Source organism: Paracoccus chinensis, from assembly GCF_900102885.1.
GTDB classification, from domain to species: Bacteria; Pseudomonadota; Alphaproteobacteria; order Rhodobacterales; family Rhodobacteraceae; genus Paracoccus; species Paracoccus chinensis.
In genome coordinates, this window is sequence record NZ_FNGE01000004.1 from 1 (window position 1) to 54,509 (window position 54,509).

Here is a 54,509-nt window from a genome sequence, read left to right on the forward strand (position 1 = left end):
GAGCCGATATGCGTCGGTGCTCCGGTCGAATGACCAAACCGCCCGCATATCCCTTCAGATATCTCGCAATGTCAAACAGCAGAGGAACAAAACAGACCGCAGTCGCCAATACCACTTGGCGCCAACAGCCAGCCCGTCCCGAATTTCCTTCCGCCCCGTCGCCGAGGCCGGAACCCTATCTAGCCACCCCGCGTTGCCCCGTCAAGACCAAAATCCCGACTTTCTTCCGCAGCAGCCTCAAGAGCCCCACCCGGTTCCGCCTCCCGGCTTCCCCGTCCCGCCCAGCGTCCCCGCCGTTCGGTGAAGCGGTATCTAGGGGGAGATGCAGACGGGGGCAAGCACAAAAAATCACCCGAGCCACAACTTCGTTGCAACCCACTGACGCGCAACACTCTCCACTGCCAGTTCCGCCACCCGCAACCGGCCCGGAACCCAGAACAGCCACAACCCACCCCCGAATCTCCCACGGAACCGCAACAACCAGGTGACAAGAACGGTGGCACACAAACCGAGAGCCGCGGAATCGCTTCGCCGAAATAAAAAAGGGCGCGGCAGATGCCGCGCCCTGAAGCCTGTCCGAGTCGAAGCGATCAGCGCTTCGAGAACTGGAACGACCGGCGAGCCTTCGCCTTGCCGTACTTCTTCCGCTCGACGACGCGAGGGTCGCGGGTCAGGAAGCCTGCAGCCTTCAGCGCCGCACGCAGGCTCGGCTCGTGCAGCTGCAGCGCCTTCGAGATGCCGTGCTTCACGGCGCCGGCCTGGCCCGAGAGGCCGCCGCCAGCAACAGTCGCGTAAACGTCGTACTGGTTGGCGACGCCGGCGATGTCGAAGGGCTGGCGCAGGATCATCTGCAGCACGGGACGGGCGAAGTAGTCCGCCATGTCCTTGCCGTTGACGGTGACCTTGCCCGAGCCGGGCTTGACCCAGACGCGGGCAACCGCGTCCTTGCGCTTGCCGGTCGCATAGGCGCGGCCCTGCGCATCGCGCTGGGGTTCGCGCGCGACGGCGGCCTGCAGGCTGCGCGCTTCTTCCGAGGTCGAGCCCTGGACGGCGCCGGCGCTGGCCGTCACCGCGTCCCTCAGCTGGTCCAGCGATTTGATGTCTTCGGCCATGTTCAGGCGCTCCGGGTGTTCTTGGGGTTCATCGCTTTGACGTCCAGCACTTCGGGCTGCTGGGCCTCGTGCGGGTGCTGGTCGCCGGCATAGACGCGTAGGTTGGTCATCTGCTGCTTGCCCAGCTTGTTGCGGCTGATCATGCGCTCGACGGCCTTGATGACGACGCGCTCGGGATGGGCGCCTTCCAGCATCTGGCGGGCGGTGCGGTGCTTGATCCCGCCCGGGTGGCCGGTGTGCCAGTAATACTTCTTGTCGTCGCGCTTGTCGCCGGTCATCTGCACCTTGTCGGCGTTGATGACGATCACGTTGTCGCCCATGTCCATGTGCGGCGTGTAGGTCGGCTTGTGCTTGCCGCGCAGGCGGCTGGCGACGATCGTGGCGAGGCGGCCCAGAACGACGCCCTCGGCGTCGATCAGGATCCACTTCTTCTCGATCTCCGCCGGTTTCGCGGTATAGGTCTTCATCGGTCGTCCCTTTCGGGGGGTGTGAATTCGGATAGGGGTCTATGCACCAAAGCACCCCCTCCGGTCAACGCGCGAGCACGCCGAAAAATAATTGCACCTCATGCACTTACGACATTGGTAATATAGTACCAATGACTACGGCCTAGTTCCTGCGCGATTTCGGCGGAATCGAGTAGGTCAGAGACGCCCGTGCGACTGGCACCTCTGCCCCCTCGCTGCGGATCAGCACGTCGCCAACGGCCAGGACGTTTCCCAGCTTCAGCAGCCGGCATTCCGCCAGCAGATCGCGCCCTGCCGCGGGCTTGCGCATGAAGTCGATGTTGGCCCCCGTCGTTACCGTCAGCGCCACCGGCCCGATCCGCGACAGCACGGCCGCATACATCGCAAGGTCCGCCAGTTCGAACATCGTCGGCCCCGAGACCGTGCCTCCGGGCCGCAGGTGCCGGTCCTCGACGGCCAGCCGCATCTCCACGCCCTGCCCGTCCACCCGCGTCACGCTGTATCCGCTGACCTGCGGGAACTCGCGGTCCAGGAAGGCCTCGATCTCCTGCGGCTGCATCATGCTTTTCACCCCTTCTTTCGCCGCCTAGACTTTGGCGCGAGCGAGAGGGGAGAGACAATGGCTGACACCGGCGGACTGATCCGGCGAGAGGACCAGGGCGCGGTCGCGCGCCTGGTGATGACCAGCGGCGCGAACTACAACGCGCTGTCGAACGAGATGCTGGCCGCGCTGGCCGGGGAACTGGACCGGATCGCCGCCGACGATGCCGTGCGCGCCGTGATCCTTGCGGCCGAGGGAAAGGCCTTCTCGGCGGGCCATGATCTGAAGCAGATGCAGGCGGCGCGCGCGGATGCGGATGGTGGCGAGGCCGCCTATCAGGCTCTGTTCGGGGACTGCGCCCGCGTCATGCAGGCCATCGGCGCCCTGGCCCAGCCGGTCATCGCCGAGGTGCAGGGAATCGCCACCGCGGCAGGCTGCCAGCTGGTCGCCAGCTGCGACATGGCCGTGGCTGCCGAGGGCGTGCGCTTCGGCGCCAACGGCATCAACATCGGGCTTTTCTGCGCGACGCCCATGGTGGCGCTGACCCGCGCGATCCATCCCCGCGCTGCCTTCGAGATGCTGGTCACGGGCGAGTTCATCGACGCCCATCGTGCCCGCGATCTGGGGCTGGTGAACCGCGTCGTTCCGTCCGTGCGGCTGGCCGAGGAGACCATGGCGCTGGCGCAACTGGTCGCGACCAAGCTGCCTGCGGCGGTGCGGTTGGGCAAGCGGGCTTTCCGCGAACAGCTTGGCCTTGGCCTTGCCGACGCTTACCGGCAGACCGGCGCCGTCATGTGCGAGAACCTGATGCTGCCCGAGACCGACGAGGGGCTGAACGCCTTTCTGGAAAAGCGCCAGCCTGCCTGGGCGGCTCAGCCGATAGCGGCCAGCGCCGGGAAGGTTTCCAGCAGCCAGTAGCTGATGACCCCCAGCCAACCGGTCAGCAGCAGCACACCGACCGCGATCAGCAGGACGCCCGAGATCCGCTCGATCACCCCCATGTGCCGCTTCAGGCGGTTCATCAGCCCGATGGACCGCTCGATGAAGATTGCCGAGAGCAGGAACGGGATGCCCAAGCCCAGCGCATAGACTCCCAAAAGCGTCGTGCCGCGCGTCGGGTCGGTCGCGGCTAGCGTCAGGATCATGGACAGCTGCGGCCCGATGCAGGGCGTCCAGCCGAAGGCGAAGGCAAGGCCCAGCAGATAGGCTCCCATTGCCGTGCCGCCCTTGTCCCCGGCCTCGATCCGCGCCTCGCGGTCGAGGATCGGAATGCGGAAGACATGCAGGAAATGCAGGCCCAGAAGGATGACGAAGATGCCCGAGACCGTCACCAGCATCGGCTGATACTGCAGGAAAGCGCGGCCGAAGGCCGAGGCCGCATAGCCCATCAGCAGGAAGACGGTGGAAAGTCCCAGCACGAAGAACAGCGCCGGCAGCACCGCGCTGCGCTGGCGCTCCTTCAGGGCCGAGACCTTCACCCCGGTCATGTAGGCCAGGTAGGGCGGCACGATCGGCAGGACGCAGGGCGACAGGAAGGACAGGATTCCCGCGACCACCGCGACAAGGGCGGCCGGCAGGATGGCCGCATCGGCGAGTTCGATCCCAAACATGGGCGGCACCTTGGCGAAAAGAACGAGGCCGGGAAAGCCCCGGCCTCGCGTCAGAACGTCACGGCTGCGTCAGGTCAGCCCTTGGACCACCAGCCCCGGCGCCGGGGCCGCGGCTCGGCGGCAGGCTCGGGCGCTTCGAGGACCGAGACATCGGCCTGCGGCTCGGCCTCCATGGCAGGGCCGCTTTCCGAGGATGCAGGCGAGACCTCGCCGGTCACGGCGTCATCTCCTGCAGCCTCATCCGCAACAACCGTCGTGCCTTCCTCCAAGGCCGGAGCCCCGGAGATTGCCTCGACCCCGGCCGCGCTTCCATCGTCACCTGCTGCCGCCTCGTGCGACGGCGCAACTTCGGACAGGTCCGAGGTCACCTCCGGCTGGGCCGAAACCTCGGCGACCTCAGCAGCCGCCGCGTTTTCACCGGCATCCTGCGGCTGGACAGGATCCGCCGCCGCTTCGGCCATGTCCGCAGCCTCGGGAGCGTTGTCCCGAGAAGCCTCGGCATCGTCGCTCAGTCCGTCCGCATTCGCGGGGATGCCGCCGGTTTCCACCGGCTCGCCCTCGCCCGCCGGAACGTCGCGGCTTTCGTCGATGAGGCCTTGCGGCGCCTCCCCGGCCTCGGCGCGGGTGGCATCCCGATCTTCGCCGCGGCGGCGCGACCGTGACCGCGAGCGGCGGGCACGACCGGCGGGCTTGTCCTCTTCGGCAGTCTCGCCCTCGGCCTCGGCCTGCGCGGGCTGCGCCTCGGCCTCGGCGTCGTCCGAAACGGACTGCTCGCCCCCGTGCGCCTCGTCACCATTGCGCCCACCCCGACGGCGGCGGCGGCGGCGGCGGCGCGAGCCGCTTTCGCTTTCCTCCTCGGCAGAGGCTCCAGACGCCGCGACGTCTGCAGATTCGGCTTCGGCCTCCGCCTCGACCTCGATCTCCTCCTCGGCCAGGTCCTCGTGCTCGTCGATCTCTGCCATCAGGCGCGCATCGACCGACAGCGCGGCCGAGGCCGGCTCGGGCACCACGCGGGTCGCGGTCTTGAACTTCTCCATCGTATAGTCGGGCGAGATCAGCGAAGGATCGGCCTCGACCCGCACCGACAGGCCGTAGCGCGACTCGATGGTGGCGATATGCTCGCGCTTCTGGTTCATCAGGTAGTTGGCGACGGCGACGGGCGCACGCACCAGCACCTCGCGGGACCGCTTGCGCGTGCCCTCTTCCTCGATCGCGCGCAGGATCGTCAGCGCCATGGAATCGTCCGACCGGATCAGCCCGGTGCCGTGGCAATGCGGGCAGGGCTGGGTGGTCGACTCCAGCATTCCCGGCCGCAGCCGCTGGCGGCTCATCTCCATCAGGCCGAAGCCCGAGATGCGGCCGACCTGGATGCGGGCGCGGTCGTTCTTCAGCGCCTCCTTGAAGCGCTTCTCGACGGCGGCGTTGTTCTTGCGCTCGTCCATGTCGATGAAGTCGATGACGATCAGGCCCGCCAGGTCGCGCAGGCGCAGCTGGCGCGCGATCTCGTCGGCGGCCTCGCAGTTCGTCTTGAAGGCCGTATCCTCGATCGAGCCTTCCTTGGTCGCCCGCCCCGAGTTCACGTCGATGGCGACCAGTGCCTCGGTGATGCCGATGACGATGTAGCCGCCCGATTTCAGCTGCACGACCGGGCTGAACATCCCGCCCAGATAGCTTTCGACCTGGTAGCGCGCATAAAGCGGCGTCGGGTCGGTGTAGTGCTTCACGGCGCGGACCTGCGTCGGCATGATCATCGCCATGAAGTCGCGGGCGGTGCGATAGCCGCGCTCGCCCTCGACCAGCACCTCGTCGATGTCCTTGCTGTAAAGGTCGCGGATGGACCGCTTGATGAGGTCGCCTTCCTCGTAGATCGGCGCGGGCGCGATCGACTTGAAGGTCAGTTCGCGGATCTGCTCCCACAGGCGCATGAGGTATTCGTAGTCGCGCTTGATCTCGGTCCGGGTCCGCTGGCTACCGGCGGTGCGGATGATCAGCCCGGCGCCCTGCGGCACCTCCAGCTCGGCCGCGATCTCTTTCAGCTTCTTGCGGTCGGCGACATTGGTGATCTTGCGGGAAATCCCGCCGCCGCGCGCCGTGTTCGGCATCAGCACGCAATAGCGGCCGGCGAGCGACAGGTAGGTGGTCAGCGCCGCGCCCTTGTTGCCGCGTTCCTCCTTGACGACCTGGACCAGCATGATCTGCCGGACCTTGATCACTTCCTGGATCTTGTAGCGGCGGGCGCGCGGCTTGCGGGCGGGCCGGATCTCCTCGGCCACGTCCTCCTCGGCGACGGACTCGATCTCGTCGTCGTGGTCGGCGTTGCGGCCTTCGGCCTTGTCGTCCGCCGCGCCCTCGTCGGACTCGGCCTCCTCGGCGGCGCGGACTTCGTCGCCTGCCTCGGCCTCGGCCTGCAGTGGCGCATCGGCGGGGGCGGGCTCGGGCGCGTCGGCATTGCCGCCCTGCCCTTCGACCGAGGCGTCCACGACATCGCCGCCCGCGGCGGCGAAGCCGGACTCCACCGCGGCCTCCTCGGCGTGCTCTTCGCTGCCCGCGTCGATGACCTCCATCCCCGGCACATGCTCGGAGCGGGTCACGGCGTCGTTGCCGCTCGCGCGCTCGGCGCGTTCATCGCGATTGCGGCTGCGGTTGCGGTTGTTGCGCGGCCGGCGCTCGGAGGCGCCTTCCTCGGCCTCGGCCTCCTCGGCGGCGGCGCGGTCCTCCTCGATCAGCGCGCGGCGGTCGGCGGCCGGGATCTGGTAGTAATCCGGGTGAATTTCCGCGAAGGCCAGGAAGCCGTGGCGGTTCCCGCCGTAATCCACGAAGGCCGCCTGCAGCGAGGGTTCGACCCGCGTGACCTTGGCCAGGTAGATGTTGCCGGCGAGCTGCCGCTTGTTCAGTGTCTCGAAATCAAAGTCTTCGACCCTGGTTCCGTCCGCCACGACGACCCGAGTTTCCTCGGGATGCGTGGCATCGATCAGCATTTTCTTTGCCATGAATCGTTCTTTCGCGCAGCCCGGTCCGTCCGCGCAAAGGCGGAGCGGACATGGAGGTGCGGCTTGATGAGGACGCGCGGAGGGCGCCGGACGGGACTGCGGGGCCGGCGACCACATGGCCCGCGGGGCTCATGCCCCGCCGGCTCCGTGCGTCGTCATCCATCGCGCGATCCATCGCGTCTCTTTTTCCTGTGCCCTTGAACCGCATCACACGGACAAGGACGGCGAATGTTTCGGCGGGCCGCGCGTCCCCAGGGACGAGCCGGTCCGCCGGCTTTTTCCCACGCAGGGGACCGCCGGAAGAAACCGACAAGACCACCGCGTTGCGAAACCGGGTGCCGGGCAAGCGCGGCCGATCAGACGGCCGCAAGCCCGCGCATGGGTCCAACATAGGGTGTGAAGCCAAGGAATGACAATGCGAAAGCGTCGCCGGCCCTTTCAGCCCCTGGTTGCAGCACCGCCGATGCACAATCCATGCACAGGCGATGCACAATCCGTCTGCCTAGAGATAGTCGCTGCGGCTGAGGCCGTATTTGGCCATCTTCTCGTTCAGCGTCCGGCGCGGCAGGCACAATTCGTCCATGACCGCGCTGATCGAACCCTTGTGGCGGCGCATTGTGTTGTCGATCAGCATCTTCTCGAAGCTCTCGACATATTCCTTGAGCGGCTTGCCCTCCGTAGTCGTCGCGTCGGTCTGCGCCTCTTCCCCGTCTCCCATCAGGAGCGAGGTGATCGACCCCGAGCCGCGCCGGTTCTGCAGGACCGCGCGCTCGGCCACGTTGATGAGCTGGCGGATGTTGCCCGGCCAGGGCGCCTGCAGAAGCTGGGCGGCCTCCTGCGCGGTGATCTGGGGCGGCTCGCAGCCGTATTCGTCGGCGAACTGTTCGGTCATGCGGGTGAAGAGCGCGAGAATATCCTCGCCCCGCTGGCGCAGGGGCGGCAGGGTGATCTTCAAGGCCGACAGGCGATAGAAGAGGTCGGGTCGCAGGCTGTCCTCGGCCCGGCGACCCTCGCCGCGGGCGTTGGAAATGGCGATGATCCGCGTCTCGGCGGGCGCGCCCTGCCCCGCGATGAAGGCCAGAAGCCGTGCCTGAAGGGGCTCGGACAGCGCCTCGATGTCCTCGAGGCAAAGCGTGCCGCCGCGCGCCTCCTCGACGGCCGGAAGCCCGTCCTCGACCGGACCGAACAGGCGCGTGGCCAGCGCCTCCTCGTTGTAGGCCGCGCAGGAGATGGGGACGAACTTGCGGGACGCGCGCGGCCCGACCGCGTGCAGGGCATGGGCGACCAGCGTCTTGCCGGTCCCGGTTTCGCCGTCGATCAGGACATGGCCGTCGGCCTGGCCGAGATCGAGGATATCCTCGCGCAGCCGTTCCATCGCCGGGCTGGAGCCCACCAGCTTGGACATGACCTGCTGGCCCTCGCTGAGATCCCGGCGCAGGGCGCGGTTGTCCAGCGTGATGCGGCGGGCCTGCGTGGCCTTCTTGGCCAGTTCCGTCATCCGGTCGGGATTGAAAGGCTTTTCCATGAAGTCCATGGCGCCCAGACGCATCGCCTCGACCGCCATGGGCACGTCGCCGTGCCCGGTGATCATGATGACCGGCAGGCCCGAATCCTGGCCCATCAGCCGCTTGAGGAAGGCCATGCCGTCCATGCCGGGCATGCGGATGTCGGAAATCACCACGCCGGGCCAGTCGGGACCGATGGCCTTGAGCGCCTCTTCGGCGCTGGCGAAGCTTTCGGTGCGGAAGCCCGAGAGCGTCAGCCACTGGCTGATAGATTCGCGCATGTCGGGTTCGTCATCGACGATCGCCACGGTCATCGTCTGCGTCATCTGCGAAGTCCTTTCGTCATTCCGCGGCCAGCGGCGTGGCGCCGCGCCGGGCGGGTTCATACAGCGGCAGCTCGAGGTCGAACACCGCGCCGCCGCTGTCGCGGTTGTGGGCGGTCAGGCGGCCGCCGAAATCGGCCACGATGCCCGACGAGATCGCGAGCCCGAGGCCGGTGCCCTCGCCGGGGCTTTTCGTGGTCCAGAAGGGCTCGAACAGCTTTTCCAGGTCGGCCACGCCGGGGCCGTTGTCGCGCACCGACAGCCGCGCGTGCGAAAGCTTGTCCACCACCAGTTCGATCGAGGGGTCGCGGATCTCGCGCGTGGCGTCCATGGCGTTGCGCAACAGGTTGATGATGACCTGTTCCAGCCGGATGCGGTCGCAGAAGACCATCACCGGCTCGCGCGGCAGGCTGCGCTGCAGGCGGACGCGGCGGTTGCGCAACTGCGGCTCCATCATCGTCAGCGCCCCGGACAGGGCCACGCGCAGGTCCACCGGCTCGAAGGCCTCGCCGCCCTTGCGGGCATAGGACTTGAGCTGGCGGGTGATGGTGCCCATCCGGTCCAGAAGGTCGTCGATGCGCTGGAACGAGGTCAGCGCCTCGTCCCCCCGCCCGCGTTCCAGCAGCAGGCGCGCCCCGGCAAGATAGGTCTTCATGGCGGCCAGGGGCTGGTTCAGCTCGTGGCTGACGCCCGCCGACATCTCGCCCAGCGCGGCCAGCTTCGAGGCCTGCTGGACGGTCTGCTCGGCCACGCGCAGCTCGCGCTGCATCCGCTCGCGTTCCGCGATCTCGCGCGTCAGGCGGGCGTTCAGCGCCCGCAGGTCGGCCGATTCCCGGCGATAGCGGGCGGACTGGACACTGGCGCGGCGCGACAGGACATAGAAGCCCAGCGCCATCAGCAGGGCAAAGCCCATGATTTCCAGCGCAAGAAAGGCGTTCACCCGGTCGCGCACCGAGTCGAAGGTGGTGAACAGGGTCATCCGCCAGCCCCGGAAGGGGATGCGCGTTTCCGTCTGCATGACCGCGCGGCCGCCCACATAGGCATCGGCGGGGCGGTTGGACCAGTCGGCGGTGACCTGGAAGGCGCGCTCGATGGCCGAAGGGGCGGAACGGACCGCCAGCGCATCGGCCAGCGTGTGGCCGCGCCAGCGCGGCTCGGTCGAAAGGATGATCTGGCCCGAGCTGTCGGTGACCACCACCGCGTCCGAGATGCCCGACCAGGACCGTTCCAGCCGCAGCAGGTCGGCGCCGACGACGATCACCCCCAGCGCCCGTCCGTCGCTGACCACGGCGCGGGAATAGGTGAAGTCGAAGCCGCCCGTGTCGCCCGGCGAGACGGTGAAGACTGTGTCGTTCGTCCGCAGCGCCTCGACATAAAAGGGCGAGAGCACGTAGTTCGCGCCCAGAAGCTTGCGGTCCGTGGCCCCGACGGTGCGGCCCGAATTGTCCAGAAGCCGGATCGAGGCCGCGCCGATGTCCTTCTGCGCGGCGATCAGCCGGGCCGAGACGGTGGCGTAGTCCTTGGTGCTGAGCGCGCCGATCAGCGCCGGGTCGCGCGCCAGCAGCAGCGGCACGACCGCCGTGCGCTGCAGTTCGGACAGCAGGTTGCCGGTATAAAGGGCCGAGCGCAGTTCGGCCCGGACGCGCGTGTTTTCCGAAAAGCGCTCGGTCAGCCAGACATTGGTCCACCAGATCGCGCCCACGGCCGCGGCCAGCAGAAGGACGACGGCAAGGCGGTTGACCAGCCGGGCACGGGCGGCCACCCGGGCGCGCAGCGCGGCGGGATGGGTCGGGTCGTCCTCGATCTCTTGGCCGCGATCTGCCATGCCGGCCAATCTAGGAAATGGCGGGCTTCCGCTCAAGCTCTTGCGTCGGTCGGCTGCTTTACGCCGCGACGGTCGAGTCGATCAGGCCGTGGAACAGCCGCGCCCCGTCCGAGCCGCCATGCGCCGCTTCCGCCGCGCGTTCGGGATGCGGCATCATCCCCAGGACCCGGCGGTTTTCCGACAGAACGCCCGCGATGTCGGACATCGAGCCGTTGAGCCCGCCGCGATAGGTCAGCGCGATGCGACCCTCGGCCTTGAGGCGGGCCAGGCCCTCGGCGTCAATCTGGTAGTTGCCGTCATGATGGGCGACGGGGAAGGTGATCTCTTCGCCGTCCGAAAAGGCCGACAGGAAGGCGTTGTCGCGCGATTCGACGCGCAGGGCGGCGTCCTTGCAGATGAAGGTCAGGCCCGCGTTGCGCATGAGCGCGCCGGGCAGCAGGCCCAGTTCCGTCAGCACCTGGAAGCCGTTGCAGATGCCCAGCACATAGCCGCCCCGTTCGGCATGGTCGCGGATCGCGCCTGCGACGGGCGAGCGGGCGGCGATGGCCCCGCAGCGCAGGTAGTCGCCGAAGGAGAAGCCGCCGGGCACCGCGACGAGGTCGGTCCCTGCCGGCAGAGCGTCGTCCTTGTGCCAGACGCGGGCGACATCCGCGCCTGCGGCCTTCAGCGCGACGAGGAGGTCGCGGTCGCAGTTGGACCCGGGGAAGGTGATGACGGCGGCTTTCATCGGCGGCGCTCCGAGGCTGGGGATGGCGTGGAGATAGCCTGCGGGGGCCCCGGGGGAAAGACCTGCGGGGCCGGGAACCGGGGGTGGCGCGCGGGAATTGATCGTCACCCCTCGATCTTCGGAGACATGCGATGCGCCTCAACCGACGCCAGACCCTTGCCGCCGCCCTGGCCGCGGGGGCCGCGGCCAGCCTGCCCGCCATGCTGCGGGCGCAGGCCGCCGCCTCTGGAACCGCCGCCCCTGCCGCCGCGCCCGAGTTCCTGACCCCCTTCGGCCATGCGAGCCTGATGCTGACGCTGGGCGGCCAGAAGATCCTGGTGGACCCGGTGGGCGGCGCCGACCGCTATGCCTCGGCCGGGACGCCCGCCGCCGTGCTGGTCACGCACGAACACGGCGACCACTTCGACCCCGAGACCCTGGCCGCCGTCGTGACCGAGGGCGTGGCGCTGATCATGAACCCGGCCGTCGCCGAGAAGCTGCCCGAGGCGCTGCGGTCCCGCGCGACCGTCATGGCCAACGGCGACACGGGCGAGGTCGCGGGAATGCCCATCGAGGCCGTGCCCGCCTACAACGTCACGCCCGAGCGGACGCAGTATCACCCCAAGGGCCGCGACAACGGCTATGTGCTGACCTCGCCCGAGCACGGCCGCATCTACATTGCGGGCGACACCGAGGCCACGCCCGAGTTCCGCGCCCAGAAGGACATCGCCGTCGCCTTCGTGCCGATGAACCTGCCCTACACGATGGAGGTGGACCAGGCGGTCGAAGGCGTGGCCGAGATGGCGCCGAAGATGGTCATCCCCTATCACCACCGCGGCAACGACCCGGCCGAGTTCGCCGAGAAGCTGCGCACCACCGGTGCCGCGACCGCCGTCGCCATCGTGGACTGGTATCCCGAAACGGACGACCCCAAGGGTCCCGCCAGCTGACATGAGAACGGCCGGGCAAGCGCCCGGCCGTTTGCGTTTTCCGCAAGGCAGCGGCGGTCAGTCCGCCAGCGCCTTGTTCAGGTAGTCGTCCACCTTCTCGAGATAGCCCATGGTGGACAGCCATTTCTGGTCGGGGCCGACCAGCAGGGCGAGGTCCTTGGTCATGAAGCCGTCCTCGACCGCCTGCACGGTCACGCGCTCCAGCGTCTCGGCAAAGCGCTGCAACTGCTCGTTGCCGTCCAGCTTGGCACGGTGCTTCAGCCCGCCCGTCCAGGCGTAGATCGAGGCGATGGAGTTGGTCGAGGTCTCCTTGCCCTTCTGATGCTCGCGGTAGTGGCGGGTCACGGTGCCGTGGGCGGCCTCGGCCTCGACGGTCTTGCCGTCGGGCGTCATCAGGACCGAGGTCATCAGGCCGAGGCTGCCGAAGCCCTGCGCCACGGTGTCGGACTGCACGTCGCCGTCGTAGTTCTTGCAGGCCCATACATAGCCGCCCGACCATTTCAGGCTGGAGGCCACCATGTCGTCGATCAGGCGGTGTTCATAGGTGATGCCGGCGGCCTTGAACCTGTCGGCGAACTCGGCGTCGAAGACCTCCTGGAACAGGTCCTTGAAGCGGCCGTCGTAGGCCTTGAGGATCGTGTTCTTGGTCGAGAGATAGACCGGATAGCCGCGGTTCAGGCCGTAGTTCATGGAGGCCCGGGCGAAGTCGCGGATCGAGTCGTCCAGGTTGTACATGGCCATCGCCACGCCCGAGGACGGGGCCTGGAAGACCTCGTGCTCGATGGTCTCGCCATCTTCGCCGACGAAGCGGATCGTCAGCCTGCCCTTGCCGGGGAAGCGGAAATCGGTGGCCTTGTACTGGTCGCCGAAGGCATGGCGGCCGACGATCACGGGCTGGGTCCAGTGGGGAACCAGGCGCGGGACGTTGCGGGCGATGATCGGCTCGCGGAAGATCACGCCGCCCAGGATGTTGCGGATGGTGCCGTTGGGCGACTTCCACATCTTCTTGAGGCCGAATTCCTCGACCCGCGCCTCGTCGGGGGTGATGGTCGCGCATTTGACGCCGACGCCATGCTGCTTGATCGCATTGGCGGCATCGATCGTGACCTGGTCCTCGGTGCGGTCACGCTCCTCGATGCCCAGGTCGTAGTATTTCAGGTCGATGTCCAGATAGGGCAGAATCAGCTTCTTCTTGATGAAGTCCCAGATGATCCGGGTCATCTCGTCGCCGTCCAGTTCGACGACGGGATTGTCTACCTTGATCTTGGTCATTGGGGGGCTCCCCTTGGCGTTGGCGTTGCGGGCCCATAGCGCCGATCCCCCCGGATGTGAAGACGGTATGCGATGGTATGCCGCATAATCCGTATGCAAAGGCATGCCGCCAAATGCCGCCACGTCAAATTCGGATTGCACCCGATTAGCGGCGTTTTTGAATAAAACTGTCCGGAAGTACAGGTTCATCGAAGGCCATGGGACAAGCTAAAGACGAGAACTGTTACCAGTTTACACGTCAGGATGTTTCCAGTGGCTACGGTCAATTTGCTTTGGTTCGGCAATCAGCCGCAATTCAATTCCACTTCCAATTCAACGGCGACGCAGAACGAGGCCAATGCCCTTGTGGGCTACGACGCCTTCGGCCCGGCCGAAATCAAGCCGGTCGCGCTCAGCGGCAAGGAATACAAGGTCGGGGAATGGTGGAAGCCGGAATGGGGTTTCTCGTCCAGCTACAACAAGGACCAGCCCTCGGTGATGACCTATGTCTCGCCGCAATCGGGCAAAAAGCTTTCCACCCAGATCACCGGTTTCTTCGAGGTCGATTACAGGCTGACCCTTCCCGATGGATGCACGACCGATGAATCGGGCGTGCTGATCCAGATGGCCAATGGCGACATGTTCTTTCGCCCTGCGGTCGATACGCTCAGGGACTGGAAGAACATCGACGGGCTGCGCGGCGTCACGATCCTGAAGGCAAAGCCGCTTCCGGCGACCATCTATCCGTCGTCGCGCATTTCCTTCGCCCCCGACATCTTCGATCTTCCGATCGTGCCCTGCTTCACGGCGGGCACCCTGATCCGCACCGCCGAAGGCGAGCGCCCGGTCGAGGACCTGGCCCTGGGCGATCTCGTCTGGACCCGCGACAACGGGTTGCAGCCCATCCGCTGGATCGGCCGCCGGGTGCTGCGCCCGGCCGAGCTTGCGGCGCAGCCGAACCTGCGCCCGATCCGCATCAAGGCAGGCGCGCTGGGCGCGGGGCAGCCGGCGCGGGACCTGGTCGTCTCGCCCCAGCATCGCATCCTGGTGCGCTCGGCCATCGCGGTGCGCATGTTCGGCGCGGCCGAGGTGCTGGTCGCGGCCAAGCAGCTTCTGTCCCTGCCCGGCATCGAGATCGACGAGTCGGCGCGCGACGTCACCTATCTGCACCTGATGTTCGACCATCACGAGGTGCTGGTCTCGAACGGCGCCGAGACGGAATCGCTTTACCCCGGCCCGGTGGCACTGGCCGCGCTGGGCGAGGCCGCGGCGGCCGAGATCCACGCGCTTTTCCCCGAATTGTGCGAGGGTGAGGACGGCTTCCCCCCTGCCCGCCAGCTCGTGCCCGGCCGTCTGGCCCGCAAGCTGGCCGAGCGCCACGGCAAGAACGGGATCGCGCTGGCGAGCTGACCCCGTCCGGCGGCGGCACGCCCCCTTCCGGGGGCGCGCCCGTTTTCAGCGCGTCGTCTCGGTCAGCCGCTTGCGCACGTAAGCCTGCACGGTGTCGATCATCGGCTTCATGTGGGCCTCGTCGTCGCGGAAGAAGTGGTCCGCGCCGTCGATTTCCTCATGCGTGATGGTGATGCCCTTCTGCTCGCGCAGCTTGGCGACCAGGGCGTTGGTGTCCTTGGGGGGCGCCACGCGGTCGGCCGTGCCGTTGATGATGAGGCCCGAGGACGGACAGGGCGCGAGGAAGCTGAAGTCATACATGTTCGCGGGCGGCGAGACGCTGACGAAGCCGGTGATCTCGGGGCGGCGCATCAGCAGCTGCATCCCGATCCAGGCGCCGAAGCTGAAGCCCGCGACCCAGCAGTGCTTGGAGTTCGGGTTCATCGCCTGCAGGTAGTCCAGCGCCGAGGCCGCGTCCGACAGCTCTCCGATGCCCTGGTCGAACTCGCCCTGGCTGCGGCCGACGCCCCGGAAGTTGAAGCGCATCACCGTGAAGCCCATCCGGTGGAAGGCATAATGCAGGTTGTAGACCACCCGGTTGTTCATCGTCCCGCCATATTGCGGATGCGGATGCAGCACGATGGCGATGGGGGCATCGGGCTTGGGTTGCGGGTGATAGCGCCCTTCCAGGCGGCCTTCGGGTCCGGGGAAGATAAGCTCGGGCATGACACTCCTGTTCGGCTGACCCTGCGCGGCCCGCGCGGCCACGCCGGGCGGGTTCCTTGACGCAGCGGATGGCAGACCTTAGACGGACATCTGGGACGCGCAGCCGGTTTCCGCAAGAAACGGCAGGGCGGGCTTAGCGCAGGGCGCAAGACGGCGTCAATCTGTCCCGCCCGTCTGGACCGCCCGTCAGGACAGGGGGCGCGCAGATGAAGCTTTCCACCAAGGGTCGCTATGCGATGGTCGCGCTGGTCGATCTGGCGACCAGCCCCGGTCGGCTGACGACGCTGGCGGCGATCTCGAAACGGCAGAACATCTCGCTGCCTTACCTGGAACAGCTGTTCGTGCGGCTGCGCCGCGCGGGGCTGGTCGAAAGCGTGCGCGGCCCGGGCGGCGGCTACAAGCTGGCGCGGGCGCCCGAAACCATCCGGGTGGCCGACATCCTGGGCGCCGTGGACGAGACGGTCAGCGCCCTGCACGTGGGCGCCGGCGCCTCGGGCGGGCAGAGCGGGACGCGGGCGCAGTCGCTGACCAACCGGCTGTGGGAGGGGCTGTCGGCCCATGTCTATGTCTTCCTGCACAACACGACCTTGGGGGACGTGGCGATGAACGGGCTTCTGCCCTGCCCTGCCGTGCCTGCCATCCTGTCGGTCGAGGACGACGAAAGCGAGCCCGCCCAGGCCTGACCCGGGCACGGATGCAACGCCCGCGCGGGCATCATGGCGCCACACGCATTCTTGGGTTTGAAGGCCCGAATCCCGTCCGGTAATCGGGCACAAACCCTTGAACGGACCCGATCATGACCAAGCTGACCCTTGCCGCCGTCCTGGCCCTGATGACCCTGTCGGCCTGCGCCGTCCGCCCAGTCCCCCAGGTCGGGCCCGACGGGCAGCCGATTCCCGTGGCCTACCGGATCACCCCGCGCGAAGAGGCCGAGATCCCGACCCGCGTGCTGACCCAGATCAACCTGCTGCGCACCCAGCAGGGATTGCAGGCGCTGACGCTGAGCCCGCAGCTGGCCGCCGCCGCCATGGCCCATTCCCGCGACATGTCGGCGCAGAACCGGGCCTGGCACTTCGGTTCGGACGGGTCCTCGCCGCTGGAGCGGGTGCGCCGCCAAGGCTATGCCGGGCGGCTCCTGGGCGAGGACATCTCGGAAACCTATGAGAACGAGATCAGCACGCTGGGCGCCTGGATGCAGACCCGCGACACCCGCGACATCCTGATGGACCCGGCCGCGCGCGAACTGGGCATGGGCTGGTTCCAAGAGCCGACCAACAAGATCTGGTGGACGGTGCTGGTCGGCGGCTGATCCGCCACGGCGGGGCTCTGCCCCGCACCCCGGGATATTTGGTCGAAGAAGAAACAACAGGGCCGCGCCACGAGGCGTGACCCTGTTGTTCCTGCATCACACGGTGACGTTCAGCGCGCCGCCGTCCAGGATCAGGTTCTGGCCCACGATGAAGCGCGCCTGCTGCGAGCAGAGGAAGGCGCAGGCGGCGCCGAAGTCGTCGGCCCGGCCGTAGTTGCGGGTCGGGATGGTGGCCTCGCGCTTGCGGCGGGCCTCGTCATGGCTGATGCCCTGCGCCTTCGACACGCCCTGGTCCAGCGAGGTGGCGCGGTCGGTGTCGTGGATGCCGGGCAGCAGGTTGTTCACGCAGACGCCCTTTTCGGCGACCTGCCGCGACATGCCGGCGACAAAGCCGGTCAGGCCGTTGCGCGCGGTGTTCGACAGGCCGAGCTGCGGGATCGGCGCGCGCACGGCGGCCGAGGTGATGTTGACGACCCGGCCCCAGCCACGGTCCATCATGCCGGGCACCAGCGCCTGCATCAGGGCGATGGCCGACAGCATGTTGCCGTCGATGGCGCGGATGAAGTCCTCGCGGCTCCAGTCCGTCCAGAGGCCGGGCGGCGGACCGCCGGCGTTGGTCACGAGGATGTCGGCCTGCCCGCCCAGCGCATCGAGCACCTTCGCGCGGCCTTCCTCGGTGGTGATGTCGGCCGCGACCGGCGTGACGGTGACGCCGTAGCGGTCGGAAAGCTCGCGCGCGGTGCGTTCAAGCGCCTCGGCTCCGCGCGCGTTGATGACGAGGTCCACGCCCTCGGTGGCCAGCGCCTCGGCGCAGCCGCGACCCAGTCCCTTGGAGGCCGCGCAGACCAGCCCCTTCTTGCCCCTGATGCCCAGATCCATGTTCGCCCCCGGTTGGATGTCCGGGCAGACCGAACCCTTCCGGACGGCCGAGGTCAAGGGCGGCCGGTCAGAAGCAGAGGATCTCGGCTTCGGCCTCGGCGCGGCGCAGGTCGGCCACCATCGCCTCCATCACCCCGCCCCCCTTGAACATGCCCGAGCGGTCGCCGGTGGTCTGCCGCATCCGCAGCACCGTTTCGGCGCTGACGTATTCCTCGTAGGGCAGCACGGCCGCGATGGCGTCGATGGCGCAGGAACAGCGCTGCAGGGCATCGGCCGTTTCGCCGTTCGTGGCCATGCAGGCAACCGCGTATTCCACCCGCGCCTCGGTCGGATAGTCGTTGACCTGCTGCGCGGCCGCGGGCGCCGCCAGCAGCCCCAGCAGGACCAGCGCGCGTTTCACTGCAGCACCATGGCGTGGCGATAGGGCGCGGGCGCGATGACCTGCCCCGCCATCTCGCGCGGGACGGCAGCCGCCACGGGGCCGGTGGTTTCGGCGACCATCTCGCGGATCGGGGCCTTGGGGTCCTCGCCCAGGACGAAGCGCAGTTCCAGCGTCTCGAAGCCGCCCATGCGGGCGCGGTTCGGGTCCGCCTCGAAGGGTCGGGCGACCACGGTGGTGACGCCGCCCTCGCGCGCGACCGCGCCGCCCCGGAACACCGCGTCCTTGATCCGGTTGCGGATATAGTCGGGATTGCCGCCCGTCAGGGTCGCCATGTCACGGGTGGTGCTTTCCAGGAAGAACACCACGCTGGGGTCGCCGCCCGAAACGGGGAAGCGCCCGATCTTGAGGTTTCGCCCCGTGGCCTTCTGTTCCAGTTGCAGAACGGGCTTGCCATCCGAGGGGTCCGTCACCTCGGTCATCGTGATCCGCCCGTCCTCGACCGCCACGAAGGCCGGCGAGGCCGGACCCTTGTGAACCAGCGACCAGGTCAGCGTCCGGTCCGCCAGGTTCCAGGGCCCCCGGTCCGCAAAGATGAGATCGCTCGCCTCGTTCGCCGCCAGCATCGCGGGCGCCCCGGCCAGGCAGCCCACCAGCATCGCCGCGGCCAGACGGCCGCGCAGGCCTTTCCGCTGTCGCATCGTCAGTCCTCCCTCGGGCGACACGATGTCGCGGCGCGGTTCGCTTGCCAAGCCCCCCGCACGCTCACGGCTGCGTCAGCGCGACAGGGCGCGGGACAGCACCGCGCCCAGTTCCTCGGGCGAGACCGGCTTTTCCACCAGCGCCGCGCCGATGGCGGCGCAGTCGCGGGCGATGCGGGGGTCGCGCTGGGCGGTCACCATCACCGCCGGGATGGGCTGGCCCGCCGCTGCGCGCAGCGCCTGGATGGCGGCGATCCCGGTGTCGCCGTTGTCCAGATTGTAGTCCGCCAGGATCACGTCGGGCGGATCGTCCTGCCCCATCGCGGCCAGCGCCTCGGCCGTGCCGCCGGTGGCGCGGGCGACCATGCCGAAGCGGCCGGCCAGCATCAGCTCGTAGCCCCGCCGCATGGCCGCGTCGTTTTCCACGATCAGCGCCACCCGCGCGCGCAGGCCCCGCGGCGCGTCGCCGGCCGGGTCGTCCAGGGCCGTGCCCGGCTGGACCGGGGGCAGGCCCACGCGGAAGACGGTGCCGCGGCCGGGCTGGCTGTCGACCTCGACCGGGTGGCCCAGCTTGACGCAGGCGCGGCGGACGATGGACAGGCCGAGGCCCATGCCCTGCGGCCCGCCCTCGCGCACGGCGCGCTGGAACTCGTCGAAGATGCGGGCGCGGTCGTCCTCGGAGATGCCGGTGCCGCTGTCGCGCACCTCAAGCCAGACAAGGCCCGCGCGGCGGCGCACGCCCACGACCACGCCGCCCGCCTCGGTGTACTTGATCGCGTTCGACACGAGGTTCTGCGCGATGCGGCGCAGGAAGGTCGGGTCGCTGTCCACCACCGCCGAGGTGGGAACGAAGCTGAGCCGAAGCCCGCCCGCCTCGGCCATGGGCGCATATTCGACGGCCAGGCGGCGGAACAGCGCGTCCAGTTCGACGGGCTTGCGGTGGAACTCGATCCTCTGGCTGTCGAGCCGGCTGATGTCGAGAACCGCGTGCATCAGTTCCTCGACCGACTCGAAGGCGCCCGCGAGCCGCCCCGTCAGCTCGCGCTGCAGGGGGTCGAGGTCCGTGTCGGTCAGCGCCGACAGGAACAGCCGTGCGGCGGCCAGCGGCTGCAGCAGGTCGTGGCTGGCCGCGCGCAGGAAACGGGTCTTCGAGCGGTTCGCCTCTTCCGCCGCCGCACGGGCCACGGCGAGGTCGCGGTTCTTTTCGGACAGGTCCGCCAGCGCCCGTTCCAGGTCGCGGGTGCGGGCGAGGGCCTCCTGTTCCAGCGCGACGGCGGCCTGGAACATGGACCAGGCGGAGCCGCGGGTTTCCTCGAGCCGGTCCACGCGGTCGATCAGCACCTGGGCGATGCGCTCGAGCTTGGCGGCGCGGCGTTCGGCATCCTCGGTGTCCGGAAGCATCACGGTCCCGCCGGCTCCATCAGGGCCAGGCCCACGAAGGTCTGGTTGACGTGCATGCCGCTGATCTGCTCGCCATAGGTGTTGAAGCCGCAGACGCGGTAGCGGCCGAAGAGATCGGTCATCACTTCGGTCATGCCCGCCTGCTCGACGGCCAGGCGGCGCAGGATGCAGTCGAAGCCCAGCACCATCAGGGGCGGGCGCGGCAGGGCATCCAGCGCGGCGGCGAAGCCTTCGGTCACGTCGCCCGCCTGCCCCAGCGTCAGCACGGTGCCCGGCTCGATGGCCGACAGAAGCCGCAGGCCGCCATCCTCGCCCAGGCCGCGGATCGCGCGGACATGGTGGCGCCGCCCGGTCTTGAGCAGCAGGGGATGGCGCGCGAAATCGGCGCGCTCCAGCCGGTCGGGGTCGAGCCCGGCGAGGCGGGCGTATTCCTGTGCGGCGGGCTCGGCGTTCAGTTCCTGGATTTCGCGGCGGCCGGGGTCGGCACGGGTGACGACGGCGCGGCGGGCGGTGGGGGAAAAATGGGCAAAGCTGACCTCGGCCACCTCCAGAGCGGTTTCCACCAGCACGAAGACCGCAGCCCCCGGCACCACGGCGCCACCGAGGATCTGGCAGCTTTCCTCGAAGGCCAGCCCGTCACCGGCCGAGCCGCCCACGACGGGAAGGCCCGGCAGGGCCGCGTCGATGGCCGCGACCACCACGTCCTCGTGACAGGCGGTGCCGTCGGCCAGAAGCACGCCGAAGCGCGACCAGCCGGGGTTCGGGGGAAAGGCGTCGCGCAACTGGCGCAGTTCCGACAGCCAGGCCGAGACGGGGATCGCTTGCTGGTCGCGCAGGGCGACGGCCCGGGCGCGGAACGCGCGGCGAGGAAAGCCGATGGCGACCACGGTGCCGCGCTGATAGCCCTGCGGCCCGATCTCTCCGGCAGAAGAGCAGCCGGCGATGCAGGCCTCGGGCAGGCCGTCGGCCAGTTGCCGCGCCAGCGGGTCCAGCGCCGTCCGGGGCGAGCCGAACAGCAGCACCAGCGCCGGGTCGCAGCCCTCGAGCCCCCGCGCAAGCGTCGCCGCCGCCTGCGGGTCCGCCGCCTCGACGCCCAGCGTTACCGGAGAAAGCCCGGCGCCCTCCATCGCTCAGCCCGGCTCGAACAGCCGGGCGCTGTTGGCCAGCAGCACGGCCTGGGTACGGCGGCGGGCGTTGATCTTGGACATGATCGCAGTGATGTGCGTCTTGACCGTCGCCTCGGCGATCGACAGCTCGTAGCTGATTTCCTTGTTGGCCTTGCCCTGACAGATCAGCCGCAGGATCTTCATCTGCTGCGGCGTCAGCGTGGCGAAGCGGCGGGCGAGTTCGGCCCGGGCGTCGTCCTCGGTCCCGCAGGCCTCGGGCTCGTAGCCTTCGGGGGTGACTCGCTCGCCTTCCCACATGCGGCGCAGGCTGTCGACCAGCGCCTCGCGGCCCAGCGACTTGGCGATGTAGCCCTGCGCGCCCGCCGCCATCGCGGCCGAGATCATGGCGTTTTCCAGGTCGGCCGAGATCATGGTGATCGGCACGTCCGGAAGCTGCCGCCGCAGGGTGACGATGCCTTCCGCGCCCCGCGCATCGGGCAGGTTCAGGTCCAGGATGACCGCGTCGGGCGCGCCATGGGTGCGGATCTGTTCCACCGCTGCGGCCAGGCTGCGGGCGGTGCGGACGGTCTTGCGGCCGAAGCTGATCTTCAGCGTCAGTGCCAGCGCGTCGCACATCAGCGGGTGGTCATCGACGATCAGGATATCCTTGACGCGGTCGGCGGACAGTCTGGGCTGCGCGGACACGGGTCCGCTGCCGGAGCCCGGTTCGGGCGCGGCATTCTGGCTGGTCATGGTCATGGTCTTCCTCCCCCACGGGGCCGGTCGCTGCCGACAGACCCGACCTTAGTCTAAGGTCGTGGGTCCCGGGCGCAAGACTGTCCATCCGGCGATTGATCGGCGCGCAGCCCCGTGCCAGCCTGCGGCCGTTCCGCCGTCCCCGATCAGCGAGTCCCGCCCATGTCGTTTCTTCACCGCATCGCCGCCACCGCCGCCGCCCTTGCGCTGGCGCTGGCCGCGCCCGCCACGGCCCAGACCCTGCCCGAGATCACGGTCGGCACGCTGGAAAACGGCACCGTCACATGGGAACTGGAAACGATCCGCGAACGGGGCCTCGACGCTGCCCATGGCTTCACGCTGAAGATGCTGCCCCTGGCCGGGAACCCCGCCACGCAGGTCGCCATGCAGGGGGGCGAGGTCGATACCATCGTCTCGGACCTGCTGTGGGTCGCCCAGCAGCGGGCGGCGGGGGCGGATTTCATGTTCCTGCCCTATTCGACCTCGGTCGGCGGCATGATGGTGCGCGGCGACAGCCCGGCGCAGTCTCTGGCCGACCTGAAGGGCAAGAAGATCGGCATCGCCGGCGGCCCGGTGGACAAGAGCTGGCTGATCCTGCGCGCCTGGTCGCGGCGGGACGGGGGCGAGGACATCGCCACCACGACCGAGCAGGTCTTCGGCGCGCCGCCCATCATCATGAACGCGCTCGATACGGGCGAGGTCGATGCCGCGATCAACTTCTGGCACTTCCAGGCCAAGATGGAGGCCGCGGGCGCGCGCGAGATCATCGACGTGGGCAACGCCGCCCGCGACCTCGGGCTCGATCCCGAAACGCCGCTGCTGGGCTATGTCCTGCGCGAAGGCTGGATCGCCGAGAACCCCGGGCTCGCGAAGGGCCTCGCCGCCGCCTCGTGGGAGGCCAAGCAGATCCTCGCCTCCGACGACGCCCAATGGGACAAGCTGCGCCCGATCATGAACGCGGCTGACGACGCCGAGTTCACCGCGCTGCGCGAGGGCTGGCGCGCGGGCATCCCCCGGACGCAGGACGTGGACCCGGCGGCGGCGCAGCAGATGTTCTCGGTCATGGCGGAACTCGGCGGGGACGAGCTGACCGGCGGGCTGACGGAACTGCCGGCGGGGCTGTTCTGGACCGGTGAGTAAGGCCCCGGCAGACCAGGGGCGCCGCCCGGCGCGGGGCGGGCCGTTTCCCGGCATCGTCTCGATCGCCGCGCTGATCGTGCTGTGGGCGGTGGTCGCGTCCGTCAGCGACGACCCGCGCCGCCTGCCCTCGCCCCTGCTGGTCCTGCAGCGGCTGGCCGAGATCGCGGCCACGGGCGAGCTGTGGTTTCACGCCGGCATGACGCTGATGCGCGTGGCCATCGCCTTTGTCGCCGCCATGCTGGTCGGGGGCGCGCTGGGGCTGTGGATGGGCCGCGCGGGCGCGGCGGACCGCTGGCTGAACCCCTTGCTGGTGATCCTGCTGAACATCCCCGCACTGGTGGTGATCGTCCTGTGCTACATCTGGATCGGGCTGAACGAGACCGCCGCGATCCTGGCCGTGGCGCTGAACAAGATCCCGACCGTCGCCGTGATCCTGCGCGAGGCGGCGCGCGCGCTCTCGCCCTCGCTGGACGACATGGCGCGTGTCTTCCGCATGGGGCCGGTCGCGCGGCTGCGCCACGTGATCCTGCCGCAGTTGGCCCCGGCCATCGCGGCGGCGGCGCGGTCGGGCATCGCGCTGATCTGGAAGATCGTGCTGGTGGTCGAGTTCCTGGGCCGCTCGAACGGGGTGGGCTTCAAGATTCACCTGCTGTTTTCAAGCTTCGACGTGGCCCGCGTACTGGCCTGGGCCCTGGCCTTCGTGGCGATCATGATGCTGATCGACCTCGGGCTGCTGCGTCCTTGGCAGGCCCGCGCCAACCGCTGGAGGCAGGATGCGCCTTGACCTGCGATCCAAGTCCTTCGGGACCCGCCCCGTGCTGGGCGCGCTGGTGCTGGACGTGGCGGCGGGCGAGCGGGTCGCCCTGCTGGGGCCGTCCGGCATCGGCAAGACCACGCTGGCCCGCATCGTCGCGGGTCTGGACCGCGACTTCGAGGGGGTGCTGGAGGTGCCCGAGCGGCTGGCGATGGTCTTTCAGGAACCGACGCTGCTGCCCTGGCGCACGGCGCTGCTGAACGTGACCCTGCCCACGGGCGCGGACCGCGAGACCGCGCGGCGGCTGATGGCCGAGGTCGGCCTTGCGGGCCGCGAGGAGGCTTATCCGCGCCAGCTGTCGCTGGGCCAGCAGCGGCGGCTGGGGCTTGCGCGCGCCTTTGCCGCGCAGCCGCAGATCCTGCTGATGGACGAGCCCTTCGCCTCGCTGGACGCAACCACGGCGGCCCGGATGCTGGACCTGACGGCGCGGCTGCTGGACGACAGCGGCGCCGGGCTGATCCTTGTCACCCACGACCCGGCCGAGGCCGCGCGGCTGGGCGCCCGCCCGCTGATGCTGTCGGGCAGCCCGGCGCAGCTTGGCTGAAGGCTACCAGCGCCAGCCGCTCAGCGTGCTGTCCGGGCAGCCGCGGACGAAAAAGGTGCGCCCGCCGTTGGTGAAGCCGTCCGTGGGCATTCCCAGCGGCAGGCCCATGTCCTTGCGCAGGTACAGTGGCAGGCTGGCCGCCTGCTCCAGTTCCTGCCGGTCCAGCCGCTCGCGGCGCCAGGCCACCCAGCGGCGGCGCACCTGCCATCCGCCGCTGGCGCGGTCCCGCCGGGCCTGCCACTGCCGGACCCACAATTCGCGCAGCCGCCATCCCCGCGTGGCCGGCGCCACGCCGTGTTCCATCGTCACCGCCATGTCGCAGAATCCCCAGGCTTTGCTTTCCTGCCTTCCCGCAAGATGCTAGCCTTGAAGGCGCATTGCCAATCATGGTTCGTCATGGGGGCATAAGCGCGGCTGATGGATCACCTTCCCCCCTTGGCAGCCCTGAGGGTCTTCGACTCGGTCGCGCGGCACATGTCCTTCACCGCCGCCGCCCGCGAGCTGGGCATGACCCAGGCCGGCGTCAGCCACCACATCCGCCTGCTCGAGGACCGGCTGGGCAGTCCCCTGTTCCTGCGAAAGCCCGGCGGCATTGAGCTGACCAGCTTCGGCGCTCGCGTGACGGGGCCGACCCACGAGGCCTTTGACCTGCTGCGCGCGGCTTTCGGGCCCGCGCGGGAACGCGAGCGGCTGGCAATCTCGACCTTGGCGACGCTGGCGGGCAACTGGCTGTCGCAGCGGCTGGGGCGGTTCCAGGCCGAGAATCCCGGCCTTGCGGTGCGGCTGGAAACCTCGGACCACCTGGTCGATTTCGCGCGCGAGGATCTGGATGTCGCGATCCGCATGGGCGACGGCAACTGGCCCGGGCTGACGGCGCACCAGCTGTTTCCCGTGGACTTCACGCCCATGCTGTCGCCCGAGCTGATCCGGCGGCACGGCCCGCTGGCGGACCCCGCGCAGATCGTGCCGCTGCCCTGGATCGACCGGGACCAGCCGGGCTGGCAGATCTGGCTGGCGGCGGCCGGGGTCGTGCTGTCCTGCGACGACCCGGCTCGGCCCGCGCTGACGCTGGGCACGCAGATCCACGAGGCCCGCGCCGCCATGGCCGGCGAAGGCGTCGCGCTGCTGACGCCGCGCTTCTTCCGCTTTGAACTGGCGACGGGCGCGCTGGTCCAGCCCTTCCCGATCACGGCGACGGACGGCAAGGCCTACTGGCTCGTCTATCCGCCCGCGCGCCGGCACCGGCCTGCCATCCAGGCCTTCCGCCGCTTCCTGCTGTCCGAACTCGCAGCGGACGAGGGGCCGGGCGCCTAGAGCGCCGTCCAGCCCCCGTCGACCGAGATGGTCGTGCCGGTGATCTGGGCCGCGGCATCCGAGCACAGGAAGACCGCCGTGCCGCCCATCTGTTCCACCGTGGCGAACTCGCCCGAGGGCTGGCGGGCCAGCATCACCTTGGCGATGACCTCCTCGCGCCCCATGCCGTGGGTCTTCATCTGGTCGGGGATCTGCTTTTCCACGATGGGCGTCAGGACATAGCCCGGGCAGATGGCGTTGCAGGTGATAGCCTCGGTCGCGGTTTCCAGCGCCGTGACCTTGGTCAGCCCGACGACGCCGTGCTTGGCCGCCACATAGGCCGACTTGTAGGGCGAAGCCGTCAGCCCGTGGGCCGAGGCGATGTTGACCACCCGTCCCCAGCCCGCCTTGCGCATCATCGGCAACGCGACGGCCGTGGTGTGGAAGGCACTGGACATGTTGATGGCGATGATCGCGTCCCAGCGCTCGGCCGGGAACTCGGGGATCGGGGCAACGTGCTGGATGCCCGCGTTGTTCACCAGGATGTCGCAGCGCCCGGCCTTCTCGACCAGCGCGCGGCAGTCCTCGGCCTTGCTCATGTCCGCCTGGATGTAGCGGACGGTGACGCCGTGGTCGCGCGACAGCCGCTCGGCCAGCGCGTGATCCTCGGGCGCGTCGGTGAAGCTGTTGATGACCACGTCGGCCCCCGCCGCGGCCAGCGCCTCGGCCACGCCGAGGCCGATGCCGCTGTTCGATCCGGTGACCACCGCCGCCTTGCCCGCCAGCACCCTGTCCGCCATGTCCTGCTGTCCTCTGCCTGTTCCCCTGCGAGCTTAGCGCCGGGCAAACCGCGTCCGCCAGTCCCTTCCCGCAGGTGCCCGGGATCCCCCAGGGACAAAAAAAGACGCCCGCACGAAGCGGGCGCCAAGTCATGAGGCAGGTTTCATACAGGCAAGAAACCTATCGAGCAGTGATTTCGATATACGCCCAACGCCCTGCCACGCCAAGGGCCGAGTTTGCCTCGAACTGACCAGAAGGTTAATCTCGGGCGCAGAACCGGCATCCAAGCCGCGCAAAGCAGGACAGGCACCCATGCGAAACCTTCGATTTCCTGATGATTTCGCAGTCATCCGCCTGCTGAAGGCCGCCGTTCTGGGTCTGGCATGTGTTGCAGCCATGCCGCTGCCAAGCCGCGCCGAGGCGGCCCATGCCCTTGCAATGTTTGGAAAACCCGTTCTTGGTGAGGAAGCTGTCTCTCTGCCCTATGCCAACCCCCGGGCACCCAAGGGCGGGACGATTCGCTTTGCCGAGCCGGGCAGCTTCGATTCCCTCAAGCCCTGGGTGCTGAAAGGCAATCCCGCGTGGTCCGTGGGCGTCCATGTGGCCGAGCCGCTGATGCTGCGGTCGCTGGATGAGCCCTTCACGTTGTATTGTCTTTTGTGCGAGACCGTGGAAACGAATCAGCAGCGCAGCTGGGTGGCCTTCACGCTGCGGCCCGAGGCGCGGTTTTCCGACGGCTCGCCCGTCACGGTCGAGGACGTGATCTGGTCCTTCCAGACGCTGGGGACCGAGGGTCATCCCCGCTATGCGGGCGCCTGGGCCAAGGTGTCGGGCATCACGCAGACCGGAGAACGCTCGCTGCGGATCGAGTTCTCGGAACCCGATCGCGAACTGCCGCTGCTGATGGGCCTGCGCCCGGTGCTGAAGAAGGCGCAGTGGCAGGGCAAGGACTTCGCCGCCTCGTCGCTGGAGGTGCCGGTCGGCTCGGGTCCTTACGTCGTGGACCGCGTCGATCCGGGCCGGTCCATCAGCTTCCGCCGAAACCCCGACTACTGGGGCCGCGACCTGGCCCTGACGCGCGGGATGTATAACTTCGACGAGATCCGCTACGACTATTTCGCCGACAGCAACGCCATGTTCCAGGCCTTCAAGGCGGGCGCGGTCGATGTCTGGCGCGAACTCAGCGCGGTCAAATGGGCCACGGAATACACCTTCCCCGCCCTCACCAGCGGCCGGGTCGTCAAGTCCGAGATCCCGCACCGCCGCCCGTCCGGCATCATGGGGCTGGCGATGAACACCCGCTCGCCGCTGTTTGCGGACTGGCGCGTGCGGCAGGCGATGATCCTGGCCTTCAACCACCGCTTCATCAACCAGACCCTGACCGGCGGCATCGACCCCCGGATTTCCAGCTATTTCGCCAACTCGGACCTGGCCATGCGCCCCGGCCCGCCCGAGCCGGCCGAGGCCGCGCTGCTGGCGCCCTTCGCCGCCCAGGTTCCGCCCGGCACCTTCGAGGGTTATGCCCTGCCCGATGGCTCGGACCGGATGCTCGACCGCGCGTCGCTGCGCGAGGCGGTGCGCCTGCTGGCCGAGGCGGGCTGGACCGTGCAGGAAGGCGTGCTGAAGAACGCGGACGGCCTGCCCTTCGCGCCCGAGATCGTCCTGAACCAGTCGGGCAGCGCCATGCGGGCGGGGTCCGAGGTCCAGCAGATCGTGGACATCTATGTCGAGGCGCTGCGGCCCTTAGGGATTCAGCCGCGCATAACGGTGCTGGACAGCGCGCAATATGTCGAACGCACCAACCGCTTTGCCTTCGACATGACCTGGTACGAACGCGGCCTGTCGCTGTCGCCGGGCAACGAGCAGGCGCTTTACTGGGGATCGGCCAGCGCGGATCAGCAGGGCTCGCGCAACTGGATGGGGGTCCGCTCGGACGCGGTGGACGCCATGATCGTCAAGGCGGTGAATGCCGAAACCGAGGCCGGGCATGTCGCCGCCATCCGCGCGCTGGACCGGCTGCTGACGACCGGGCGCTATGTGATTCCGGTCAGCTATTCGCCCGTCAGCCGGATCGCCCATGCGGCCTGGCTGCGCTATCCGGCGCGGCTCACGGCCTATGGCGACTGGCCCGGCTTCCTGCCGGACCTGTGGTGGTCCGAGCAGGCGGGCGGGCAGGATTCGGCTCAGCGGCCCTCGTCGTCGCCGTCGTCAGGGTAATCGTCGTCATCCCCGAAGCGGGCGTCGTCGGCATATTCATCCTCGCCCTCGGCCACGTACTTGCCCGACAGGCGGATCGAGTGGTTGTCGTGCAGCGGGTCCATCACGATGTCCGAAGGGATTTCGCCGGCCAGCCATTGCTTGATCTCGTCGCGGGCCTCCTCGACGTCCTGCTCGGTGATCTCGGCGATGTAGCGGACAAAGGCGCGCTGGTCGCCGTCGATCTCGTCCAGAGTCGATTCATCGGCGTCCTCCCATTTTTCAAGGATGGCCTCGTAGAACGCAGGCCAGTTCGCCTGCACATGGGTCCATTTCATCGCGCAATCTCCATCCGTTCGGGGGCAAGCCGCCTTGTCTGCCCCAAACCGCAGGAACGGCGGGTGGTTCCCCGGCGCGATCAGACGGGACGGATCAGCTTGCGTTCCAGGACCCGCAGGACGGTGGGCAGGTCATGGCCGCGGCGCAGGATCTGCCCGTCCATGCCGACCACGGCATACATGCCCTGGGCGTTCCGCAGCTTGGGGCGCTTCTCGATGCGGTACAGCGGGTTTTCCGCCGCGCGGCGGAAGACGGAAAAGACCGCCATGTCGCGCAGAAAGGACATGCCGTAGTCGCGCCACTCGCCGGCCGCGACCATGCGGCCATAAAGGGACAGGATCACCCCCAGTTCCTGCCGGTCGAAGGACACGACCTCGGGCGCGGGGCTGGGCGGGATCATGGGCTGGACCGTCATGCCTTCAAGGTGGCACCCCACCCCCGTCCGTTCAACGGGCAAATCGCGTCTTTCGCGGCAAGGGGCCGCCTCAGTCCTCGTCGGCGGCGACCGCCTGCAGGACCTGGCCCTTGCCCATGGCGCGCAGGACCAGCGGCACGATCAGCCCCAGCGCCGCCAGCGTCAGCAGGACGGCGGCGACGGGGGACTGGACCAGCACGCTCCAGTCGCCCTGGCTGATGGACAGCGCGCGGCGCAGCTGCTGTTCGGCCATCGGCCCCAGGATCAGGCCCACGACGATGGGCGCCACGGGATAGTGGAACATCCGCATCAGGTAGCCGATCAGGCCGAAGCCCATCAGCATCCCAAGTTCGAAGCTGGAGGGGTTGGTGCCAATGGTGCCGAGCGTCGCGAACATCAGGATGCCCGCGTAAAGCCAGGGCTTGGGGATGGTCAGCAGCTTCACCCACAGTCCGATCAGCGGCAGGTTCAGCACGACCAGCATCAGGTTGGCGATCAGCAGCGAGGCGATCAGGCTCCAGACCAAGGTGGGGTTGGTGGCGAACAGCAAGGGTCCCGGCTGCAGGCCGAACTGCTGGAAGCCCGCCAGCATGATCGCGGCCGTGGCCGTGGTGGGCAGGCCCAGCGTCAGCAGCGGCACCAGCGTGCCTGCGGCCGAGGCGTTGTTGGCGGCCTCGGGGCCGGCCACGCCCTCGATCGCGCCATTGCCGAATTCCTCGGGGTGCTTCGTCAGCCGCTTCTCGGCGGAATAGGACAGGAAGGTCCCGATCTCGGCCCCGCCCGCGGGCATGGCGCCGATGGGAAAGCCGATGGCGGTGCCGCGCAGCCAAGGCTTCCACGAGCGCGCCCAGTCGCGGCGACTCATCCAGATCGAGCCCTTCACGGGCAGCACCTGGTCGCGGTCAAGCGCGTGCTGGCCTGCGACGAACAGCGCCTCGCCCACGGCGAACATGCCGACGGCCAGCGTGGTCACGTCCACCCCGTCCAGAAGGTCCGGGAAGCCGAAGGACAGGCGCGCCTGACCCGTCAGTTGGTCGATGCCGATGCAGCCCAAGGCAAGGCCCAGGAACAGCGAGGTCAGGCCGCGCAGCGTCGAATCCCCGAAGGCCGAGGACACGGTGACAAAGGCCAGCACCATCAGCGCGAAATACTCGCGCGGGCCGAAAACCAGCGCCATGCGAACGATATAGGGCGCAAGGAAGGCCAGCAGCAGCGTGGCGATCAGGCCCGCGATGAACGACCCAATGGCGGCGGTGGCCAGCGCCGGGCCGCCGCGCCCGTTCCGGGCCATCCTGTTGCCTTCCAGCGCCGTGATGATCGAGGCGCTTTCGCCCGGCGTGTTCAGCAGGATCGAGGTGGTCGAGCCGCCATACATGCCGCCGTAATAGATCCCCGCGAACATGATCAGCGATCCGGCGGGGTCCAGCCCGTAGGTCACGGGCAGCAGCAGGGCGACCGTCAGCGCGGGCCCGATGCCCGGCAGGACGCCTACCATCGTGCCCAGCAGCACGCCGATGAAGGCATAAAGCAGCAGCATCGGCTGCGCGGCGGCCGCGAGCCCCTGCAGGAGGAAGTCGAACGAGCTCATGGCGCGGCTCCGAAGAACAGCCGCTCAAGCGGCCCGGCCGGAAGGTTCAGCATCAGCACCTGCGAGAAGACGGCCCAGATGACGAAGGCCATCGCAATGCCCAGCGGAATCGTGACGGCAAGGTTGCGCTTGCCGAAGCCGCGCGCGGTCAGCGCGAACAGAAGGCCGGTGGCGATGGAGAAGCCTGCGACCTTCAGCAGCAGAAGCTGCGCGGTCAGCCCGGCCAGCACCCACAGGATCGGCCCGTGGGCCGAAGGGTGCGGGTCGGGAAAGTCGCGGCGCAACGTCGAGATCGCGGTCCAGACGGCCAGCCCGATCAGCACGCCCCCGATGATGCGGGGAAACATCGCCGGGCCGACGTTGGAATAGCCCGCCGCCCCGCTCAGCCGGCCCGCGTCCCACAGCATGACCGCGCCGATGACCGCAAGCCCGGCCGCCACTGCGAACAGCGACGGATGGACGACATGCGGCTCGGGCGGGCGCTCGGCAGGATCGGGGGCCGGATCGGTGTGGGGCGGCGGGCGGTCGGTCATCTTACTTCACCAGACCGATGGACTTCAGCACCTGCTCGGTCGCGGCGGTGTCTTCGGCCAGCTGCGCGTCGAAGTCGGCGCCGGCCAGCCAGGTGTCCGACCAGCCCTTGCTGGCCAGCTGTTCCTGCCAGCCGGCCGATTTCGCCATCTTCTCGATGTCGGCGGTGATGGCGGCCTTCTGCTCGTCCGTGATGCCGGGGGCCGCGGCGACCATGCGCCAGTTCTGCAGATCGACGTCGAGGCCCGCTTCCTTCAGCGTGGGCGCGTCCACGCCCTCGATCCGCTCGGGGGCGCTGACGGCCAGCAGCCGCATGGTGCCCGCCTCGATCTGGCTCTGGAACTCGCCCAGCGAGGACACGCCCGCCGTCACCTGGTTGCCCAGGATCGCGGCCAGCGCCTCGCCACCGCCGGAATAGGCGATGTAGTTGATCTTGGTCGGGTCCACGCCCGCCGCCTGTGCGATCAGGCCCACGGCGATGTGGTCGGTGCCGCCCGCCGAGCCGCCGGCCCAGCTGACCGCGCCCGGGTCGGCCTTCAGCGCCGCGATCAGGTCGGCCATCGTCTGGTGGGGCGAGGCGGCGGGCACCACGATCGCCTCGTATTCGCCGGTCAGGCGGGCGATGGGGGTCACGTCGGCCAAGCTGACGGGCGAGTTGTTGGTCAGCACGGCGCCGACCATAACATAGCCGCCGATGATCAGCGCGTTGGGGTCGCCCTTGTGCTGCTCGGCGAACTGCGCCAGCCCGATCGTGCCGCCCGCGCCGGGGACGTTCTGCACCTGGACGGATTTCGAGATGCCTTCCTTCTGCAGCACGTCCTGCATGGTGCGCGCGGTCTGGTCCCAGCCGCCGCCCGGATTCGCGGGCGCGATGATGGTGTAGTCCGCCGCCATCGCGGGCACCGCCAGGACGGCCGCGAAAAGCGCGCCGAGGGTGAAATGTCGCATGAGTTCCTCCGTTGCCGCGCCGGCCGTCTGCCGCGGCGGGTCGCATTCCCTGCATGGAATAGCGCAGGGGGGCTTTCCACGGAAGTGGCCGCGAGAAGCGCCACGAAGAAAGGGGCGGACCTGCAGGCCCGCCCCTGTCTGCCTTGAGGATCCTCAGGTCAGTAGCAGGCGACCTTCTCGATCCGCCCGCCGGTGCCGATCTCGATGTTCATGCGATCGGCGCGGAAGTCCATCGTGACCGCATCGCCGGGATTGATGACCCGCGTGCCCGCGCGCAGCATCATGTCGCGCAGCACCGAGGCGGGCTGGCCCACCAGCCCCTGCATCGCCGTGGCGTTGCACAGGTCGGGGGCGGGCTCGGGCTCGGCCGGGGGCGCGGGCTCGACGCAGGCGGCAAGCGCCAGCAGGGGAAGAAGCGCAAGGGCGCGCATGGTGATGTCCTTTCCGATCAGCCGCAATCGACGGCCTGGATGTTGCCCGCGGCGTCCAGCCGGAAGACGATCCGCAGCGGATCGTATTCCTGCGGCTCGATGCCCCGGTACTCGACGACGCGATACTGGCGGGTGATGCCGAGAGTCGGGATCACCGATCCGGGCTGGCCGATCGACGAGCGGTAGGTCGTCGCCTTGCAGCCATCGGGTTCGCGCGATTGCAGGCCCGCGACTCCGGTGACGGGCGGCGGCGGCACGACGACCGGGACCGGGTCCACCACGACGGTGGGCGGCGGAGGAGCCACCACGCAGCCGGCCAGCAGCGCGGAAAGGGCAAGGGCAGTCAGTCTTTTCATCGGGTGAGCCGTTCCTGGGTCCTGTTGGTCGGGCAGCCGTTCGTCGGCGCCTCGGGCCGGGACACTATAGGGTTGAGCCAGGGGCCCGGAAAGCGGCGGCGCGGCGGCGGCCTCGCCCCTGTCACCGCCGCGCATCAGTGCTGGGCCGCGGCAATCCGCGCGGGCCTGCCGGACGCAGTCCTGTACCTGCGTTCGGTGACAGGTCCGCAGCCGGATCGCTCATGGGTGTCCCTTGGGTCTGTCGGCAAGGATGGCGGACGGCACCATCGCCGCGTCCTGGCCAATGGACGCTGCGCCCATCGCGGCGTTTCCGATTGACGCCGCGCGGGGGTTTTCCTGTAATCCGCCCAGACCCAACGGGAGAGCCGCCATGACCCTGACCTTCCGCCTTGCCGCGAGCCTCGCCGCGCTGGCGCTGTCCACCGCCGCAGCCCTGGCCGAGCCCGCGCTGGTCTTCGACCTGGGCGGCAAGTTCGACAAGTCCTTCAACGAGGCGGCCTATAACGGCGCCGAGCGCTGGAAGGCCGAGACGGGGGGCACCTACAAGGAACTCGAGATGCAGTCCGAGGCCCAGCGCGAGCAGGCGCTGCGCCGGCTGGCCGAATCCGGGCTGAACCCCATCGTGACCACGGGCTTCGCCTTCGGAGAGGTGCTGAACAAGGTTGCCCCCGACTATCCCGACACCCGCTTCGTCATCATCGACACGGTGGTCGATCAGCCGAACGTCCAGTCCAACGTCTATGCCGAGCCCGAAGGGTCGTATCTCGCGGGCGTTCTGGCGGGCATGGCGTCGAAGACGGGCACCGTCGGCTTCATCGGCGGCATGGACATCCCGCTGATCCACAAGTTCCGCTGCGGCTATGCCGAGGGCTTCAAGTCCGTGCGGCCCGACGGCAAGGTCATCACCAACTTCACCGGCACGACGCCTGCGGCCTGGAACGACCCCGTGAAGGGCGGCGAGCTTGCCCGCGCGCAGAAGTCCCAGGGCGTGGACGTGATCTATGCCGCGGCGGGCGGCACCGGGATCGGCGTCCTGCAGGCGGCGGCCGACGAGGGCATCCTGTCGATCGGCGTCGATTCGAACCAGAACCACCTGCATCCGGGCAAGGTCCTGACCTCGATGGTCAAGCGCGTGGACAACTCGGTCTACGAGGCCTTCAAGGCCGGAGAGGCGGTCGAGCCGGGCATCAAGCTGATGGACCTCAAGGCCGACGGCGTGGGGCTGGCGATGGACGACAACAACGCGCCCCTTATCACGCCTGAAATGACCGCCGCCGTGGAAGAGGCCAAGGCCAAGATCATCGCGGCCGAGATCGTGCCGCATGACTACATGTCCGACAACAGCTGCCCGGCGGACTAACGGCAGATGGCCCTGCCCGGCACCCAAGCCACCGCGCCGCCCGCGATCGAGCTGCGCGGGATTTCCAAGGCCTTCGGGCCGGTGCAGGCCAACCGCGACATCTCTCTGGTCGTGCCTGCGGGCACGATCCACGGCATCGTGGGGGAAAACGGCGCGGGCAAGTCCACGCTGATGTCGATCCTCTACGGCTTCTACCGGCCGGACGCGGGGCAGATCCTTGTCGGCAGGCGCGATGCCGGGATCACCGACAGCCAGTCGGCGATCCGCGCAGGCATCGGCATGGTGTTCCAGCATTTCAAGCTGGTGCCGAACTTCACCGTCGTCGAGAACGTCATCCTGGGGGCCGAGGACGGGGCGCTGCTGGCGCCCTCGGTGTCGCGGGCGCGCAAGGAACTGCGGCGGCTTGCGGCGGAATACCAGCTCGACGTGAACCCCGACGCGGTGGTCGAGACCCTGTCCGTCGGCCACCAGCAGCGTGTGGAGATCCTCAAGGCGCTGTACCGCCAGGCCGACATCCTGATCCTCGACGAACCCACGGGCGTGCTGACCCCGGCCGAGGCGGACCACCTGTTCCGCATCCTCAAGGGCCTGCGGGACCGCGGCAAGACGGTGATCCTGATCACCCACAAGCTGCGCGAGATCATGGAGATCACCGACAACACCAGCGTCATGCGGCGCGGCGAGATGGTGGCGACCGTGCCCACACGCGAAACCTCGCCCGAGCAACTGGCCGAGCTGATGGTCGGCCGGAAGGTCCTGCTGCGGGTGGACAAGGCGCAGGCGGCGCCCGGCACGCCGATCCTTGAGCTGAGCGGACTGCGGATGGTGGACCGCGCGGGGGTGGAACGGCTGCGCGGCATCGACCTGACCGTGCGCGCGGGCGAGATCCTGGGGATCGCCGGCGTCAGCGGCAACGGCCAGACGCAGCTTCTGGACATCCTCGGCGGCTATCCCGAGGCTGGCGCGCAGGTCACCGGGACCGCCCGGCTCGCGGGCCGCACGCTGCCCCTGTCGGGCACCGACGCGCGGGCGCGCCGGCACGCTGGCATCGGCAACATTCCCGAGGACCGGCAGGCCGAGGGGCTGGTGATGGACTTCTCGGCCTGGGAGAACACGGTCCTCGGCCGCCATCGCGACGCAGGGACCGCCCTGATGGACAACGACGCCATCCGCAGCAGGGCCGCCGCCCAGATGGAGCGGTTCGACGTCCGCCCCCGCGACCCCGAGCTTGCGGCCAAGAACTTTTCCGGCGGCAACCAGCAGAAGATCGTCGTCGCACGCGAGATCGAGAGCCGCCCGATTTTGCTGCTGGTTGGCCAGCCCACGCGCGGCGTGGACATCGGCGCCATCGAGTTCATCCACCGCCGCCTGATCGAGCTGCGCGACGCGGGCGCCGCGATCCTGCTGGTTTCGGTCGAACTCGACGAGATCATGGCGCTGTCCGACCGCATCGCCGTCATGTTCGACGGCTGCATCATGGGTGAAAGACTGCCGGACGCCACCTCGGCCGCCGAACTGGGGCTGCTGATGGCCGGCGCCTCGCCCTCGGGCATTCCGCCCGAGCAGGGCCAGCCCGACCCGGATGAACGCGAACCCGCCAAAGGGGTGATCTGATGACCCGCCTGCCCCGCTGGGCCGACCTCGTGCTGGTGCCGCTGATCTCGCTGGCGCTGGCCTTCGCCATCTCGGCGCTGGTGATCCTGTCCATCGGCCAGAACCCGATCGAGGCGCTGAAGGTGATGGTCACGGGCGCGCTCGGGTCCTCCTACGGCTGGGGCTACACGCTTTATTACGCGACGAACTTCATCTTCACGGGGCTTGCCGTGGCGGTGGCGGCACACGCGGGGCTGTTCAACATCGGGGCCGAGGGACAGGCGAGCCTCGGCGGCCTTGGCGTCGCGCTGGTGGCGCTGTCGCTGCCTTGGCCGCATTGGGGGATTGCGCTCCCCGCCGCGATGATCGGGGCGGCGCTCTTCGGGGCGCTATGGGCCTTCATCCCGGCGATCCTGCAGGCCAAGCGCGGCAGCCACATCGTCATCACGACGATCATGTTCAACTTCCTTGCCGCCGCCTTGCTGAACTGGCTGCTGGTCAACGTCCTGCGCCCGGTCGGAAGCATGGACCCCGCCTCGGCCGCCTTTCCCGCGACCACGCAACTGCCTCACCTGACCGACATGGCAGCGGCCGTGGGAATCGAATGGGGCAGGAACACGCCTGCCAACATCAGCTTCCTGATCGCGCTGGCCGCCTGCGGGCTGGTCTGGCTGCTGATCTGGCGCACGCCGCTGGGTTACGAGATCCGCGCCTTCGGCCGGTCGGAACGCGCCGCGCTTTACGCGGGCATCCGGCCCACTCGGATCATCGTGATTGCCATGATGATCTCGGGCGGACTCGCGGGGCTGATGGCCATCAACAACGTCATGGGTGAAGCCGGGCGGCTGCTTCTGAACAGCGCCGAGGGCGCGGGCTTCATCGGCATCGCGGTCGCGCTGATGGGCCGCAACCACCCGGTGGGCATCGTGCTGGCGGCGCTGCTCTTTGGCTTTCTCTACCAGGGAGGCGCGGAACTGGCGCTCTGGACGGCGATCCCGCGCGAGCTGATCGTGGTGATCCAGGCGCTGGTGATCCTGCTCACGGGGGCGCTGGACAACATGGTCAGGATGCCGCTGGCGCGGCTGTTCGGGGCGCGGTGATGGATTACGCGACGATTCTGCAGATCCTCGACAGCGCGGTGCGGCTGATGACGCCCCTGCTGCTGGCCTGCCTTGCCGGGCTTTATTCCGAACGCGCGGGCGTCTTCGACATCGGGCTGGAAGGCAAGATGCTGATGGCGGCCTTCTCGGCCGCTGCCACGGCGGCGGTCACGGGCAGCGTCTGGCTGGGGCTGGTGGCCGGGATCCTTGCGGCCGTGGGGATGTCGCTGATCCACGGGCTGGCGGCGATCACCTTCCGCGGCAACCAGCTGATCTCGGGGGTGGCGATCAACTTCCTGGCCTCGGGCCTGACGGTACTGCTGGGACAGAGCTGGTTCGCGCTGGGCGGCCGCACGCCCTCACTGGAGGGCGCGGCGCGTTTCGGCAGCATCACCCTGCCCGGCGCCGAGACGCTGCGAAGCATTCCCGTGCTGGGCCCCTTCTACGCCGAGGTCGTGTCGGGCCACACGGCGCTGGTCTATGTGGCCGCGCTGCTCGTGCCGGGGACCTGGTGGCTGCTCTACCGCACCCGCTTCGGCCTGCGTCTGCGGGCAGTGGGCGAGAACCCCGCCTCGGTGGATACGGCGGGCGTATCGGTGCCGCGCCTGCGTTGGGCGGCGGTGGCGATCTGCGGGATGCTGACGGGGCTGGCGGGGGCTTACCTCGCCACCGGGCTGTCCGCGGGCTTCGTCAAGGAGATGACGGCGGGCCGGGGCTATATCGCGCTGGCCGCCCTGATCTTCGCCAACTGGCGGCCCTGGCGGGCGCTGGGGGCGACCTTCCTCTTCGGGCTGATGGAGGCGGTCGCGAACCGCTATCCCGAGCTGGACATGGGCTTTGTGACCATCCCTTCGATGGTGATGAGCGCCCTGCCCTACCTGCTGACTGTCATCATCCTTGCGGGCTTCATCGGCCGCGCCACGCCGCCCCGCGCGGGGGGCGAGCCCTACGTCAAGGAACGCTGACAAAGCACTGGCAAGACCCTGCCAAAGACCTGGGAAACCCGCAAAATCTTGTGTGTTTCCCGTGACATTCGCGCGCGCGAACCCTATATCATGCGTAACAATCGCAGGATAATGTCAGCAATGAGCGCAGCCACCGCGCAGCCGGTCGAATACGGCGCCGATTCCATCAAGGTTCTGAAGGGTCTGGAAGCCGTCCGCAAGCGGCCCGGCATGTATATCGGCGACACCGATGACGGCTCGGGCCTCCATCACATGGTCTACGAGGTCGTGGACAACGGCATCGACGAGGCGCTGGCCGGTCATGCCGACTATGTCCGCGTGAAGATCCATGCCGACAGCAGCGTGTCCGTCCGCGACAACGGCCGCGGCATCCCCGTGGACATGCACCCGACCGAGGGCGTCAGCGCGGCCGAAGTCATCATGACCCAGCTGCACGCGGGCGGAAAGTTCGACAGTAACAGCTACAAGGTCTCGGGCGGTCTGCACGGCGTGGGCGTCTCGGTCGTCAACGCCCTGTCCGACTGGCTGGAGCTGCGCATCTGGCGCAACGGCAAGGAACATTTCGCCCGCTTCGAGAACGGCGACACGGTGGAACACCTGCGCGTCGTGGGCGATGCCGCGCCCGGCGAGAAGGGGACCGAGGTCCGCTTCCTTGCCAGCTCGAAGGAAAACGCCCATGGCGGGACCTTCTCGAACCTCGATTATCAGTTCAAGACGCTGGAAAACCGGCTGCGGGAACTGGCCTTCCTGAACTCGGGCGTCCGCATCCTGCTGGAAGACGAACGCCCGGCCGAGCCCCTGCGGACCGAGCTGTTCTACGAGGGCGGCGTCCGCGAGTTCGTGAAATACCTCGATCGCTCCAAGACCGCGGTCATGCCCGAGCCGATCTTCATCACCGGCGAGCGCGGCGGCATCGGCGTCGAGATCGCGATGTGGTGGAACGACAGCTACCACGAAACGGTGCTGCCCTTCACCAACAACATCCCCCAGCGCGACGGCGGCACGCACTTGGCGGGCTTCCGGGGCGCGCTGACGCGGGTGATCGGGAAGTACGCGCAGGACAGCGGCATCGCGAAGAAGGAGAAGGTGGACTTCACCGGCGACGACGCGCGCGAGGGGCTGACCTGCGTGCTGTCGGTCAAGGTGCCGGACCCCAAGTTCTCGAGCCAGACCAAGGACAAGCTGGTGTCGTCCGAGGTGCGCCCTGCGGTTGAGAACCTCGTGAACGAAAAGCTCGCCGAGTGGTTCGAGGAGCATCCCGGCGAGGCCCGGCAGATCGTCGGCAAGATCGTCGAGGCCGCGCTGGCGCGCGAAGCCGCCCGGAAGGCCCGCGAACTGACGCGCCGCAAGACGGCGATGGACGTGGCGAGCCTGCCGGGCAAGCTGGCCGACTGCCAGGAGAAGGACCCTTCGCTGGCCGAGTTGTTCATCGTCGAGGGTGACTCGGCGGGTGGTTCGGCCAAGCAGGGCCGGTCCCGCCAGAACCAGGCGGTGCTGCCCCTGCGCGGCAAGATCCTGAACGTGGAACGCGCCCGCTTCGACCGGATGCTGTCCTCGGACATGATCGGCACGCTGATCACCGCGCTGGGCACCGGCATCGGGCGCGACGAGTTCAACCTGAACAAGCTGCGCTACCACAAGATCGTCATCATGACGGATGCCGACGTGGACGGCGCGCATATCCGCACGCTGCTGCTGACCTTCTTCTTCCGGCAGATGCCCGAGCTGATCGAGGCGGGGCACCTCTACATCGCGCAGCCGCCGCTTTACAAAGTCGCGCGGGGCCGGTCCGAGGTCTACCTGAAGGACCAGGCCGCGCTGGAGGATTACCTGATCCAGCAGGGGATCGAGGGCACGGCCCTGCGGCTGGGTTCCGGCGAGGAGATCACGGGCGCGGATCTCGCCCGCGTCGTGGACGAGGCGCGGACCGCGCGCCGCGTCATCCGCAGCTATCCGACGCATTACCCGCCCCACATCACCGAGCAGGCGGCGATCGCCGGGGCAATGGCGCCCGGCGCCATCGATGCCGACGCGGCGGCGGTCGGGGCGGCGGTGGCCGCACGGCTGGACAGGATCGCCGAGGAATACGAGCGCGGCTGGACCGCCCGCCCCACGCAGGACGGCGGCATCCGCCTGACTCGCCTGCTGCGGGGGGTCGAAGAGTCGCGCCTGCTGGACGGGCCGATGCTGCGCTCGGGCGAAAGCCGACGGCTGGGCGCCATGACCGAGGCGCTGCGCGAGGTCTATGCCGGCGGCGTCACGCTGGTGCGCAGGGACCGTCTGCAGCCGATCCACGGGCCCCTGTCACTGCTGGACGCGATCTTCGCCGAAGGCGAAAAGGGCCTGAGCCTGCAACGCTACAAGGGCTTGGGCGAGATGAACCCGGAACAGTTGTGGGAAACCACGCTGGACCCCACCGCGCGCACCATGCTGCAGGTGCGGGTCGAGGACGTGGCCGAGGCCGATGACATCTTCACCAAGCTGATGGGCGACGTGGTCGAGCCCCGCCGGGACTTCATCCAGACCAATGCGCTGAGCGTGGAAAATCTTGACGCGTGATAAAACTGCAACGCGCAGGATGAACTGCCTGCGCGCCCTCTACGCGGGGTAAAGCACCCGTTTTCACCCTGAGGAACAGGGGCCAAGTTCCTGTTCCCTTGGCGCAAAGCTCAGAACAGGCGATCTGACTCAAGCCTTTGCTACTGACGGTTGAAAAAGGTGGCAGGACTGCATCAATCCCTCGGGAAATCCGAAATTCGGCGGCCCGCCCCTTGGGAACGGCCGGTCTTCATGCCAGTTATCATTCCAGAAACAGCCGCGTTCCTGTCGCGGCCGTCACGTTTACTGCTTGAGGTTCAAGGTGCGTAACAACCTGATCGCGGCATCGGTCGCAGCCCTGCTTTCGGTTCCCGCCGCCCATGCCGGCGGCTTTGTCGCGCCGGTCCTGGACGTCGAGCCCGCTCCGGTCGTCGCACCGGCTCCCTCCGACTGGCAGGGTGGCTATGCCGGCATCACGCTGGGCTACGCCTTCGGCGGCGACGACGACATCGGCGTTCGCCCTCCGGGCGTTGACATCGGCAGCGCCGAGCTGTCGGGCGCCAACGCCGGGCTGCGCCTGGGCTATCGCTGGCAGCGCGACCGCTGGGTGGTCGGCCCGGAAGTTGCCTATGTCGCGGGCGACATCAGCGACGACTTCGATTTCGGCGTCGGTGGCGAGTTCGAGTCGGAAGTCAACAACCTGCTGGGCCTGCGCCTGAAGACCGGCTACCTGGTCCGTCCCGACACGCTGGTCTACGGGATCGCCGGCTGGCAGAAGGGTGACTTCACCTACAACGTCAACGGCAACAGCGAGGACTACGATGCCGACGGCTACGTGGTCGGTCTGGGCGTCGAGCGCCAGCTGACCGAGCGGATGTCGCTGACCGGTGAATACGAATACTCGGACTTCGGTTCGACGGATGTGGACATCGTGCCCGGCGCGACCTCGGTCGCCACGCCCTCGTTCTCGAACGTCAAGCTGGGCCTGAACTTCCGCTTCTGAGCGGCAGGTCAAGGAACATCAGGGGGGCTGCCGGTTCATCCGGCGGCCTTTTCCGTTCAGGCGGCCCGCAGGGGCACCGGCAGCGCCTTGTGCAGGCAGGCCACGGCAATGCCGTGGGGCACCCAGCGGGTGATGGCCCCGGACCCCGCGTCCAGTCCGCCGGTGTAGGCCCCGAAAGCGGGCAGGATCATGTGCGAGGGCCCGATCAGCAGCGCCCGCCTGCGCGCGCCCGCCAGCCGCACGACCGGATGAAAATGCCCGCTGATGTCCGGCCCCTCGCCTTCCGGCTGGTGGCGCAGGGTGACAGGCCCCATCCGCAGCGTCTCTTCTCCGCCCGCGCGCGGGTCGTGGTTGCCCGCGATCCAGCGGATCTCCTGCGCTGCCTCCAGACGTGCCAGATGCTCGGCCACCTGGGGCTCAAGCGCCTCGGCCGCCGCGTCGTCGTCGAAACCGTCGCCGAGGCTGACGATCACCGCCGGGTCCAGCGCCTCGGCCTCGGCCTCGAGGCGGCGCAGGGTTTCCAGCCCCTCGTAAGGTGGCAGCAGGGCGCCGCCGCGCCGGGCCATGCGCTCGGACTTGCCCAGGTGCAGGTCGGCCACGACCAGCCAGCGTTCCTCGGGCCACCACAGGGCGCCGGAACAGCGCGCCTCGAGCCTGAGGCCGTGCCATGTGAAGGCAAAGCCCGTCATCGGGCCGGGCGGGCCTTGCGCCGGCGGGACGGCTCGGGCCGGGCGACAACGGGCGCAGGTGCGTCGAAGCCCGAGGGATCGTCTGTCAGCTGCAATCCTGCCGCCTGCATCATCGCCTCTGCCTCCTGCTCGGCCAGCCGCATCCGGCCCTGCCCCTCGATCCTGACGCGACCCATTTCCAGCATCAGGGGCGCGGCGAGGGGCGATACGCGGTCGAGCTGCCGGTGGTCAAGGACGGGCGAGCGGTCCAGCATCTCCTCGATGCGGCCGAAATCGACGAGGCCGCGCCCGGCCTCGGCCGCGGTGATACGCATCAGCAGGTGCTCGGGGTCGTGCCGGCGCAGCGTGTCATAGAGGATGTCGGTCGAGAAGGTCGCCTGCTTGCCCGACCGCCGCCCGCCCGGCATGTTGCGGTGGATCAGGCCCGAGATGATGGCGACGTTCTTGAAGGTCCGCTTCATCACCGCATTGCCTGCGAGCCAGTCTCCCAGCCCCGCCCGCAGCTTGTCGCGGTCCAGAAGCGGCGCGAGGTCCGTCACCGGGTCCAGCGACCAGACGAGCAGGGCATAATCGGTCGAGGAAAAGCCCAGCGGCCCCAGCCCCGCCTCCTCCATTGCGCGGGTCAGCAGCAGGCCCAGCGTCTGCATCGCGTTATGCCCGGCGAAGCCATAGACGGCGAGGTGCCAGCGGCCCATGTGCGGGAAGGTCTCGGCCAGCAGCGTGCCGGGCCGGGGCACGGCCGAGACCTCGGCCTGCAGGGACAGCCAGTCGCGGGTGGGTTGCGGCAGGACCTCCCAGCGGGCGGGGTCGCCGATCAGGGACAGGACACGGTGGCTCAGTTCCGCCGACATGGGCATCCGCACGCCCGAGAAGACGGCGATCTTCGGTTCCTTGCGCGGGCTGGGACTGACCTCGACCACCAGTTCGCGCAGGGCCTCGTAACGCACGATCTGGCCGCCGGTCAGGAAGGTGTCTCCGGGGACGAGGGTGGCGGCAAAGGACTCCTCGACCTCGCCCAGCAGCCCGCCGCCGCGCTTCCAGCGGACCTTGGTCATCTCGGCCTCGACGATGGTGCCGACGTTCATCCGCAGGTCGCGGGCGGCCCGGGGATCGCGCAGGCCCCACAAACCGCCCCTCTGCATCAGGCGCTGCCAGCGGTCATAGGCCCGCAGGGCATAGCCCCCCGTCGCGGTGAAGTTCAGGCAGTCATCGAAATCGGCGCGGGAAAGGTCGCGATAGGGACCGGCGGTGCGGACCTCGGCGTAGAGCGCGTCTGCGTCGAATGGTCCCGCGCAGGCAGTCAGCAGGATGTGCTGGCAGAGAACATCCAGCGGCCCCGGCCCTCGCGCGTCGCCGTCGAGGTCACGCTCGCGCACGGCTTCCAGCGCGGCGATGCATTCGATCACCTCGAAGCGGTTGGCGGGGACCATGCGCGCGCGCGACGGCGCGTTGTAGCGGTGGTTCGCCCGCCCGATCCGCTGGACCAGCCGCTTGACGTTCTTGGGCGCGCCCACCTGGATCACCAGGTCCACGTCGCCCCAGTCGATCCCGAGATCAAGGCTGCCCGTCGCCACCACCGCCCGCAACTCGCCCGCCGCCATCGCCGCCTCGACCCTCGCGCGGGCCTCTCGTGAAAGGCTGCCGTGATGCAGCCCGATGGGAAGGTTCTGGTCGTTCTCGGCCCAGAGCGCCTGGAAGAACAGCTCGGCCTGGGCGCGGGTGTTGATGAAGAAAATCGTTGTGCGGGCCTCGGACACGGCCTTCAGCACGTCGCGGACGGCATAGCGCCCCCCTGCCCCGGCCCAAGGAGGGGGACGGGTGGTCGGCAGCATGGCGATGTCGGGCTCGGGGCCGGGATCGGCATGGACGACCTGCGCGCCGCCCATGAAGTCCGCGAGCGCCTGAGGGTCCTCCACCGTCGCCGACAGCCCGGTGGCGATCAGGCCGGGCGCGAGGCTGCGCAGCCGCGCGAGCCCCAGCATCAGCTGGTCGCCCCGCTTGGATTCCGCCAGCGCGTGCAGTTCGTCCAGCACCACGCGACGCAGGCTGCCGAAGATCTTCGGAGCCTCCGGGTAGCTCAGCATCAGCGCGAGGCTTTCGGGCGTCGTCAGCAGGACCTGCGGCGGGTCGGTACGCTGACGCTGGCGGGCGCTGGTCTTGGTGTCGCCGGTGCGGTCCTCGACCCGGATCGGCAGGTTCAGGTCCGCCACGGGACGCGCAAGGTTGCGGCCGATATCCGCCGTCAGCGCCTTCAGCGGCGAGACATAGAGCGTGTGCAGCCCCTTCCAGCCCTCGGCCAGTTCCACCAGCGAGGGCAGGAAGCCGGCCAGCGTCTTGCCGCCCCCCGTGGGCGCGATCAGCAGGCTGTCGCCCTGGGCTTCCAACAGCGCAAGCTGATGCGGATGCGGTGTCCAGCCCTGCCGCGCGAACCAGTCGGCAAAGTCGGGCGGCAGGACGGCCTGAGTCAAGGGAGAACCTTCGTTCATCGTCTGCACGTAGGGTGCGTGTTCCCCACGCACCACCCCCTCACTCCCGCCGCCTGGTGCGCCCGTGCCGCACGCCCGCCCGCGCGGCCTCGGCATCGAAGACATTGGGCGCGTCGATCATCGCTTCCAGCGTGTCGAGCCGGTCGGCCTCGACCGCCGGCTTGTCCCAGCGAATGCGGCTGACGCGGGGAAAGCGCAGCGCCACGCCAGACCGGTGGCGGGCGGATCGGTTGACGCCCTCGAAGGCGACCTCGACCACCAACTTGGGAGCCACGGCGCGGACAGGACCGAAGCGCTCGGTCGTGTTGTTACGCACGAAGCGGTCGAGTTCGCGCAGCTCCTCATCCGTGAAGCCGAAATAGGCCTTGCCGACGGGAACCAGCGTGTCCTCTTGCCACAGGCCAAAGGTGAAGTCGGAGTAATAGCCCGAGCGTTTCCCGTGTCCCCGCTGGGCATACATCAGCACCGCATCCACCACGCGGGGATCGCGCTTCCACTTGAACCAGGGGCCGCGGGGCCGCCCGCCGGTATAAGGGGCATCGCGGCGCTTGATCATCACGCCCTCGATCACCGGGTCGGGCGGATCGGCGCGCAAGGCGGCGAGGTCGTCCCATGTGTCGAAGGACAGGAGCGGCGAGACGTCGATGCGGTCGGACCCGAAATCCGCCGCCTCAAGCACGGCGCGGCGGTCCATCAGAGGCTGGGGGCGCAGGTCCTCGCCGTTCCAGATCAGCAGGTCATAGACGCGCAGGCCCGCCGGGTGGCTTTGCAGCAGCGCGCGGCTGACGGTCTTGCGGTTCAGCCGCTGCTGGAGGTCGTTGAAGGTGGCGACGCTCCCTTGGCTGCGGACCAGAAGCTCGCCATCGACCGTGCCCTCCCAGGTCATGGCGGCGATCAGGTCGGGAAAGGCGCCCGAGATGTCCTCTCCGGTCCGGGAATACAGGCGGCGCACGCCACCGTCGCTGACCGCCTGCACGCGGATGCCGTCCCATTTCCATTCCGCGACATGATCGGCGGGGTCGAGCGCGCGCAGTTCCTCGAGGTCCGTGGGGGTGGAGAGCATTACGGGCCGGAAGGGCGCGAGCGCCGCGCGGTCGGGGCGCGGGCCGCCCTCGACCCAGGCGAAGACCTCGGGATAGGGAGGCTTGAGGCCGTGCCAGACCTCCTCGATCTCATCGAGCGTCGGCGCCCCCATCTGCGCCAGCGCCGTGCGGGCAAGCCGCGCCGACAGGCCGATCCGCAGGTTGCCGGTGGCAAGCTTGAGGAAGGCCAGCCGTTCCGAGGGACCCAGCCGGTCCAGCACCCCTACGATGGCCGCGGGCAGTCCCGCCTTGCCGGTGGTTTCCAGCAGGTGGACGGCCTCAGCGATGGACAGTTCGCCCTGCGGCTCGCCGTCCCAGATCAGCGCGATGGTCTCGGCGAGATCGCCGACGAAGTCATAGCTGAGAGCGAACAGCACCTCGTCGAAGCGCTCGACGGCAAGGCCGCGCAGCAGGCTCGGCGTGACCGCCCGCAGCTTGAGGTCACCTGTCAGCGCAGCGAAGGCATAGCCCCGGTCGGGGTCGGGCGTGCGTTCCAGGTAGTGCTGCAGGATCTGCAGCTTGGCGTTCCGGGCAGGCGTGAACGCCAGCCGTTCCAGCAGGGCGGCGAAGGCTTTCATGCAGCACCGCTGGACGGGAGGCTGCCTGCGCCCCGGTTCGGGGCTGCCGCCCCCTGCCTCGCTGAAAACAGTCCCCCGGACTGTTTTCCAGGCGCTCGGCAGCCCCGGGGATACTTGCATGATGAAGAACTCATTCCGCCTCGTCCTCGTAGCCGACCAGCCGCAGGGGGCGCGCGCGCAGCTGGTTCAGCTCGCACCAGCGGACGAGGGCCTCCTCGGCACCGTGGGTGACCCACACCTCGGAGGGGCGCAGTTCGGACAGGGTCTGCGTGAGCTGCGACCAGTCCACGTGGTCGCTGATGACCAGCGGCAGTTCCACCCCTCGCTGGCGGGCACGCGCGCGGACGGCCATCCAGCCGGAGGCAAAGCAGATCACCGGGTCGCGGAAGCGCTGCACCCAAGGCGACGCGAAGGCCGAGGGGGGTGCGATGACGACCTGCCCCTCGATCTGCTTCGGCGTGGTGGCAGGGCGCAGGTCGCCCAAGGGGATGCCCTCGGCCACGTGATAGTCGCTGAGGCGCTGCGCGCTGCCATGCAGGTGGATTGGCGCGTCGTAGCCTGCCTGCCGCAGCAGGGCGATCACCCGCTGCGCCTTGCCCAGCGCATAGGCGCCGACGAGATGCGGGCGGTCGGGGAACTCGGCCATGCTGGCGAGCAGCTTCTGCGTTTCCGCCGAAGGGTCGGGATGCTTGAAGACGGGCAGGCCGAAGGTCGCCTCGGTCACGAAGATGTCGCAGGGTACGGGTTCCCACGGGGCGCAGACGGGATTCGGCGTGCGGCAGTAGTCGCCCGAGACGGTGATCACCGGGCCATTGTCGCAGGCGAGCCGGATTTGAGCCGAGCCTAGGATATGGCCCGCGGGGTGAAAGCTGACTTCGACATCCCCCACGCGCGTGGGCCCGTCGGCCACCTGGCGCGCGGCGGTGAAGTCCTCGCCATAGCGGATCGCCATGATCTCCAGCGTCTCGCGCGTGGCCATGACCGCGCCGTGGCCCGACCGGGCGTGGTCGCCATGGCCGTGGGTGATCAGCGCGCGCGGCACGGGGCGCACCGGGTCGATGAAGAAATCGCCGGGCGGGCAGTAAAGCCCGGCATCGGTTGGATGAAGGAAATCGTCGGCGCGCATCGCCGCCTCAACCCGGCGCGCGGGTCAAGCGTTCCGCGGCTCGATCACGAGGGGAAGCGCCGCAGGGGCCACGCGTGCCAGTTGCACCATCAGGATGCCGATGGCGACGACGACCGAGCCGATCACGTCCGACCACCCGAAGCTTTCGCCCAGCCACAGCGCCGCGATGGCAACGCCAAGCGGCGGCGACAGGAAGTGGAAGGCCGCCGCCCGGACCGCGCCGATGCGGGTGACAAGCCGGAACCAGATGAAGGTCGCGAGGATGCCGGGGACGAGGATCGAATAGGCAAGCGCACCGACCAGCCGCCCGCTCCACTCGAAAGGGCGGCCCCATTCCAGGATCGCCGAGGGCAGCGCCAGCGCCGCCGCGCCCACGGCCATCTGCAGGCCCACGATCATCATGACGTTGGGGCCGCCCCCTGCGCCGCGCACGACCAGGGTGGCGACGGTCAGCGCCACTACGGCGGCGAGGCACAGACACAGGCCCAGCAGGTTCATGCCCTGCGACAGCCGCACGCTCATGATGATGACAACGCCGAGGATGCCCACGACCAGCCCCGCGACGGCCTGCGGGCGCAGCGGCTGGCGCAGGAAGGCCCAGCCCGCGAAGGCAACCAGCAGCGGCATCATCGAGGCGACAATGGATGCAGCGGAGGCCTCGACCCACTGCATCCCGACCCAGTTGAGGCCAAGGTAAAGCGCGTTCTGGCACAGACCGAAGACGACCACCGTGCGCCATTCGGCCCGGCTGAGCCGCATCGACTGGCCCATCGCCCATGCCAGCCCGATGGCGATGGCGGCCGAGATCCCGAAGCGGATCACCAGCGCCAGCAGCGGCGGCATCTCGACCACCGCGATGCGCGTCGAGGTGAAGGCCGAGGCCCAGATCGCCGCGAAGCTCAGGCCCATGAGGACGGATTTCAGGTCCATTGCGGTCCTTCGGCAAGCCTGCGCCGGGCTGCATCCAGGTCCGCGGGCGTGTTGATGTTGAAGAAGGGGTCCTCGCCGGGAATCTCGACCCGGACGGCTCCCTGCGCGTCCATCCAGTCGCGCATCCGCCGCGTGCCCGCCACCAGCGCCGCCCGCAGGTCGTCCCGCAAGGAAACGTCCCAGGCGGCGAAGGCGGGATGGTCGCCGCCGCTGGTGGCCATGACGACGGGTGCCTCGACCGCCCCAAGCCGCGCCGCAAGGTCGCGCGGGAAGAAGGGCGTGTCGGCGGCAGCGGTCACGATGCGGGGGATGCCCTGCCCGGCCGCCCAGTCCATGCCTGCGAGAACCCCCGCCAGCGGCCCCGGCCAGTCGGGCAGGCTATCGGGCAGCACGGGCAGGCCGAAGCCCGCAAAGCGCGCGGGATCGCCGTTCGCGCTGATGGCGCGGGTGCAGCCCAGGCGCGCGATCACATGGGCGATCACCGGGCGACCGCCGAGGTCCAGAAGTCCCTTGTCGCCGCCGCCCATGCGACGCGACTGCCCCCCGGCCAGCACGATTCCCGCGATCTCTCCACCCATAGGGCGGCACTCTGCGCCGCCGCCCCGGGAGCCGCAAGCGGGCAGGCGCGACGGCCTGTCGCTTGCGGGGGCAGGCGCGCCCGCCTAGGATCGCCCCCATGCTGGCTTACGTGATCCACGACGAGGACGACGGCAACAGCCGGATGGCCGCGCTTGCCCGGACGCTTGTCGCCCAGGGCCTGCGGCTGGCGGGCGCCGTGCAGACGAACCTGAACCGCGGCGCGGACTGCGCCTGCGACATGGAGCTGACGGTGCTGGGCACTGACGCCGCCCCCATCCGCATCTCGCAATCGCTGGGCGCGGGCTCGCAGGGCTGCCGGCTGGATACGGACGCGCTGGAACGGGCGGCAGCGCTGGCAGCCCGGGGGCTGAAGGGCGCCGACCTCGCGCTGGTCAACAAGTTCGGCAAGCAGGAGGCTGCGGGCCGGGGCTTCCGCGACTTCATCGCCGCGGCCTTGGCCGAGGAGATCCCCCTTCTGATCGCCGTCGCGCCCGAACTGGTCCCCGCCTTCATCGAATTCGCGGGCGCTTACGCCACTCCCCTGATCTGGCCCGAGGCCGAGGCTTGGTGCCGCGCCCGCCAGCCCGCCGACGCATGACCGACACGACCGAGATCGACGCGCGGCATCTCCTCTGCCCCCTGCCAGTCCTGAAGCTGCGCCGGGTGCTGGCCCCCCTGTCCCCCGGCGCAACCGTGGCACTGGTGGCGACAGACCCGGCTGCCGTGCTCGACGTGCCGCATTTCTGCGCCGAGGGCGGGCACGAACTGGTTTCCTCGGACCCCCTGCCCGACGGCGCCCGCCGCTACCTGGTCCGGCGCGGCTGATCTTGCGCCCCGCGCGCGGGGATGCTTCTGTCGCGCCCGGAAGGCGGTCGAGGGAGGAACGCCCGTGCTGGCGATCTTTCTCAAGACGCTGCCGTTCTTTGCGCTGATCGGGACCGGCTGGCTGGCCGGATGGCTGCGGCTTTTTTCAGCCGAGGCGACGGCGGCGCTGACAAGATTCGTCTTCTACTTCGCGCTGTCGGCGATGCTGTTCGGCTTCGCCGCCGCACTGGACATCCGCCAGCTCTTCGACCCGCGCTTTGCGCTGGCCTATGTGGGCGGGTCGACCGCCCTGTGGCTGCTGGCTGCGGCTGCGGCGCGCAGCCGCGGCGCCTCTGCCAGCGGCAGCCGCGGCGCCTCTGCCAGCGAGGCCGCGATGCTGGCCCATACCTCGGTGATCGGGAATACGGGCTTTCTGGGCGTGCCGATGCTGGTCGTGCTGCTGGGACCGGCGGCGATCGGACCGGTGCTGATGGTGCTCACCATCGACCTGGTGGTGTTTTCCACTCTCATCACCCTGATCGTCGCGGCTGCGCGGCATGGCCGCGTCAGCCTGGGCACGCTGCTGCCGGTCCTGCGGGGGTTGATCGGCAACCCCATGATCGTCGCGATGCTGGCGGGCTTGGGCTGGTCCGCCCTGCGCCTGCCGCTGCCCGCGCCCGCGACCGAGTTCCTGACGCTGCTGGGTGGCGCCGCGACGCCCGGTGCGCTTTTCGCGATCGGCGCCTCGCTGGCCCTGCAGCCCGCGCGGCTGCCCGGGACGGCCGCGACGCTCAGTTTCGCCAAGCTGGTCCTGCATCCGGCATCGGTGGCCTTGGCCGCATGGTTGCTGGCGGTGGAACCCACCGCCGCCGGGGTCATGGTTGCCGCCGCGGCCCTGCCCGTGGCCGGCAACGTCTATATCCTTGCCCACCATTTCCGGCTGGCCGAGGAACAGGTTTCGACGGCGATCCTGCTGTCCACGGCGGTCAGCATCCTGACGCTGCCGCTTGTCATCCACCTCATCACGAAAGGCTGAACCTTCATGCGGACGATCTCGGACCTGTCCTTGGAAAACCTGCGGCTGGATGTGGACGAGGACGGCATCGCGACCGTGACGCTGAACCGCCCGGCCAAGCGCAACGCGCTGGACGCGGCCACCATCGACGAACTGATCGAGGTCTTCGCCACCCTGCCCCGCGCGGGCGTCCGCGCCTGCGTCCTGCGCGGCGAGGGCACGCATTTCAGCGCGGGCCTTGACCTCGTGGAACATTACCACGCCAACCGCAGCGCCTCGGACTTCATGCATGTCTGCCTGCGCTGGCACGAGGCCTTCAACAAGATGGAATACGGCGGCGTCCCGGTCATCGCCGCCCTGAAGGGCGCGGTCGTGGGCGGGGGGCTGGAGCTCGCCTCGGCCGCCCATATCCGCGTTGCGGACCAGACGACCTATTTCGGCCTGCCCGAGGGCCAGAGGGGCCTCTTCACCGGGGGCGGCGCGACGATCCGGGTCGCGGACCTGATCGGCAAGGCGCGGATGATCGACATGATGCTGTCGGGCCGCCTGTATCGCGGGCAGGAGGCGGTGGACGTGGGCCTCGCGCAGTATCTGGTCGATGACTCCGAGGCGAAGGCCTACGAGATCGCCCGCGCCGCGGCCCAGAACCCGCCCCTGTCGAACTTCGCCATCTGCTCGGCCATCAGCCACATGCAGAACATGAGCGCGCTGGACGCGGCCTATGCCGAGTCGGTCGTGGCCGGTGTCGTGAACACGCAGGAGGCCGCCAAGGCGCGGCTGGAAGCCTTCGCCAAGGGCACGGCCGCCAAGGTGAAGCCGCAATGAGCGTGCAGGGCATCACCGACTGGGACGACGCTTATGCCAACATCGTCCACATCCCCGGCGGGGCGGACTTCCCCGACCGCTGGACGCGCGACGCTGCCGCCTTCCGCGCGGCGCGGGCGCCCGAGGGACTGGGGAGCGGCGAATTCCACATGCCCGAGGGCACGCCGAAGGGGCTGATGGTCTTCATCCACGGCGGCTACTGGATGAAATTCGGGCCGTCGTGGTTTTCCCATTTCGCGCAGGGCGCGCTGGCGCGGGGATGGGCGGTGCTGCTGCCGGGCTATCCGCTGGCGCCCACGGGCACGCTGTCCGGGATGCGGGATGCCGTGGCCGCCCAGGTCTCCGCGGCGGCCGAGCGGGTCGCGGGGCCGATCGCCCTGACCGGCCATTCCGCCGGCGGTCACCTCGCCGCGCGGCTGATCTGCGACGACAGCCCCCTGCCCGCAGCGGTGCTGGCGCGGGTCCGGCGCTGCCTGCCCATCTCGGGCCTGTTTGACCTGCGGCCGCTGCAGCAGACGGCCATGCGCGGCGACCTTGGCCTGACAGACGAGGTCGCGCGGCGGGAAAGCCCGCTGTTCCACCTGCCCGCCCGCGATCTCGACCTGCATGTCTGGGTCGGTGCGGACGAGCGGCCGGTCTTCGTCCAGCAGTCGCGCCTGATCCATGCGGCATGGGCCGGCTGGCCCGGCCGGGCCGACCTGACGGTGGAACCCGGCCGGCATCACCTTGACGTCATCGACGGGCTGACCGATCCCGCGCATCCGCTGACCGAGGCGCTTCTGGGCGGGCTTTAGGACGCGAGAACGGGCGGCCATCGGCCGCCCGCCTGTGTCACTTGTGCCGTCCGATCAGCTGCGGCCGGAGGAACCCGAGCCGCCCGAGGTGCCGCCGGACGAGCCGGAGGTCGGACCCGCCGAGCCTGAGCCGCTCGCGCCGGTCGTCGACGAGCCCCCGCTCATGCTGCCCGAGGACGAACTGGCCGAACCACTGCCGGTGCCCGTCCCGGATCCGCCTGATCCGCCAGAACCCGAGCTGCCTGAGGACGAGCCACCCGAACCGGACCCGCTGGAACCCGAGCCGGACCCGCTGCTGCCGGAACCCGAGCGGCCGCTGCCGGAACTCCCGCCGGATGCCCCGCCCGAACCGCTGCCGCTCGAGGACTCGGTCGACATGCTGCCGCCATAGCCGCTGGACGAACCGCCGCGCCCCTTGATGCGCAGGTTGTTCTGGACATGGCTCACGCCCATCACGCGCTCGGCGACGTCCTCGGCGCGGCGCTTGTCCTCGCGGCTGTCCACATGGCCGGTCAGCGTGACCTCGCCGCCCTTGACCTCGATCTCGATATCCGAGGCATCGATCATATGGTCATCGGACAGGCGATCCGAGACATCCTCGCGGATGCGGTCGTCAGAACGGGAATAGCCCTTGGGGCCACGTCCGCGATGGGACATCCCCTGCCCCTGGCCACCGCCCTGGCCGCTGCCCTGACTGCCGCCGTAGCCGCCACGGAACGATCCGTCCTCGCCCCAGGTGTCCACGCCGCGGCCATAGCCCGCGCCCGCCGCACCCATACCGGCCCCCATGCTGGAGCCCATTCCGCCCCCCATGCCACCGCTCATGCCGCCGCCGCGGCGCGCACCCATGCCGCCGCCGTAGCCGGAGCCGTGCTCGCCCGAGTAGCCCGAGCCGTAGTCACCCGAATAGGCCGAGCCGTAACCGCCCGAGCCGCCCGAATAGCCGGACGAGCCGAAGTCCGAACCGCGCCACTGGTCGCCGCCGCGCTGGGCGCCGCGGTTCCAGTCCTCGCCGCCCCTGCCGCGGCCCTGGTCGCCGCCGCCGTAGCCGCCGCCATAGCCCGCGCCGGACCCGCCCGACGAGCCGCCGCTCAGGTTGCGCCCGGCATAGTCATAGCTGGTGGACATGCCCCGGCCCGACTGACCGTAGTTGCCGCCGCCATAGCCGCCGCCGCTGTTGCCGCCGCCATAGCCGCCGCCGCTGCCGCCGCCGCCATAGCCGCCGCCGCTGCCGTAGCCACCGCCACCGCTGCCATAGCCGCCACCGCCGCTGCCATAGGCACCGCGGCCCTGGTCGCCGCCGGTGTCGCGGCCCGAGAAGCCGCGGTTTCCGTAATCATCACGGTCGCCGCCGCGGAACCCGCCGCTGCCGCTCTCGCCGCCACGATATCCGCCGCTGCCATAGTCGCCGCCGCGTCCGCCGCGGCCCTGGTCATAGCGGCTGTATTCGGAAGGACCGGCCCAGTCGCGGTCGCTGATCATGCCCGGATGGTCGGGGTCGCCATAGCGGCGGCTGGCCCGCAATTCGTCGTCGCGGTCGTTGCGGCCCGGCTCGCGGCGCCGATAGCCCTGGTCGTAGCGATTGTCGTCTTGCATTGGGAACATCCTCCTTATGCAGCGCCGCTGTGGCAGCGCCGACACGGGGACAATGTTTTTGCAGGCTGCTTGGTTTACAGGCAGGACGGAAAAAAGCGGCGGACGGCCCGCGCGGGGCCGTCCGCCGTCATGAACAGGGCTGTGT

At 69.1% G+C, this 54,509-nt stretch carries 54 protein-coding genes (1 of these 54 running past the window's edge); 21 read left to right on the top strand and 33 right to left on the bottom strand.

From position 1 onward, the window contains the following. Nucleotides 1-590: 590 nt before the first annotated feature. The 3 genes from rpsI to BLQ03_RS05430 form a co-directional block, all read right to left on the bottom strand. Nucleotides 591-1,112, bottom strand: a complete 522-nt coding sequence (gene rpsI / locus BLQ03_RS05420; protein WP_090753718.1) for a 30S ribosomal protein S9 — start codon at nt 1,110-1,112, stop codon at nt 591-593. Between the two features lie 2 nt (nt 1,113-1,114). After that, nucleotides 1,115-1,579: a 50S ribosomal protein L13 gene (gene rplM, locus BLQ03_RS05425; protein ID WP_090753719.1), complete on the bottom strand. Its 465-nt coding sequence runs from the start codon at nt 1,577-1,579 to the stop codon at nt 1,115-1,117. A 142-nt stretch (nt 1,580-1,721) separates the two neighbouring features. After that, the gene (locus tag BLQ03_RS05430) at nt 1,722-2,138 is read right to left on the bottom strand and encodes a PaaI family thioesterase (protein WP_090754021.1); all 417 of its coding nucleotides are present in this window, start codon (nt 2,136-2,138) and stop codon (nt 1,722-1,724) included. Nucleotides 2,139-2,198: 60 nt separating this feature from the next. Here BLQ03_RS05430 and BLQ03_RS05435 point away from each other — a divergent pair, with 60 nt between their 5' ends. Continuing rightward, complete coding sequence (locus BLQ03_RS05435; RefSeq protein WP_090753721.1) at nt 2,199-3,038, top strand: enoyl-CoA hydratase; 840 nt, start codon at nt 2,199-2,201, stop codon at nt 3,036-3,038. Here BLQ03_RS05435 and BLQ03_RS05440 read toward each other — a convergent pair. The 5 genes from BLQ03_RS05440 to purQ all read right to left on the bottom strand — a co-directional run bounded on the left by BLQ03_RS05440 (nt 2,993) and on the right by purQ (nt 11,100). Further along, on the bottom strand, nt 2,993-3,730 hold the full coding sequence (locus tag BLQ03_RS05440) for a cytochrome c biogenesis CcdA family protein (protein ID WP_090753723.1): 738 nt from the start codon (nt 3,728-3,730) through the stop codon (nt 2,993-2,995). The two genes, BLQ03_RS05435 and BLQ03_RS05440, sit on opposite strands and share 46 nt — an antisense overlap. A gap of 74 nt (nt 3,731-3,804) precedes the next feature. Next, nucleotides 3,805-6,720, bottom strand: a complete 2,916-nt coding sequence (locus tag BLQ03_RS05445) for an Rne/Rng family ribonuclease (RefSeq protein ID WP_090753725.1) — start codon at nt 6,718-6,720, stop codon at nt 3,805-3,807. A 502-nt stretch (nt 6,721-7,222) separates the two neighbouring features. Next, on the bottom strand, nt 7,223-8,551 hold the full coding sequence (locus BLQ03_RS05450) for a sigma-54-dependent transcriptional regulator (protein ID WP_090753726.1): 1,329 nt from the start codon (nt 8,549-8,551) through the stop codon (nt 7,223-7,225). Nucleotides 8,552-8,567: 16 nt separating this feature from the next. Then, nucleotides 8,568-10,373 (bottom strand): sensor histidine kinase, encoded by a 1,806-nt coding sequence (locus BLQ03_RS05455; protein WP_090754023.1) that lies wholly within the window; start codon nt 10,371-10,373, stop codon nt 8,568-8,570. Nucleotides 10,374-10,431: 58 nt separating this feature from the next. After that, a complete protein-coding gene (gene purQ, locus BLQ03_RS05460; protein WP_090753728.1) occupies nt 10,432-11,100 on the bottom strand; it encodes a phosphoribosylformylglycinamidine synthase subunit PurQ in 669 nt (222 codons plus the stop codon). A gap of 131 nt (nt 11,101-11,231) precedes the next feature. Here purQ and BLQ03_RS05465 point away from each other — a divergent pair, with 131 nt between their 5' ends. Next, the gene (locus tag BLQ03_RS05465; RefSeq protein ID WP_090753729.1) at nt 11,232-12,029 is read left to right on the top strand and encodes an MBL fold metallo-hydrolase; all 798 of its coding nucleotides are present in this window, start codon (nt 11,232-11,234) and stop codon (nt 12,027-12,029) included. 57 nt (nt 12,030-12,086) lie between these two features. On the opposite strand, the gene BLQ03_RS05470 is transcribed toward BLQ03_RS05465, so the two are convergent. Beyond that, a complete protein-coding gene (locus tag BLQ03_RS05470) occupies nt 12,087-13,301 on the bottom strand; it encodes an NADP-dependent isocitrate dehydrogenase (protein WP_090753731.1) in 1,215 nt (404 codons plus the stop codon). Nucleotides 13,302-13,553: 252 nt separating this feature from the next. On the opposite strand from BLQ03_RS05470, the gene BLQ03_RS05475 reads away from it, so the two are divergent. Beyond that, the gene (locus BLQ03_RS05475; protein ID WP_245688688.1) at nt 13,554-14,690 is read left to right on the top strand and encodes a Hint domain-containing protein; all 1,137 of its coding nucleotides are present in this window, start codon (nt 13,554-13,556) and stop codon (nt 14,688-14,690) included. 45 nt (nt 14,691-14,735) lie between these two features. Here BLQ03_RS05475 and BLQ03_RS05480 read toward each other — a convergent pair whose 3' ends face one another. Further along, nucleotides 14,736-15,395 (bottom strand): alpha/beta hydrolase, encoded by a 660-nt coding sequence (locus tag BLQ03_RS05480; protein ID WP_090753733.1) that lies wholly within the window; start codon nt 15,393-15,395, stop codon nt 14,736-14,738. 206 nt (nt 15,396-15,601) lie between these two features. On the opposite strand from BLQ03_RS05480, the gene iscR reads away from it, so the two are divergent. After that, nucleotides 15,602-16,078 carry a Fe-S cluster assembly transcriptional regulator IscR gene (gene iscR, locus BLQ03_RS05485; RefSeq protein WP_090753734.1) on the top strand — a complete coding sequence of 159 codons (477 nt, stop codon included), beginning with the start codon at nt 15,602-15,604 and terminating at the stop codon, nt 16,076-16,078. A 113-nt stretch (nt 16,079-16,191) separates the two neighbouring features. Next, nucleotides 16,192-16,704, top strand: coding sequence for a divisome-associated lipoprotein DalA (gene dalA / locus BLQ03_RS05490; protein WP_090753735.1), 513 nt, complete (start codon nt 16,192-16,194; stop codon nt 16,702-16,704). 96 nt (nt 16,705-16,800) lie between these two features. Here the strand turns inward: dalA and BLQ03_RS05495 are convergent, their stop codons facing one another. From BLQ03_RS05495 to BLQ03_RS05520, 6 genes are all read right to left on the bottom strand, one after another. After that, the gene (locus BLQ03_RS05495; protein ID WP_090753737.1) at nt 16,801-17,583 is read right to left on the bottom strand and encodes an SDR family oxidoreductase; all 783 of its coding nucleotides are present in this window, start codon (nt 17,581-17,583) and stop codon (nt 16,801-16,803) included. A gap of 67 nt (nt 17,584-17,650) precedes the next feature. Then, nucleotides 17,651-17,983 carry a hypothetical protein gene (locus BLQ03_RS05500; protein WP_090753738.1) on the bottom strand — a complete coding sequence of 111 codons (333 nt, stop codon included), beginning with the start codon at nt 17,981-17,983 and terminating at the stop codon, nt 17,651-17,653. Continuing rightward, a complete protein-coding gene (locus BLQ03_RS05505; RefSeq protein WP_175558774.1) occupies nt 17,980-18,663 on the bottom strand; it encodes a hypothetical protein in 684 nt (227 codons plus the stop codon). The genes BLQ03_RS05500 and BLQ03_RS05505 overlap by 4 nt, the downstream gene beginning before the upstream one ends. A gap of 75 nt (nt 18,664-18,738) precedes the next feature. Beyond that, the gene (locus tag BLQ03_RS05510) at nt 18,739-20,064 is read right to left on the bottom strand and encodes an ATP-binding response regulator (RefSeq protein ID WP_090753739.1); all 1,326 of its coding nucleotides are present in this window, start codon (nt 20,062-20,064) and stop codon (nt 18,739-18,741) included. Beyond that, on the bottom strand, nt 20,064-21,191 hold the full coding sequence (locus tag BLQ03_RS05515) for an FIST N-terminal domain-containing protein (RefSeq protein WP_090753741.1): 1,128 nt from the start codon (nt 21,189-21,191) through the stop codon (nt 20,064-20,066). Before BLQ03_RS05515 ends, BLQ03_RS05510 begins: the two co-directional genes overlap by 1 nt. Before the next feature lie 3 nt (nt 21,192-21,194). Continuing rightward, nucleotides 21,195-21,929, bottom strand: a complete 735-nt coding sequence (locus tag BLQ03_RS05520; RefSeq protein ID WP_425415719.1) for a response regulator transcription factor — start codon at nt 21,927-21,929, stop codon at nt 21,195-21,197. Nucleotides 21,930-22,088: 159 nt separating this feature from the next. Between BLQ03_RS05520 and BLQ03_RS05525 the strand changes: the two genes are divergently transcribed. The 3 genes from BLQ03_RS05525 to BLQ03_RS05535 are packed head-to-tail and all read left to right on the top strand — an operon-like array spanning nt 22,089 to nt 24,424. Continuing rightward, on the top strand, nt 22,089-23,066 hold the full coding sequence (locus tag BLQ03_RS05525; RefSeq protein WP_090753743.1) for an ABC transporter substrate-binding protein: 978 nt from the start codon (nt 22,089-22,091) through the stop codon (nt 23,064-23,066). Then, nucleotides 23,059-23,850 carry an ABC transporter permease gene (locus tag BLQ03_RS05530; RefSeq protein ID WP_217629661.1) on the top strand — a complete coding sequence of 264 codons (792 nt, stop codon included), beginning with the start codon at nt 23,059-23,061 and terminating at the stop codon, nt 23,848-23,850. The genes BLQ03_RS05525 and BLQ03_RS05530 overlap by 8 nt, the downstream gene beginning before the upstream one ends. Then, a complete protein-coding gene (locus tag BLQ03_RS05535) occupies nt 23,840-24,424 on the top strand; it encodes an ABC transporter ATP-binding protein (RefSeq protein WP_090753744.1) in 585 nt (194 codons plus the stop codon). Before BLQ03_RS05530 ends, BLQ03_RS05535 begins: the two co-directional genes overlap by 11 nt. A gap of 3 nt (nt 24,425-24,427) precedes the next feature. Here the strand turns inward: BLQ03_RS05535 and BLQ03_RS05540 are convergent, their stop codons facing one another. Continuing rightward, nucleotides 24,428-24,739, bottom strand: coding sequence for a hypothetical protein (locus BLQ03_RS05540; protein ID WP_090753746.1), 312 nt, complete (start codon nt 24,737-24,739; stop codon nt 24,428-24,430). A gap of 102 nt (nt 24,740-24,841) precedes the next feature. Here BLQ03_RS05540 and BLQ03_RS05545 point away from each other — a divergent pair, with 102 nt between their 5' ends. After that, the gene (locus tag BLQ03_RS05545; protein WP_175558775.1) at nt 24,842-25,738 is read left to right on the top strand and encodes a LysR substrate-binding domain-containing protein; all 897 of its coding nucleotides are present in this window, start codon (nt 24,842-24,844) and stop codon (nt 25,736-25,738) included. Here BLQ03_RS05545 and BLQ03_RS05550 read toward each other — a convergent pair. Continuing rightward, nucleotides 25,735-26,517, bottom strand: coding sequence for a 3-hydroxybutyrate dehydrogenase (locus tag BLQ03_RS05550; protein ID WP_090753750.1), 783 nt, complete (start codon nt 26,515-26,517; stop codon nt 25,735-25,737). The genes BLQ03_RS05545 and BLQ03_RS05550 overlap by 4 nt on opposite strands. 292 nt (nt 26,518-26,809) lie before the next feature. Between BLQ03_RS05550 and BLQ03_RS05555 the strand changes: the two genes are divergently transcribed. Then, on the top strand, nt 26,810-28,714 hold the full coding sequence (locus BLQ03_RS05555; protein ID WP_090753751.1) for an extracellular solute-binding protein: 1,905 nt from the start codon (nt 26,810-26,812) through the stop codon (nt 28,712-28,714). On the opposite strand, the gene BLQ03_RS05560 is transcribed toward BLQ03_RS05555, so the two are convergent. The 7 genes from BLQ03_RS05560 to BLQ03_RS05590 all read right to left on the bottom strand — a co-directional run bounded on the left by BLQ03_RS05560 (nt 28,681) and on the right by BLQ03_RS05590 (nt 33,301). Next, on the bottom strand, nt 28,681-29,031 hold the full coding sequence (locus BLQ03_RS05560) for a hypothetical protein (protein ID WP_090753753.1): 351 nt from the start codon (nt 29,029-29,031) through the stop codon (nt 28,681-28,683). The two genes, BLQ03_RS05555 and BLQ03_RS05560, sit on opposite strands and share 34 nt — an antisense overlap. Before the next feature lie 80 nt (nt 29,032-29,111). Beyond that, a complete protein-coding gene (locus BLQ03_RS05565) occupies nt 29,112-29,447 on the bottom strand; it encodes a DUF2794 domain-containing protein (RefSeq protein WP_090753754.1) in 336 nt (111 codons plus the stop codon). Between the two features lie 70 nt (nt 29,448-29,517). Next, on the bottom strand, nt 29,518-31,035 hold the full coding sequence (locus BLQ03_RS05570; protein WP_090753756.1) for a tripartite tricarboxylate transporter permease: 1,518 nt from the start codon (nt 31,033-31,035) through the stop codon (nt 29,518-29,520). After that, nucleotides 31,032-31,568 carry a tripartite tricarboxylate transporter TctB family protein gene (locus tag BLQ03_RS05575; RefSeq protein WP_090753758.1) on the bottom strand — a complete coding sequence of 179 codons (537 nt, stop codon included), beginning with the start codon at nt 31,566-31,568 and terminating at the stop codon, nt 31,032-31,034. Before BLQ03_RS05575 ends, BLQ03_RS05570 begins: the two co-directional genes overlap by 4 nt. 1 nt (nt 31,569) lies before the next feature. Then, complete coding sequence (locus BLQ03_RS05580) at nt 31,570-32,514, bottom strand: Bug family tripartite tricarboxylate transporter substrate binding protein (RefSeq protein WP_090753760.1); 945 nt, start codon at nt 32,512-32,514, stop codon at nt 31,570-31,572. Between the two features lie 158 nt (nt 32,515-32,672). After that, nucleotides 32,673-32,945: an I78 family peptidase inhibitor gene (locus tag BLQ03_RS05585; RefSeq protein ID WP_090753761.1), complete on the bottom strand. Its 273-nt coding sequence runs from the start codon at nt 32,943-32,945 to the stop codon at nt 32,673-32,675. 17 nt (nt 32,946-32,962) lie between these two features. After that, nucleotides 32,963-33,301, bottom strand: a complete 339-nt coding sequence (locus BLQ03_RS05590) for a hypothetical protein (protein WP_245688689.1) — start codon at nt 33,299-33,301, stop codon at nt 32,963-32,965. Nucleotides 33,302-33,671: 370 nt separating this feature from the next. On the opposite strand from BLQ03_RS05590, the gene BLQ03_RS05595 reads away from it, so the two are divergent. The 6 genes from BLQ03_RS05595 (at nt 33,672) to BLQ03_RS05620 (ending at nt 41,860) form a co-directional block, all read left to right on the top strand. Then, nucleotides 33,672-34,661: a BMP family lipoprotein gene (locus tag BLQ03_RS05595; RefSeq protein ID WP_090753763.1), complete on the top strand. Its 990-nt coding sequence runs from the start codon at nt 33,672-33,674 to the stop codon at nt 34,659-34,661. Between the two features lie 6 nt (nt 34,662-34,667). Then, nucleotides 34,668-36,275 carry an ABC transporter ATP-binding protein gene (locus BLQ03_RS05600; RefSeq protein ID WP_090753765.1) on the top strand — a complete coding sequence of 536 codons (1,608 nt, stop codon included), beginning with the start codon at nt 34,668-34,670 and terminating at the stop codon, nt 36,273-36,275. Beyond that, nucleotides 36,275-37,354, top strand: a complete 1,080-nt coding sequence (locus BLQ03_RS05605) for an ABC transporter permease (protein WP_090753766.1) — start codon at nt 36,275-36,277, stop codon at nt 37,352-37,354. The genes BLQ03_RS05600 and BLQ03_RS05605 overlap by 1 nt, the downstream gene beginning before the upstream one ends. Continuing rightward, nucleotides 37,354-38,319 (top strand): ABC transporter permease, encoded by a 966-nt coding sequence (locus tag BLQ03_RS05610; protein WP_090753768.1) that lies wholly within the window; start codon nt 37,354-37,356, stop codon nt 38,317-38,319. Before BLQ03_RS05605 ends, BLQ03_RS05610 begins: the two co-directional genes overlap by 1 nt. Before the next feature lie 120 nt (nt 38,320-38,439). After that, nucleotides 38,440-40,878: a DNA topoisomerase (ATP-hydrolyzing) subunit B gene (gene gyrB / locus BLQ03_RS05615; protein WP_090753770.1), complete on the top strand. Its 2,439-nt coding sequence runs from the start codon at nt 38,440-38,442 to the stop codon at nt 40,876-40,878. Between the two features lie 301 nt (nt 40,879-41,179). Beyond that, complete coding sequence (locus BLQ03_RS05620; RefSeq protein ID WP_245688690.1) at nt 41,180-41,860, top strand: outer membrane protein; 681 nt, start codon at nt 41,180-41,182, stop codon at nt 41,858-41,860. Between the two features lie 56 nt (nt 41,861-41,916). On the opposite strand, the gene pdeM is transcribed toward BLQ03_RS05620, so the two are convergent. The 6 genes from pdeM to mobA all read right to left on the bottom strand — a co-directional run bounded on the left by pdeM (nt 41,917) and on the right by mobA (nt 49,329). Beyond that, nucleotides 41,917-42,549: a ligase-associated DNA damage response endonuclease PdeM gene (gene pdeM / locus BLQ03_RS05625; protein WP_090753773.1), complete on the bottom strand. Its 633-nt coding sequence runs from the start codon at nt 42,547-42,549 to the stop codon at nt 41,917-41,919. Beyond that, nucleotides 42,546-45,017, bottom strand: a complete 2,472-nt coding sequence (locus BLQ03_RS05630) for a ligase-associated DNA damage response DEXH box helicase (protein ID WP_245688691.1) — start codon at nt 45,015-45,017, stop codon at nt 42,546-42,548. Before BLQ03_RS05630 ends, pdeM begins: the two co-directional genes overlap by 4 nt. 58 nt (nt 45,018-45,075) lie before the next feature. Further along, nucleotides 45,076-46,695, bottom strand: a complete 1,620-nt coding sequence (locus tag BLQ03_RS05635) for a cisplatin damage response ATP-dependent DNA ligase (protein WP_090753774.1) — start codon at nt 46,693-46,695, stop codon at nt 45,076-45,078. 130 nt (nt 46,696-46,825) lie between these two features. Beyond that, the gene (locus tag BLQ03_RS05640; protein ID WP_090753776.1) at nt 46,826-47,821 is read right to left on the bottom strand and encodes a ligase-associated DNA damage response exonuclease; all 996 of its coding nucleotides are present in this window, start codon (nt 47,819-47,821) and stop codon (nt 46,826-46,828) included. 24 nt (nt 47,822-47,845) lie between these two features. After that, nucleotides 47,846-48,751, bottom strand: coding sequence for a DMT family transporter (locus BLQ03_RS05645; RefSeq protein WP_090753778.1), 906 nt, complete (start codon nt 48,749-48,751; stop codon nt 47,846-47,848). Beyond that, a complete protein-coding gene (gene mobA / locus BLQ03_RS05650; protein WP_090753779.1) occupies nt 48,742-49,329 on the bottom strand; it encodes a molybdenum cofactor guanylyltransferase MobA in 588 nt (195 codons plus the stop codon). Before mobA ends, BLQ03_RS05645 begins: the two co-directional genes overlap by 10 nt. A gap of 98 nt (nt 49,330-49,427) precedes the next feature. Here mobA and BLQ03_RS05655 point away from each other — a divergent pair, with 98 nt between their 5' ends. From BLQ03_RS05655 to BLQ03_RS05675, 5 genes are all read left to right on the top strand, one after another. Beyond that, nucleotides 49,428-49,928: a DUF2478 domain-containing protein gene (locus tag BLQ03_RS05655; RefSeq protein WP_090753781.1), complete on the top strand. Its 501-nt coding sequence runs from the start codon at nt 49,428-49,430 to the stop codon at nt 49,926-49,928. Beyond that, nucleotides 49,925-50,155 (top strand): sulfurtransferase TusA family protein, encoded by a 231-nt coding sequence (locus tag BLQ03_RS05660; RefSeq protein ID WP_090753782.1) that lies wholly within the window; start codon nt 49,925-49,927, stop codon nt 50,153-50,155. The genes BLQ03_RS05655 and BLQ03_RS05660 overlap by 4 nt, the downstream gene beginning before the upstream one ends. Before the next feature lie 64 nt (nt 50,156-50,219). After that, nucleotides 50,220-51,170 carry an AEC family transporter gene (locus BLQ03_RS05665; RefSeq protein WP_090753784.1) on the top strand — a complete coding sequence of 317 codons (951 nt, stop codon included), beginning with the start codon at nt 50,220-50,222 and terminating at the stop codon, nt 51,168-51,170. Between the two features lie 6 nt (nt 51,171-51,176). Then, nucleotides 51,177-51,974, top strand: a complete 798-nt coding sequence (locus tag BLQ03_RS05670) for a crotonase/enoyl-CoA hydratase family protein (protein ID WP_090753786.1) — start codon at nt 51,177-51,179, stop codon at nt 51,972-51,974. Continuing rightward, nucleotides 51,971-52,768 carry an alpha/beta hydrolase gene (locus BLQ03_RS05675; RefSeq protein ID WP_090753787.1) on the top strand — a complete coding sequence of 266 codons (798 nt, stop codon included), beginning with the start codon at nt 51,971-51,973 and terminating at the stop codon, nt 52,766-52,768. The genes BLQ03_RS05670 and BLQ03_RS05675 overlap by 4 nt, the downstream gene beginning before the upstream one ends. A gap of 54 nt (nt 52,769-52,822) precedes the next feature. Here BLQ03_RS05675 and BLQ03_RS18810 read toward each other — a convergent pair whose 3' ends face one another. Together BLQ03_RS18810 and BLQ03_RS05685 are read right to left on the bottom strand one after the other, a co-directional pair. Then, a complete protein-coding gene (locus BLQ03_RS18810) occupies nt 52,823-54,364 on the bottom strand; it encodes a BON domain-containing protein (RefSeq protein WP_090753789.1) in 1,542 nt (513 codons plus the stop codon). Nucleotides 54,365-54,508: 144 nt separating this feature from the next. Continuing rightward, nucleotide 54,509, bottom strand: partial view of a 4-aminobutyrate--2-oxoglutarate transaminase gene (locus tag BLQ03_RS05685; protein ID WP_090753791.1) — a 1-nt sliver only. Its footprint extends 1,325 nt past the window's final position; only 1 of the gene's 1,326 nt is visible here; the start codon falls outside the window, past its right edge — the gene reads right to left on this strand; only part of the stop codon is in view: it crosses the right edge, with 1 base visible at nt 54,509.

What these genes read in the sequence shown, in the direction of transcription:
- rpsI (WP_090753718.1), bottom strand. Translation starts at nt 1,112, where the DNA reads ATGGCCGAAGACATCAAATCGCTGGACCAGCTGAGGGACGCGGTGACG.
- rplM (WP_090753719.1), bottom strand. Translation starts at nt 1,579, where the DNA reads ATGAAGACCTATACCGCGAAACCGGCGGAGATCGAGAAGAAGTGGATC.
- BLQ03_RS05430 (WP_090754021.1), bottom strand. Translation starts at nt 2,138, where the DNA reads ATGCAGCCGCAGGAGATCGAGGCCTTCCTGGACCGCGAGTTCCCGCAG.
- BLQ03_RS05435 (WP_090753721.1), top strand. Translation starts at nt 2,199, where the DNA reads ATGGCTGACACCGGCGGACTGATCCGGCGAGAGGACCAGGGCGCGGTC.
- BLQ03_RS05440 (WP_090753723.1), bottom strand. Translation starts at nt 3,730, where the DNA reads ATGTTTGGGATCGAACTCGCCGATGCGGCCATCCTGCCGGCCGCCCTT.
- BLQ03_RS05445 (WP_090753725.1), bottom strand. Translation starts at nt 6,720, where the DNA reads ATGGCAAAGAAAATGCTGATCGATGCCACGCATCCCGAGGAAACTCGG.
- BLQ03_RS05450 (WP_090753726.1), bottom strand. Translation starts at nt 8,551, where the DNA reads ATGACGCAGACGATGACCGTGGCGATCGTCGATGACGAACCCGACATG.
- BLQ03_RS05455 (WP_090754023.1), bottom strand. Translation starts at nt 10,373, where the DNA reads ATGGCAGATCGCGGCCAAGAGATCGAGGACGACCCGACCCATCCCGCC.
- purQ (WP_090753728.1), bottom strand. Translation starts at nt 11,100, where the DNA reads ATGAAAGCCGCCGTCATCACCTTCCCCGGGTCCAACTGCGACCGCGAC.
- BLQ03_RS05465 (WP_090753729.1), top strand. Translation starts at nt 11,232, where the DNA reads ATGCGCCTCAACCGACGCCAGACCCTTGCCGCCGCCCTGGCCGCGGGG.
- BLQ03_RS05470 (WP_090753731.1), bottom strand. Translation starts at nt 13,301, where the DNA reads ATGACCAAGATCAAGGTAGACAATCCCGTCGTCGAACTGGACGGCGAC.
- BLQ03_RS05480 (WP_090753733.1), bottom strand. Translation starts at nt 15,395, where the DNA reads ATGCCCGAGCTTATCTTCCCCGGACCCGAAGGCCGCCTGGAAGGGCGC.
- iscR (WP_090753734.1), top strand. Translation starts at nt 15,602, where the DNA reads ATGAAGCTTTCCACCAAGGGTCGCTATGCGATGGTCGCGCTGGTCGAT.
- dalA (WP_090753735.1), top strand. Translation starts at nt 16,192, where the DNA reads ATGACCAAGCTGACCCTTGCCGCCGTCCTGGCCCTGATGACCCTGTCG.
- BLQ03_RS05495 (WP_090753737.1), bottom strand. Translation starts at nt 17,583, where the DNA reads ATGGATCTGGGCATCAGGGGCAAGAAGGGGCTGGTCTGCGCGGCCTCC.
- BLQ03_RS05505 (WP_175558774.1), bottom strand. Translation starts at nt 18,663, where the DNA reads ATGCGACAGCGGAAAGGCCTGCGCGGCCGTCTGGCCGCGGCGATGCTG.
- BLQ03_RS05510 (WP_090753739.1), bottom strand. Translation starts at nt 20,064, where the DNA reads ATGCTTCCGGACACCGAGGATGCCGAACGCCGCGCCGCCAAGCTCGAG.
- BLQ03_RS05515 (WP_090753741.1), bottom strand. Translation starts at nt 21,191, where the DNA reads ATGGAGGGCGCCGGGCTTTCTCCGGTAACGCTGGGCGTCGAGGCGGCG.
- BLQ03_RS05520 (WP_425415719.1), bottom strand. Translation starts at nt 21,929, where the DNA reads ATGACCATGACCAGCCAGAATGCCGCGCCCGAACCGGGCTCCGGCAGC.
- BLQ03_RS05525 (WP_090753743.1), top strand. Translation starts at nt 22,089, where the DNA reads ATGTCGTTTCTTCACCGCATCGCCGCCACCGCCGCCGCCCTTGCGCTG.
- BLQ03_RS05535 (WP_090753744.1), top strand. Translation starts at nt 23,840, where the DNA reads ATGCGCCTTGACCTGCGATCCAAGTCCTTCGGGACCCGCCCCGTGCTG.
- BLQ03_RS05540 (WP_090753746.1), bottom strand. Translation starts at nt 24,739, where the DNA reads ATGGCGGTGACGATGGAACACGGCGTGGCGCCGGCCACGCGGGGATGG.
- BLQ03_RS05545 (WP_175558775.1), top strand. Translation starts at nt 24,842, where the DNA reads ATGGATCACCTTCCCCCCTTGGCAGCCCTGAGGGTCTTCGACTCGGTC.
- BLQ03_RS05550 (WP_090753750.1), bottom strand. Translation starts at nt 26,517, where the DNA reads ATGGCGGACAGGGTGCTGGCGGGCAAGGCGGCGGTGGTCACCGGATCG.
- BLQ03_RS05555 (WP_090753751.1), top strand. Translation starts at nt 26,810, where the DNA reads ATGCGAAACCTTCGATTTCCTGATGATTTCGCAGTCATCCGCCTGCTG.
- BLQ03_RS05560 (WP_090753753.1), bottom strand. Translation starts at nt 29,031, where the DNA reads ATGAAATGGACCCATGTGCAGGCGAACTGGCCTGCGTTCTACGAGGCC.
- BLQ03_RS05565 (WP_090753754.1), bottom strand. Translation starts at nt 29,447, where the DNA reads ATGACGGTCCAGCCCATGATCCCGCCCAGCCCCGCGCCCGAGGTCGTG.
- BLQ03_RS05570 (WP_090753756.1), bottom strand. Translation starts at nt 31,035, where the DNA reads ATGAGCTCGTTCGACTTCCTCCTGCAGGGGCTCGCGGCCGCCGCGCAG.
- BLQ03_RS05575 (WP_090753758.1), bottom strand. Translation starts at nt 31,568, where the DNA reads ATGACCGACCGCCCGCCGCCCCACACCGATCCGGCCCCCGATCCTGCC.
- BLQ03_RS05580 (WP_090753760.1), bottom strand. Translation starts at nt 32,514, where the DNA reads ATGCGACATTTCACCCTCGGCGCGCTTTTCGCGGCCGTCCTGGCGGTG.
- BLQ03_RS05585 (WP_090753761.1), bottom strand. Translation starts at nt 32,945, where the DNA reads ATGCGCGCCCTTGCGCTTCTTCCCCTGCTGGCGCTTGCCGCCTGCGTC.
- BLQ03_RS05590 (WP_245688689.1), bottom strand. Translation starts at nt 33,301, where the DNA reads ATGAAAAGACTGACTGCCCTTGCCCTTTCCGCGCTGCTGGCCGGCTGC.
- BLQ03_RS05595 (WP_090753763.1), top strand. Translation starts at nt 33,672, where the DNA reads ATGACCCTGACCTTCCGCCTTGCCGCGAGCCTCGCCGCGCTGGCGCTG.
- BLQ03_RS05600 (WP_090753765.1), top strand. Translation starts at nt 34,668, where the DNA reads ATGGCCCTGCCCGGCACCCAAGCCACCGCGCCGCCCGCGATCGAGCTG.
- BLQ03_RS05605 (WP_090753766.1), top strand. Translation starts at nt 36,275, where the DNA reads ATGACCCGCCTGCCCCGCTGGGCCGACCTCGTGCTGGTGCCGCTGATC.
- BLQ03_RS05610 (WP_090753768.1), top strand. Translation starts at nt 37,354, where the DNA reads ATGGATTACGCGACGATTCTGCAGATCCTCGACAGCGCGGTGCGGCTG.
- gyrB (WP_090753770.1), top strand. Translation starts at nt 38,440, where the DNA reads ATGAGCGCAGCCACCGCGCAGCCGGTCGAATACGGCGCCGATTCCATC.
- pdeM (WP_090753773.1), bottom strand. Translation starts at nt 42,549, where the DNA reads ATGACGGGCTTTGCCTTCACATGGCACGGCCTCAGGCTCGAGGCGCGC.
- BLQ03_RS05635 (WP_090753774.1), bottom strand. Translation starts at nt 46,695, where the DNA reads ATGAAAGCCTTCGCCGCCCTGCTGGAACGGCTGGCGTTCACGCCTGCC.
- BLQ03_RS05640 (WP_090753776.1), bottom strand. Translation starts at nt 47,821, where the DNA reads ATGCGCGCCGACGATTTCCTTCATCCAACCGATGCCGGGCTTTACTGC.
- BLQ03_RS05645 (WP_090753778.1), bottom strand. Translation starts at nt 48,751, where the DNA reads ATGGACCTGAAATCCGTCCTCATGGGCCTGAGCTTCGCGGCGATCTGG.
- mobA (WP_090753779.1), bottom strand. Translation starts at nt 49,329, where the DNA reads ATGGGTGGAGAGATCGCGGGAATCGTGCTGGCCGGGGGGCAGTCGCGT.
- BLQ03_RS05655 (WP_090753781.1), top strand. Translation starts at nt 49,428, where the DNA reads ATGCTGGCTTACGTGATCCACGACGAGGACGACGGCAACAGCCGGATG.
- BLQ03_RS05660 (WP_090753782.1), top strand. Translation starts at nt 49,925, where the DNA reads ATGACCGACACGACCGAGATCGACGCGCGGCATCTCCTCTGCCCCCTG.
- BLQ03_RS05670 (WP_090753786.1), top strand. Translation starts at nt 51,177, where the DNA reads ATGCGGACGATCTCGGACCTGTCCTTGGAAAACCTGCGGCTGGATGTG.
- BLQ03_RS05675 (WP_090753787.1), top strand. Translation starts at nt 51,971, where the DNA reads ATGAGCGTGCAGGGCATCACCGACTGGGACGACGCTTATGCCAACATC.
- BLQ03_RS18810 (WP_090753789.1), bottom strand. Translation starts at nt 54,364, where the DNA reads ATGCAAGACGACAATCGCTACGACCAGGGCTATCGGCGCCGCGAGCCG.